Consider the following 57,671-nt stretch of genomic DNA (forward strand, 5'->3'; position numbering starts at 1 on the left):
GGCTGGGGCACGGTCGAGGGCCGTACGGTCTTCGTCTACGCCCACGACTTCCGGATCTTCGGCGGCGCGCTGGGCGAGGCCCACGCCACCAAGATCCACAAGATCATGGACATGGCCATCGCGGCCGGCGCGCCGCTCGTGTCCCTGAACGACGGCGCGGGCGCCCGCATCCAGGAGGGCGTGACCGCGCTCGCGGGCTATGGCGGCATCTTCCGCCGGAACACCGCCGCGTCCGGAGTGATCCCGCAGATCTCCGTGATGCTGGGTCCGTGCGCGGGCGGCGCGGCGTACTCGCCCGCGCTGACCGACTTCGTCTTCATGGTCCGCGAGACCTCGCAGATGTTCATCACCGGCCCGGACGTGGTCAAGGCGGTGACGGGCGAGGAGATCACCCAGAACGGCCTGGGCGGCGCGGACGTGCACGCCGAGACGAGCGGCGTCTGCCACTTCGCCTACGACGACGAGGAGACGTGCCTGGAGGAGGTCCGCTACCTCCTGTCCATGCTCCCGGGCAACAACCGCGAGAACCCCCCGCGGGTGGAGTGCGCCGACCCGGCCGACCGGCGCTGCGAGGCGCTGGCCGACCTGGTGCCGGAGGACGGCAACCGGCCGTACGACATGACGAAGGTGATCGAGGAGATCCTCGACGACGGCGAGTACCTGGAGGTGCACCAGCGCTGGGCGCGCAACATCATCTGCGCGCTGGGACGGCTGGACGGCCAGGTCGTCGGCATCATCGCCAACCAGCCGCAGACGCTCGCCGGCGTGCTCGACATCGAGGCGTCCGAGAAGGCGGCGCGCTTCGTGCAGATGTGCGACGCGTTCAGCATCCCGCTGATCACCCTGCTGGACGTGCCGGGCTTCCTGCCGGGCGTCGGCCAGGAGCACGGCGGCATCATCCGCCGCGGCGCGAAGCTGCTGTACGCCTACTGCAACGCCACCGTGCCGCGCATCTCCCTGATCCTGCGCAAGGCGTACGGCGGCGCGTACATCGTCATGGACTCCCAGTCGATCGGCGCGGACCTGACGTACGCCTGGCCGACGAACGAGATCGCGGTGATGGGCGCGGAGGGCGCCGCGAACGTCATCTTCCGCCGCCAGATCGCCGAGGCGGAGGACCCCGAGGCCCGCCGAGCCGAGCTGGTCAAGGAGTACAAGGCCGAGCTGATGCACCCCTACTACGCCGCCGAGCGCGGCCTGGTCGACGACGTCATCGACCCCGCCGAGACCCGCGAGGTCCTGGTGAGGTCGCTGGCGATGCTCCGCACGAAACACGCGGAGAGCCCCGCCCGCAAACACGGAAACCCCCCTCAGTGACGGAGGCCCCCATGTCCGTGTCCATCCCCTCCCCCCTTTCCCCCGTCTCCCCCGTCTCCCCCGTCCCCCCCATCCGCGTCGAGAAGGGCGAGGCCACCGACGAGGAACTGGCCGCCCTGACCGTCCTCCTGCTCAGCCGCACCGCCCTGCCGGGCCCCGGCGCGGACACGTCGTCCCCCGGCACGACCTCCTGGCGCCCGCATTCCTTCCACGCTCCGCACAGCTGGCAGCGGGCGTAGGGGTCCGGCGAACAGCCGGGGCGCGCGGAGGGCGGCGCCCGCCGTACGGCCGGGTGCCGCGGTACGACCGGACGCGCGTCCCGGTGGCGCCGCTCACCCCCGGACCAACGTGACGTCCTGGTCGGTCACGGCGTGGAACACCGGCAGCGGGACGAGGCCCGACAGGCGCAGTTCCATCACCGTGGCCTGGACGTGGGCCGCGCCGGGCTGGAGGGTCTCGCCGCTGACCGTCCCGGAGTCGGACCAGGAGTGGGTCGTACCGTCGCATCGCGCGATGCTGCCGCCGATGCCGTGCTTGAGGCGGGGGTCGCGCTGGCTCAGGGAGGACGTCACGAAGACCGGGCCGGTGCTGCCGGTGCAGCGGTAGGTGCCGGTCAGGGTGACGGTGCCGTCGGCGGCGAGGCGGCCGACCGTGTCGACGGTGACGGACTCGCCGGGGGCGGCGGAGGCCGGGCCCGCGGCGAGGGCCAGCAGGGCGGCGGCGCCGAGGGCCGCGGCGAGGGCGGGGCGAACAGGCATGGGTACCTCCGGGTTTGTCCCGATTCAGAGGCTCCACTGGTACCCGGCGCCCGTCCCTGCGGGCGTGACCGTCACCCGGGCGGTGGCGCGTCACGGCAGCACGGCGAACCCGTCCAGCTCCACCAGCGCCTCCTCGTCCCACAGCCGGACGACCTCCACGACGGCCATCGCCGGATAGTCCCGGCCCGCCGCGGCCCGCCACAGGCGCCCCAGTTCCCGCGCCTGGGCGCGATACGCGGCGACATCCGTGGCGTACACCGTGACCCGGGCCAGATCCGCGGGCGTGCCGCCGGCCGCGCGCAGGGCGGCGAGCAGGTTGTCCAGCGCCCGTTCGAACTGCTCGGCCAGCGTGTCGCCGGTGATCTTCCCGTCGGTGTCGAGTGCGGTCTGCCCCGCGAGGAACACCACCCGGGACCCGGCCGCGACGACGGCGTGCGAGAACCCGGTGGGCGGGGACAGCTCGGGCGGGTTGACGCGTTCGCTCGTCACCGGGTCTCCTCCTCGTTCGCGGCGTACAACTCCTTGGCGATGATGCTCCGTTGGACCTCGCTCGCCCCTTCGTAGATGCGCGGCGCGCGCACCTCGCGGTAGAGGTGTTCGAGCAGATGGCCGCTCTGCAACGCGCGCGCACCGTGCAACTGGACGGCCGTGTCGACGACATACTGCGCGGTCTCGGTCGCGAGCAGCTTGGCCATCGCCGAGCGCCGGGGCACATCGGGCGCGCCCTCGTCGTACGCGGTCGCCGCCGCGTACACCATCAGCCGGGCCGCCTCGGTGCGCAGCGCCATCTCCGCGACCTGGTGGGAGACGGCCTGGAGGTCCATCAACCTCCCCTTGAACGCCTCCCGTCGGCGCGTGTGCGCCACGGTCGCGTCCAGCGCCGCCTGCGCCATGCCCACCGCGAACGCCCCGACGCTCGGCCGGAACAGATTGAGCGTCCCCATGGCGACGGCGAACCCGCGGTCGACCTCGCCGAGGACGTCGTCCGACGTGACGGGCACGGCATCGAAGTCGAGCGCGCCGATGGGGTGCGGGGAGATCATCTCCAGCGCGCGGCCGGTGAGTCCGGGCCGGTCGGCGGGGACGAGGAACGCGGTCACGCCCCGGGCGCCGGCGGCGGGCGAGGTGCGCGCGAAGACGGTGTAGAAGTCGGCCTCGGGCGCGTTGGAGATCCAGCACTTCTCCCCCGTGAGCCGCCACTCCCCCTTCCCCCGGGCCTCCGCCGCGAGCGCCAGCGCGGCCGCGTCCGAACCGGCCCCCGGCTCGCTCAGCGCGAAGGCCGCGACCGCGCCGCCCGCCGCGACCCGCGGCAGCCAGCGCTCCCGTTGCGCCGGACTGCCGTGCGCGTGCACCGGATGGGCGCCGAGCCCTTGCAGGGCGAGCGCCGTCTCCGCCTCCGTACAGCCCTGCGCCAACGACTCCCGCATCAGGCACAGGTCGAGCGCGTCCGATGCGAACAACCGCTCCAGCAGGCCGAGTCGGCCCAGCTCGGCGAGCAGCGGCCGGTTGACGCGTCCGGGGGTCCCCTTGACGGCGAGCGGGCTCAGTCGTTCGGCGGCGAGGGCGCGCAGCTCCGCGCACCAGGCCGACCGCTCCGGTTCGAGTGAGAATGCGGGCACTGCCGGTCCTCCCTCCGGGACGGACCACGGCGACCGTCCACCCTCACGACGTTATCGCGCACAGTTGACTGCCGTCACCAACACGATACGCTCAAACGGCGAGCCCACCAGGAATGCCCGTCCGGACGTCCGTCACGGCAAGGGGGCGAACCGCCATGCATCTCTCGGCCCACGTGGACACCTTCGCGCGCGATCATCTCCCGCCGCCGCAGGAGTGGCCCGAGCTGCGCTTCGACCTGCCGGAACTGCGTTACCCCGCCCGGCTGAACTGCGCGGTGGAGCTGCTCGGGCACGGCGACGGGACCCGCCCGGCCTTCCGCACCCCGGACGGGCCCGCGTGGTCGTACGACGAACTGCGCGCACGGGTCGACCGGATCGCGCACCTGCTCACCGGCGAGCTGGGCGTCGTACCCGGCAACCGGGTGCTGCTGCGCGGCCCCACCACCCCCTGGCTCGCGGCCTGTTGGCTGGCGGTGCTCAAGGCGGGCGCGGTCGCGGTCACCGTACTGGCCCAGCAGCGGCCGCACGAACTGGCGACCATCTGCGAGATCGCCCGGGTGGGCCACGCGCTGTGCGACGTCCGCGCGGTGGACGACCTGGCGAAGGCGGAGATCCCCGGGCTGCGCATCACGACGTACGGCGGCGACGCCCCCGACGACCTCCTCAACCGCCCCACGCCGATGAGCCCCTACCCCGCGGTCGACACCGCCTCCGACGACGTCGCCCTGATCGCCTTCACCTCGGGCACCACCGGCCGCCCGAAGGGGTGCATGCACTTCCACCGGGACGTGCTGGCCATCGCCGACACCTTCTCCCGGCACATCCTGCGCCCCCGCGCCGACGACGTCTTCGCCGGCAGCCCCCCGCTGGGCTTCACCTTCGGCCTCGGCGGACTGGTGGTCTTCCCGCTGCGGGCCGGGGCGAGCGCACTGCTCCTCGAACAGTCGGGCCCGCGCAGGCTGCTCCCCGCGATCGCCGAACACCGCGTCTCGGTCCTGTTCACCGCCCCGACCGCCTACCGCGCCATGCTGGACGAGCTGGACGGCCACGACCTCTCGTCGCTGCGGCGCTGTGTGTCGGCCGGGGAGAACCTGCCCGCGGCGACCTGGCGGGCGTGGCACGAGCGCACCGGGGTGCGGATCATCAACGGCATCGGCGCGACCGAGCTGCTGCACATCTTCGTCTCCGCCGCCGACGAGGCGACAAGACCGGGCACCACGGGGGTCCCGGTGCCCGGCTGGGAGGCGCGGGTGCAGGACCCGGACGGCGCGCCGCTGCCCGACGGCGAGCCCGGACTGCTGGCCGTGCGCGGCCCGGTCGGCTGCCGCTATCTGGCCGACCCGCGCCAGCGCCAGTACGTGCGCGGCGGCTGGAACATCACCGGGGACACGTACGTCCGGGAGCCCGACGGGTACTTCCGCTATGTGGCGCGCGCCGACGACATGATCATCTCCGCCGGGTACAACATCGCGGGGCCCGAGGTGGAGGACGCGCTGCTGCGCCACCCGGACGTGGTGGAGACGGCGGTGGTGGGCCGCCCCGACGAGGCACGCGGCCAGGTGGTGGTCGCCTACACGGTGCTGCGCGACGGCGCCGACCGCGACGCGGAGGCCCTGCGCGCGTTCCTGAGGGCCGAGCTGGCTCCGTACAAATGCCCGCGCGAGTTCGTCTTCCTCTCCGCCCTCCCCCGCACCGCCACCGGCAAGTTGCAGCGGTTCCGCCTACGCAACCCTGGTGACCAGCAGTGATGCCGACGACCTAAGATGATCATCGTGTCCGAGCAGCACGCCCCCAGGTCCCTCATCGTCACGCTCTACGGCGCGTACGGCCGCTCCCTGCCCGGCCCGATGCCCGTCGCCGAACTGATCCGGCTGCTGGCCGCGGTCGGCGTGGACGCACCCTCCGTCCGTTCCTCGGTGTCCCGCCTCAAGCGCCGCGGCCTGCTCCTGCCCGCCCGCACGGGGGCCGGCGCCGCGGGCTACGAACTCTCCCCCGAGGCGCTCCAGTTGATGGAGGACGGCGACCGCCGCATCTACGCCGCGGCGCCTCCCGAGGACGCGGGCTGGGTGCTCGCGGTCTTCTCGGTGCCGGAGACGGAACGCCAGAAGCGCCACGTCCTGCGCTCCCGCCTGTCCGCCCTGGGCTTCGGCACGGCGGCCCCCGGCGTCTGGATCGCCCCCTCGCGCCTCTACGAGGAGGCCGAACACACCCTGCGCCGACTCCAGTTGGACCCCTACGTCGACTTCTTCCGCGGCGACCACCTGGGCTTCGCCCCCACCCCGGAGGCGGTCGCCCGCTGGTGGGACCTCTCCTCGATCGCCAAGGAGCACGTCCGCTTCCTGGACACCCACGCCCCCCTGCTCCACGCCTGGGAACGCCGCGCGGACACCCCGCCCGAGGACGCGTACCGCGACTACCTCCTCACCCTCGACTCCTGGCGCCACCTCCCCTACACCGACCCCGGCCTCCCCGCCGAACTCCTCCCCCCGAACTGGCCGGGCCTGCGCTCGTCGGCCGTCTTCCGCGCGCTGCACGAACGGCTGCGTGACGCGGGCGCGCGGTTCGCGCTTCCGGCCTCCTGAACGGTCCCGGACGCCGGGTCAGATCCGTCCGCCGGTCAGCCGGGTGATCGGACCGTGCGTGCGGCGCCCCGCGCGGCGACCCGCCAGGTACGAGGCGGCGCCCAGCGCCGACAGGCCCGCACCCGCACCGGCGGCGAGGACCTTCCGATGGGCGATCACCGTCCATGCCGTCCTGGCGGCGGCCACCGCCCGCCCCGACGCCCCGATGACGACCTGGCGTCCGGCCTGTACCCGCTCGGCCGCACCGCGTACGGCCGCGGTGCCCGCCCCGGCCGTACGCCGCGCGGCACCCACGGCCGCCGACCCCACGGCACCGGACTTCCCGGCCGCCCTGTCCGCCGCCTGCGACGCGGGCGCGGTCACCTTCGCCGTGACCTGCCGCGCCTTGGCGGACGCGGAATCCTGATGGTTGGCACTGTTCGCTCCACTCATGAACTCCGCGTTGCCGCTCGCGTCCACGGCAAACACATAGTCCCGGCGGAGGACTCCGGTACCTCGCGGGGGCTACGAACGACAGCAGAATGTTTACATCTATGGGCTGACTCGATAGGGAGCTGCGGAACCTAGCGTCGACCCCATGAAACGCAATCGCCGTATCAGCGCTGTCGCGGTGCTGGCGCTCGCCGCCCTCGTCACCGGAACCGGCGCCGGGTTCGCCGCCACGACCACACCGTCGGCCACACCGGCGGCCACGGACGCGTTCGACACCGCACCGGCCACGGCCACCGCGCCCACGCCGTCCTTCCAAGGCACGCTCCCCGCGCCGACCGGCCCCTACGCCGCCGGCGAGGACGTCATCCACCTCACCGACGCGAGCCGTCCCGACCCGTGGGTGCCGTCATCCGGCCCCCGCCGACTGACCGTCACGATGGTCTACCCGGCCGTCCCCGGGACCGGGACTCCGGCCCCTTACATGACCCTCGCCGAGGCAGCCGGAGTCCTCCAGCGCCAGAAGCTGCCGGCGAGCTACGGCGTCACCCCACAGACCCTTTCCAGCGTCACCACTCACGCCTTCGACGGCGCGCGGCCGCAACACGGCAAGCATCCGCTGGTGATCCTCTCACCCGCGTACGAGGACCCGCGCATGACGCTCACCTCGCTCGCGACCGACCTGGCCAGTCACGGCTACGTCGTCGCGCTCGTCGGCCACACCTACGAGGACAGCGGCGAGACGCTGGCGAACGGCCAGACGCCGCCGTGCGCGATCTGCGATGACCCGGCGCTCGACTTCGACTCCGTCACCGCCAGCCGCGCGCTGGACGTGTCCTTCGTGATCGACCGGTTGACGCATGGCAATACCGCGTGGCCCCTGGCACACCTCATCGACAAGCACGAGATCGGCATGGCCGGACACTCCCTCGGCGGAGCGGCGGCCGCCACCACGATGATCGCCGACCCGCGAGTACGGGCCGGAGTGAACATGGACGGCACGTTCCACCCGGCCCCGATGCCCGGCCAGATCAACCGGCCGTTCCTCATGCTGGGCGCGGCCGTCAACCACGCGCCCGGCGGCGACGACTACACCGTGTGGGAGCAGGCCTGGGCCGCCCTCGGCGGCTACAAGAAGTGGCTGACGGTCGCCGGCGCCGACCACTTCAGCTTCAGCGACCTGGACCTGCTTCTGGAGGAGGCCGGGTTCCCGGCGCCGCCCTTCTCCCCGGAACGCGGGGTGGTGATCACCCGCGAGTACGTGACAGCGTTCTTCGACCAGACGCTGAAGGGGATCCACAGTCCGCTGCTGGACGGCCCCTCGCCGAACAATCCGGAAGTAGTCTTCCAGAACTAGTGCAGCGCCGCGTTGGTCCTTCGGGGGTTCATGCGGCTTTGAGCGGGCTGCCGTCGTAGGTCCAGCGGTAGGGCTTGGCGTCGTGTTCGTCGTAGGTCAAGACGAAGGTGGCGATGGCCGCGGCCAGTTCGTCGCGGAGGCAAACGGGCCGCGGCGTAGCAGACGGGTCGGCTGGTCGGGTCGGCCGGCCGCGCACCAGGTGCCTCGGCCGGTGCCAGGATCACCGAAGCCCGCTGCACCTGCCCGAACGGCGCGGTGCGGTGCGGTGCGGTGCGCGAGTCTGCCGTGGTGCGTGCCGTCGCCGGGGGCGGATCGGACAAGATGGCGGCATGGCCAGCTCGAACACCGTCAAGGCCGCAGCCTTGCAGCAGCGTCTGACCGCCCATGCCGCCCGCTGGCCACAGATCACGAGATCAAGGTCCGTTGGCGGGCCGGATACGCCTCCATCGACGCCGTCATCAACGGCGACGACGAAGCGACGTGCAACTGTGCAGGCTCAAGGACACCGGCAACCCCCGAAGGATCAACGCGGCGCTGCACTAGGCCGCCCTGGGCTCCTGGGCGTCCGTCAGGGGCGAGGTGTCGTCCTCCCCGAGGTCAGGGGCCTTGAAGGGGTTGGTCGCCGGAGGCGGCGGGGCGGTGGCGGGGCGGCGGGGCTGCCCCTCCGGGGAGGAGAACAGGAATGTCGTGTCGATGGGAGGACTCTCTTTCGTGACAGGTCCTCGAAGGGGCCTGGGGTACCGTGACCGGCCGCCGCGGTCCTACAGCTTGGTCATCTTGGTGTACGGGCTCAGGATCCGCTTCTGCGCCGAGCCGAAATCCACGAGTGCCGCGACACCCTCCTCCACGCCGATCACCCGACCGAGGCCGTACATGTCGTGCGTGACCTGGTCACCCAGGGCGAAGTGCTTGGGGACCGGTGCGACCGGGGCCTTGAAGGGGCTGGTGGGCAGATGGCGCTTCGACGCGGCAGGCTTTGTCATAGCTCAGTATGCGCCTTCTTGCGCCCCGTCCGCTGTGGCCGTCGGCACAGATCGGGAGGGATGCGCCCGCTCCACGCCTCTGACCTGCGGTTTCACGAGCTGCTGAGGCTAAATTGGGCCTGCGCCGATCACGGCTGCGGCGGGCACGACCGGGCTCGCTGCCCTGGATTCCCCCGGATCAGCAGAAAAAGGGCGGCTCGGAGAGGCGCCGGGGTGCTGTGTACGGCCGGGTCGGCGCCCGGGGAATCCGGTGTCTCCGTTCCGGTCCGGGCCCGGGCCAGCAGATGCCGGCCACGCCGGCATTACCCGCAAGGTGGGTCGGCACCTGCGGTCCGTTGTCGCGCCGCCTCCGCGGTTCGCCCCGTCGGTCCCTCCGCGGGGCGTGGACGCATCCGCGCCGAATCCTCAACCGTCGAATGACAAACGGGGTTTGGGAGCGTCCGTCCGGCCGGTCTGCGGGCGGCGGCTGCCCGCGCGGTACGGGGTCGGCCAGGCGACGCCGGGGCCGTCGTAGGACTGTTCCGCGGCGGCGTGCAGGGTCCAGTGGGGGTCGTAGAGGTGGGGGCGGGCGAGGGCGCAGAGATCGGTGCGGCCCGCCAGGATCAGGGAGTTGACGTCGTCCCAGGAGGAGATGGCGCCCACGGCGATCACCGGGACGCGGACCTCGTGGCGGATGCGGTCGGCGTAGGGGGTCTGGTAGGAGCGGCCGAAGTCGGGGTGTTCGTCGGAGACGACCTGGCCGGTGGAGACGTCGATCGCGTCGGCGCCGTGGGCGGCGAAGGCGCGGGCGATCTCGACCGCGTCCTCGGCGGTGGTGCCGCCGTCGGCCCAGTCGGTGGCGGAGATGCGGACCGTCATGGGGCGTTCGGCGGGCCACACCGCGCGGACGGCGTCGAAGACCTCCAGGGGGAAGCGCAGGCGCCGGTCCAGGGAGCCGCCGTAGGCGTCCGTGCGGCGGTTGGTGAGCGGGGAGAGGAAGCCGGACAGGAGGTAGCCGTGGGCGCAGTGGAGTTCGAGGAGGTCGAAGCCCGCACGGGCGGCACGCCAGGCGGCGGAGGTGAACTGCTCGCGGATATCGGTGAGTTGGGCGCGGGACAGCTCGCGGGGCGTCTGGCTGCCCGGCTTGTAGGGCAACGGGGAAGGGGCGACCAGGGGCCAGTTGCCCGTGGGCAGTGGCTCGTCCATTCCCTCCCACATCAGCCTGGTCGAGCCCTTGCGGCCCGAGTGACCCAGTTGCACGCCGATCGCCGCGCCCGGTGCCCGCCGGTGCACGAAGTCGGTGATGCGCCGCCACGCCTCCGTCTGGCGGCCGGTGTAGAGGCCGGCGCAGCCGGGGGTGATGCGGCCCTGCTCGCTCACGCACACCATCTCGGTCATCACCAGGGCCGCCCCGCCGAGCGCGCGGGCGCCGAGGTGGACGAGGTGGAAGTCGCCGGGCACGCCGTCGGTGGCCGAGTACATGTCCATCGGGGAGACGACGACGCGGTTGCGCAGGGTCAGGCCGCGCAGCCGGAACGGCGTGAACATCGGGGGCGTGCCGGGCGGGCAGCCGAACTCGCGCTCCACGGACTCGGTGAAGTGGGCGTCGCGCAGCCTGAGGTTGTCGTGGGTGACCCGGCGGCTGCGGGTGAGCAGGTTGAAGGCGAACTGGCGGGGCGCCTGGTCCCGGTACCGGTCCAGGTTCTCGAACCATTCCAGGCTCGCCCGCGCGGCCCGCTGGGTCGAGGCGACGACGGGTTTGCGTTCCTCCTCGTACGCGGCCAGCGCCGAGGAGACGTCCGGCTGTTCCCGCAGGCACGCGGCCAGCGCCAGCGCGTCCTCCACGGCCAGCTTCGTGCCCGAGCCGATGGAGAAGTGGGCCGTGTGGGCGGCGTCCCCGAGGAGTACGAGCCTGCCGTGCGACCAGCGGTCGTTGACGACGGTACGGAATGTCGTCCAGGCCGAGTTGTTCGAGCGCAGCGGGCGGCCGCGCAGCGCCTCCGCGAAGATCTTGGCGCAGCGCTCGGTCGATTCGCGCGGGTCCGTCCCGTCGAATCCGGCCGCCTGCCAGACCTCCTCGCGCATCTCGACGATGACCGTCGAGGAGTCGGGCGCGTACGGGTAGCCGTGCAGCTGCATCACGCCGTGCTCGGTCTCGGCGATCTCGAAGCGGAACGCGTCGAAGGCGAAGTCGGCGGCGAGCCAGATGTAGCGGCAGCGGTGGCCGGTGATCCGGGGGCGGAAGACGTCGGCGTAGGTCTCCCGGGTGGCGCTGTGGACTCCGTCGGCGGCGATGACGAGGTCGTGGTCGGCGAGGAGGCGGTCTGCGGGCGGGGCCGCGGTGCGGAAGTCGATCCGTACGCCGAGGTCGTGGCAGCGGTCGTGCAGGACCTTCAGGAGGCGGTGCCGGCCGAGGGCGGCGAAGCCGTGGCCCCCGGAGGTGTGGCGGGTGCCGCGGTGGACGATGTCGATGTCGTCCCAGCGGACGAAGTGCCGTCGCAGGGCCTCGTAGACGACCGGGTCGGCGTGTTCGATGCCGCCCAGGGTCTCGTCGGAGAGGACCACGCCGAAGCCGAAGGTCTCGTCCGGGGCGTTGCGCTCCCAGACGGTCACCTCACGGGTGGGGTCGAGGCGCTTGAGGAGGGCGGCGGCGTACAGGCCGCCGGGGCCGCCGCCGATGATCGCGACGCGTGCGGGAGCGGGCACGGCTGACGTCGGCACGAGAGATCACCTTCCCTGCCACTTGGGCGCCCGCTTCTCCGTGAACGACGCGTGGAACTCCCGGTAGTCCTCGCCGTTCATCAGCAGCGCCTGCGTCGCCGCGTCCAGTTCCACCGACGCCGCCAGCGGCATGTCCAGCTCCGCCGTCAGCAGCGCCTTCGTCTGGGCGTGGGCCAGGGCCGGGCCCTCCGCCAGGCGGCGGGCCAGGGCCTGCGCGGCCTCGTCCGCGTGGCCCTCCTCGGTCAGCGCGCTGATCAGGCCGATCCGCTCGGCCTCGGGCGCGCGGACCGGCTCACCCAGCATCAGCAGGCGGGTGGCGTGGCCGAGGCCGACGACCCGGGGCAGCAGATAGGCCGCCCCCATGTCGCCGCCGGACAGGCCGACGCGGGTGAAGAGGAAGGCGAAGCGGGCGCTCGGGTCGGCGACGCGGAAGTCCGACGCGAGGGCGAGGACGGCGCCCGCGCCCGCCGCGACCCCGTGGACGGCGGCGATCACGGGAAAGGGGCATTCGCGGATCGCCCGTACCACCTGGCCGGTCATCCGGTTGAAGTCGAGCAGCTCGGCGGTGTCCAGGGCGAGGGTGGCGCCGATGATCTCGTCCACGTCGCCGCCGGAGCAGAACCCGCGCCCCTCCCCGGCCAGCACCAGGGCGCGCACCGAGCGCTCCCGGGACAGCTCGGCCAGCAGATCGCGCAGGTCGGCGTAGGCGCCGAAGGTGAGGGCGTTGAGCTTGTCGGGTCGGGCGAGGGTGACCGTGGCGACCCCGTCGGCGATCCGGAGGCGCAGGTGCTCCCAGTCGGCGGTGCGGGCGGCGGAGCCGGTGAAGGGACTCATGACGTGCGGCCTCCTTGGGTGGCGGTGCCGTACGTTGCGCAGTCCCCCGAAGTTATCACTTGTTTGTGACTGTCGTCACGGGTACGCGACAGCCGGCCCGGCGAAAGCCTCTCCCGGCCGGTTCGTGCCGGCTGTCACCGGTCGGCTGCAGCGCCGTAACAGAGGGCCCCGGCGGGCGAGGCGGGGCGCCGGGCGGGGTAGGGCGACCGGTACCGGGGCGAGGGTCCCGGGCGAAGCCCGCCGACCGTCTCGCGCGGCCGGGCCCGTACCATTCCTACAGTCGAAAGCAGGACAGCCTGCTCCATGAACGGACTCGCCTTGCACGAACGCCCCACCGAATCGGCCTCCTGGCGCATGGCGCTGCCGCACACCGCCGCGGCGGTGCCGGTGGCCCGCGCGCTGGTGCGTACGGCCCTTTCCGAGGTGGAGCACGCGGCCGACTGCGACACGGCGGAGCTGCTCACGGCCGAGCTGGTGGCCAACGCGGTGGAGCACACCGCGGGCCGGGGGCCGATAGAGCTGGTGGTGGAACTGCTGCCGACCGGCTGCCAGGTCGAGGTGCACGACCCCGACCCCGCGCCGCCCGGCCAGCTGACCCGGCCGGTCATGGAAGAGCCCGACCTGTGGCAGGAGGGCGGGCGCGGACTCTTGCTGATCCGCACCCTCAGCGCCTCCTGCGGACACCGCCCCACCCCGAGGGGCAAGGCGGTGTGGTTCACACTGCCTGTGGTTCCCGCTCCGCGCCGTCCGCTGTGACGTCGCCCCGGCCGGCCTCCGCGGCCATGTCGCGGGCCAGCGTGGAGTGCCGGCGGCCATAGAGGGCGTAGACGGCCAGGCCCACCACGAGGAACACCGCGAACTGGATCCAGGTCTGCCATCCGGTCTCGTACATCAGGTACAGGCAGAAGGCGATGCCGAGCAGCGGGCCCACCGGGTAGAGCGGCACCCGGAAGCTGCGGGTCAGGCCCGGCTCGCGGCGGCGCAGGGTCATCACCGCGATGTTCACCACCGCCATGATCGCGAGCGTGCCGATGGTGCACAGGTTCATCACCGAGTCGAGCGAGGCGAAGGCCGCCGGGACCGCGAAGACGATCGCGACGATCAGCGTGCCGGCGACCGGCGTGGAGGTCCTCGGGGAGACCTTCTCGAAGACCCGCGGGATCAGGCCGTCCCGGGACATCGACATCAGGATGCGCGTCTGGCCGTACATCACCGCGAGGACGACGGAGGCGATGGCGACGACCGCGCCGAAGGCGATCACCCCGCCGCCGATGGTCGAGCCGGTGACCTCGTTGACGACGTAGGAGAGGGCGGCGGGACGGCCCGCGACCTGCTTGCCGCCGATGGCGCCGATCGCCGCGAGCGCGACCGCGCAGTACAGCAACGTCACGATGCCCATGCAGACCATGATCGCCACGGGGATGTCGCGACGGGGGTTCTTGGCCTCCTCGCCGGCGGTGGTGATCGCGTCGAAGCCGATGTACGAGAAGAACGCGGCGGTGGTGCCCGCGCCGATGCCGCCGAGGCCGGCCGGGGAGAACGGGGTGAGGTTGCCGTGCTTGAAGGCGCTGTAGCCGATCACGCAGAAGGCGAGCAGGATCACCAGCTTGACCGCGGCCATGGCGGCGGTCGCGCGGGCGCTCTCGCGCACGCCGCGCACCAGCAGCACGGAGGCCATGGCGATCACGAGCACCGCGGGCAGGTTGACGATCCCGCCGTCGCCGGGGCCCGCCGACAGCAGGGCGGGCAGCTGCCAGCCGGTGAGGCTGTGCAGCAGTTCGTTGACGTACTGGCTCCAGCCGACGGCGACGGCCGAGATGGAGATGCCGTACTCCAGCAGCAGACACCAGCCGACCAGGAAGGCCGTGGACTCGCCGAGGCCGGCGTAGGCGAAGGAGTACGAGGAACCGGAGACCGGGATCGCGCCGCCCAGCTCCGCGAAGGAGAAGGCGGTGAAGACGCAGGTGATCGCGGCGAGGACGAAGGAGATGACGACGGCGGGGCCGGCCTGGGCGACGGAGTCGGAGAGGCCGACGAAGATGCCGGTGCCGACGATGGCGCCGACGCCGAAGCAGATGAGCTGGAAGAGGCCCATCGTGCGCTTCAGGCCGTGTCCCTCGCGGTCGGCGCCGGATTCGGCGACGAGCAGGTGGGGGGACTTGATGCGGGGAGCGGGCATTGCGGGTGGTGCTCGTTTCTGGTGGTGCGGGCGACGACCGGATGACGGGTCGCGGTGCGAGCGGCGGGACGGGGGTCGCCGCGGCGGCTCCGGAATGGGTGGCTCCGGGGCCGCCGGTCAGGATAATCCCTGGTCGGGGGCGTGAACCAGGCTTGTCACGCGAGTGTGGCGACCAGCACGGCCTTGATGGTGTGCAGGCGGTTCTCGGCCTCGTCGAAGACGACGGAGTGCGCCGACTCGAACACCTCGTCGGTGACCTCCAGGGAGGTCAGGCCGTACGTCTCGTGGATCTCCTGCCCGACCTTGGTGCCGAGGTCGTGGAAGGCGGGCAGGCAGTGCAGGAACTTGACGTCCGGGTTGCCGGTGGCGCGCAGGACGTCCATGGTCACGGCGTACGGCGCGAGCGCCTTGATCCGCTCGGCCCAGACCTCCTTGGGCTCGCCCATGGAGACCCAGACGTCGGTGGCGACGAAGTCGGCGCCGCGGACGCCCTCGGCGATGTCCTCGGTCAGGGTGATCACCGCGCCGCTGGTCTTCGCCAGTTCGCGGGCGCGGGCCACGATCTCGGGGGCGGGCCAGTACTGCTCGGGGGCGACGATCCGTACGTCCATGCCGAGCAGGGCGCCGGTGACCAGGTAGGAGTTGCCCATGTTGAAGCGGGCGTCGCCGAGGTAGGCGAAGGCGGTCTCCGTCAGCGGCTTGGCGCAGTGCTCGGTCATGGTGAGCACGTCGGCCAGCATCTGGGTGGGGTGCCAGTCGTCGGTGAGGCCGTTGTAGACGGGCACGCCGGCCTGGGCGGCCAGTTCCTCGACCTTGGCCTGGCTGTCTCCGCGGTACTCGATGCCGTCGAACATCCGGCCGAGCACGCGGGCGGTGTCCTTCACGGACTCCTTGTGCCCGATCTGCGAGCCGGCCGGGTCGAGGTACGTCGTGTGGGCGCCCTGGTCGGCCGCGGCGACCTCGAACGCGCAGCGGGTGCGCGTCGAGGTCTTCTCGAAGATCAGCGCGATGTTGCGGCCCCGGAGGTGCTGGACCTCGGCCCCGGCCCGCTTGGCGGCCTTCAGCTCGGCGGCCAGTTCGATCAGGCCGCGGAACTCCTCCTCGGTGAAGTCCAGCTCCTTGAGGAAGGGGCGGCCGGCGAGGGCGGTCGGGACTGTCGCCATGGGGGCGCTCCAGGGGTACGACTGTAAGGACTCTGAAATTCTATACGACCTTTAGTAAACTTATGCAGTCCTGTGAGGTGCACCTCCTCACACAGGATCCCGCTCCACCGGACAGCTCATGCACCGCGGGCCGCCCCTGCCCCGCCCCAGCTCGCTGCCCGGGATCTCGATGACCTCGATGCCCTGCTTGCGCAGATGGGTGTTGGTGGTCGAGTTCCGTTCATAGGCGACCACGACGCCGGGTTCGACGGCGAGCACGTTGCAGCCGTCGTCCCACTGCTCGCGCTCGGCCGCGTGCACGTCCTGGGTGGCGGTCAGCACCCGGATCTCGCCGAGCCCGAGGGCGGCGGCGATCGCGCGGTGCATGTGCTCCGGCGGGTGGTCGGTGACCTTCAGCTCCTTCTCGCCCGCCCCCGGCTCGATGGTGTACGAGCGCAGCATGCCGAGCCCGGCGTACTGGGTGAAGGTGTCGCCGTCGACCATCGTCATCACCGTGTCGAGGTGCATGAAGGCGCGCCGCTTGGGCATGTCGAGCGCGACGATCGTCCGCGCGGAGCCCGCCGCGAACAGCTTGTGCGCCAGCATCTCCACGGCCTGCGGGGTGGTGCGCTCGCTCATGCCGACGAGGACCGCGCCGTTGCCGATCACCAGGACGTCGCCGCCCTCGATGGTGGAGGGGTAGTCGGCCTGTCCCCGGGACCAGACATGGAAGCGCTCACCGCGGAAGAGCGGGTGGTACCGGTAGATCGCCTCGAAGTGCACGGTCTCCCGCTGCCGGGCGGGCAGCCGCATGGCGTTGATGGCGACCCCGTCGTAGATCCAGGCGGAGGTGTCCCGGGTGAAGAGGTGGTTGGGCAGCGGGGCGAGGAGGAAGTCGTCCAGGTCCATCGCGTGGAAGCGGACGGAGGTCGGCTCCGCGTGCGCCGCCAGGAACTCCCGTTTGGTCATGCCGCCGACGAGGGTCTCGGCCAGCTCCCGCGCGGGCAGGTTCTCGAACGCGGCGCGCAGGTGGGCGATGGCGAGGGGGCCGTACTCGCGCTCGTCGAAGACACGGTCCAGGACCAGGGCGCGGGCATCGGGCAGCTTCAGGGTCTCGACCAGCAGATCGCCGAAGAGGTGGACGGCGACGCCCCGGTCGCGCAGCACGTCGGCGAACCCGTCGTGCTCGGCGCGGGCCCGGCGCACCCAGAGGACGTCGTCGAAGAGGAGGGCGTCCTTGTTGCTGGGGGTGAGCCTTTTGAGCTCAAGATCGGGCCGGTGCAGGATGACGCGGCGCAGCCGCCCGGCCTCGGAGTCGACATGGAATCCCATGTGACCATCCTGACCATCGGGGACCGGATTCACCCTCCTGTCGACCATTTCGGCACGCACTCGTCGCCTCCCCCGTTCCCCTGGTCCGCTTTCGCGCCCCCTTGCCGCGGATTCCCGGCCCTTCCCTCCGGGGAGTTCTCGTCCTCTTGATGAGAATCGGGCGGACCATTTATCGTCCCAACGACGAAAAGAAGCGAGGGGGAACCCATGGCCGACATCACCCGGCGCCCCGGCCTGCGCCATCTGCGCGGTACGCCGACGGCGCACGTCCGCCCCCACCGCTCCGGGCGGTTGGTGCACGACGGCCCCGGACTCAGCTTCTGGTTCCGCCCGTTGACCGCATCGCTGTCCGAAGTCCCGGTGGGCGACCGCGAGTTGGCGATGACGTTCCACGGCCGTACGGCCGACTTCCAGGACGTGACGGTGCAGGCGACGGTCACCTACCGCATCGGCGACCCGGCACTCGCCGCCGCCGCCCGCCTCGACTTCTCCGTCGACCCGGACACGGGCGCCTGGCGGGGCACGCCGCTGGAGCAACTGGCCACCCTGCTCACGGAGACGGCACAGGAGCACGCCCTGGACGTGCTGGCCCGGTCGCCGCTGTCGGCCGCGCCGACCGACGGGGTGAGCGCGGTGCGCGAACGGCTCGCGGCCGGGCTCGCCGCGGAGCCCCGGCTGCCGGCGACCGGCATCGAGGTGGTCGCCGTCCGTGCGGTGGCCGTACGCCCGGAAGCCTTCGGCGGCGGCATCGAGACGGACGCGCTCCAGCTGACGTGGGGGCAGACGGTACGGGTGGGGGTGCGGGGGGAGCGGTTGCGGCTGGTGGCATGAAGGAGCGACGTCCCCGCGCGCGACCCGCCGCCTACAGCCGTGGGTCCACCGGCTCCGACTCCAGGGCCAGCACGCCGAACACCGCCTCGTGGACCCGCCACAGCGGCTCGCCGGCCGCGAGGCGGTCCAGCGCCTCCAGGCCCAGGGCGTACTCGCGCAGGGCGAGGGAGCGTTTGTGGTTGAGGAAACGCTTGCGGAGGCGGGTGAGGTTGGCGGGGCGGGTGTATTCGGGGCCGTAGATGATGCGGAGGTACTCGCGGCCCCGGCACTTGATGCCGGGCTGGACCAGGCGGCCGTCCGGGCGGTGGGACAGGGCGGAGAGGGGCTTGACGACCATGCCCTCACCGCCGCGGCCGGTCATCTCCAGCCACCAGTCGACGCCCGCGGCGACCGACTCGGGGTCGGCCGTGTCGACGTACAGACGGCGGGTGGTGGCCAGGAGGCCGGTACCGTCGTGCTCCACCAGGCGGTCCAGCAGGGCCAGTTGCTCGTCGTGCGGGAGCGCGGCGAGGCTGCGGCCCTCGGCGGCGAGGACCTGGAAGGGGGCCAGGCGGACGCCGGAGAGGCCGTCGGTGGTCCAGCAGTAGCGCCGGTACGCGGCGGTGAACGCGGCCGCGTCCGCCGCGCGTTCGCGCTGCCGGTCCAGCAGCTCGCCCACGTCCGCGCCCCGGCCCGCCGCCGCCTCCAGCGCGGCCAGCGCACCCGGGAAGACCGCCCCGGACGCGGCGCCCACGGCCGCGTACTGACTGCGCAGCAGACCCGACGCCTTGAGCGACCACGGCATCAGTTCGGCGTCCAACAGCAGCCAGTCGGTGTCCAGTTCGGCCCAAAGACCGGCGCCGGACACGGCCGTGCGCAGGCGGGCGAGGATCTCCTCCGTCATCTTCGCGTCGTCGAGGAAGGGGCGCCCGGTACGGGTGTACAGCGCGCCGCTCGGCCCGTCCACGCCGAAGCGCTTCGTCGCCGCCGCCGCGTCCCGGCACACCAGGACCACGGCCCGCGAGCCCATGTGCTTCTCCTCGCACACCACCCGCGCGACACCGTCCGCCGCGTACTGCGCGAACGCCTCACGCGGGTGCTCCAGATAGCCGTCCACCTCGGAGGTGGCCGTCGGCGCCATGGTCGGCGGCAGATACGGCAGCAGGCGCGGGTCGATCGCGAAGCGGCTCATGACCTCCAGGGCCGCCGCCGCGTTCTCCTCGCGCACCGCGACCATCCCGGCGTACCGGGTCTCCACGGCCCGGCGTCCGTACACGTCGGCGAGGTCCAGCGGGCGTCCGTCCTGTCCGCCGGGCGCCTCGGCGCGCAGCGGGCGCGTCGGCTCGTACCAGACGCGCTCGGCCGGTACGTCGACCAGCTCGCGCTCCGGCCAGCGCAGCGCGGTCAGCTTGCCGCCGAAGACGGCACCGGTGTCCAGGCAGATCGTGTTGTTGAGCCAGCTCGCCTCAGGCACCGGGGTGTGGCCGTAGACGACCGCCGCCCGGCCCCGGTAGTCCTCGGCCCACGGATAGCGCACGGGCAGTCCGAACTCGTCGGTCTCGCCGGTGGTGTCGCCGTACAGGGCGTGCGAGCGGACGCGCCCCGAGGTGCGGCCGTGGTACTTCTCGGGCAGGCCGGCGTGGCAGACGACCAGCCTGCCGCCGTCGAGGACGTAGTGGCTGACCAGCCCGTCGAGGAACTGCCGCACCCGCGCCCTGAACTCCTCGCTCTCGCCCTCCATCTGGGCGATGGTCTCGGCGAGGCCGTGGGTGGGCTGGACCTTGCGGCCCTTGAGGTGACGGCCGTACTTGTTCTCGTGGTTGCCCGGCACGCACAGCGCGTTCCCCGCCTCGACCATGGACATCACGCGGCGCAGCACCCCCGGGGAGTCCGGGCCGCGGTCGACCAGGTCGCCGACGAAGACGGCGGTGCGGCCCTCGGGGTGGGCGCCGTCTTCATAGCCCAGCCTGCCGAGCAGCGACTCCAGTTCGGCGGAGCAGCCGTGGATGTCGCCGATGATGTCGAAGGGGCCGGTGAGGTGGGTCAGGTCGTTGAAGCGCTTCTCGGTGACGACGGTGGCGCGCTCGGCCTCCTCCACCCCGCGCAGGACGTGCACCTTGCGGAAGCCCTCGCGCTCCAGGTGCCGCAGCGAGCGGCGCAGTTCGCGGATGTGCCGCTGGATGACCCGGCGCGGCATGTCGGCGCGGTCGGTGCGGGCCGCGTTGCGCTCGGCGCACACCTCCTCGGGCATGTCGAGCACGATGGCGATGGGCAGCACGTCGTGCTTCCGCGCCAGTTCGATCAGCTGGCGCCGGCTGTCCTGCTGCACGCTGGTGGCGTCCACGACGGTGCGGCGGCCCGCGGCGAGCCGCTTGCCGGCGATGTAGTGCAGGACGTCGAAGGCGTCGCGGGTGGCGCTCTGGTCGTTCTCGTCGTCCGAGACCAGTCCGCGGCAGAAGTCGGAGGAGATCACCTCGGTGGGCTTGAAGTGCCGCCGGGCGAAGGTGGACTTGCCGGACCCGGAGGCGCCGACGAGGACCACGAGGGAGAGGTCGGTGACGGGGAGGACCCGTCCGTCGCGTGTCCGGCTCATGCCGCCTTCGCCTCCTTCTCGGTCGTGCGGGTGAACAGGGCCAGCTGGGTGGGCGGTCCCACCTCGGGGTCGTCGGGGCCGACGGGCGCGAACTCCACGTCGTATCCGTGCCGTTCGGCGACCGTGGCCGCCCAGTCGCGGAACTCCGCGCGGGTCCACTCGAAGCGGTGGTCGCCGTGCCGGACGTGCCCCGCGGGCAGGGTCTCCCAGCGGACGTTGTACTCGACGTTCGGGGTGGTCACGACGACCGTGCGGGGGCGGGCGTGCCCGAACACGGCGTACTCCAGCGCGGGCAGCCGGGGCAGGTCGAGGTGCTCGATCACCTCGCTGAGCACGGCGGCGTCGTACCCCTTGAGGCGCTTGTCGGTGTAGGCGAGGGAGCCCTGCACCAGACGGACGCGGGACGCCTGCCGCTCGCCCATGCGGTCGAGCTTCAGCCGCCGGGAGGCGATGGTGAGCGCCCGTACGGACACGTCGACGCCGACGATCTCGGTGAACCGCGCGTCCTTCAGCAGCTCCTGCACCAACTGTCCCTGCCCGCAGCCGAGGTCGAGCACCCGGGCGGCGCCGGAGGCGCGCAGCGCGGTGACGATCGCCTCGCGGCGCCGGACCGCGAGCGGGGTCGGCTTCTCCTCCGCCTCGGTCTCCTCGCCGACCGCGTTGTCGATCTCCTCGACCTCGCTGTCGTCGGCCTCGGCGAGCCGCACCAGCTCCAGTGCCTCGCGCGCCTGCCGGGTCAGCGACCAGCGGCGGGAGAGGTAACGGCTGGTGATCAGCTGCTGCTCCGGGTGGCCGGGCAGCCAGCCCTCGCCGGCCCGCAGCAGCTTGTCGACCTCGTCGGCGGAGACCCAGTAGTGCTTGGCGTCGTCGAGGACCGGCAGCAGGACGTACAGGTGGCGCAGCGCGGCGGCGAGGGTCAGCGTCTCGGACTCCAGCACGAGACGGACGTACCGCGAGTCGCCCCACTGCGGGAACTCCGTGTCCAGCGGCACCGGTTCGGCGTCCACCGTCCAGCCCAGCGGCTCGAACAGCCGGCGTACGAGCGCGGCGGCGCCGCGGGCGGGCAGGGCCGGGACCTCGATGCGCAGCGGCAGCGGGGCGGCGGCCCGTTCGGGGCGGGCGGCGCACACACCGCGGATCGCGCTGGAGAAGACACCGCTGAGCGCGACGGCGAGCAGGGAGGACGCGGCGTAGGGCCGGTCGTTGACGTACTGCGCGAGCGCGGCGTCGGGGGCGCCGCCGCGCCCCTTGCCCTTGGCGCGCCGTATCAGCGCCGCGGGATCGGTCTCCAGCAGCAGGGCGGCCGTGCAGCGCGCGTCGTCCGCCTCTGGGTAGAAGACGTGCGCGGTGCCGTAGGACGTGGAGAATCGCTGGACCTTGCCGGGGTGCTTGTGCAGCAGGTACCCGAGGTCGGTGGCCGGGTCGGCGGCGTCGCCGCTGGTGGAGATCGTCAGGAACACGTGTCCGAGTCTGGCTGCCCCAAGGCCCCGCTGACCACCGGTTTTCACTGCGCTCGGCGCCTGGCTGCGCGGTTGCGTCCGCAACGGCGTGCATGATGGACGCATGGATCTTCGAGTCTTCACGGAACCCCAGCAGGGCGCGACCTACGACGCGCTGCTGCGCGTCGCGCAGACCGCCGAGGAACTCGGCTACGACGCTTTCTTCCGCTCCGACCACTATCTCCACATGGGCAACGTGGACGGCCTGCCCGGCCCCACCGACGCCTGGATCACCCTGGCCGGCATCGCCCGGGAGACCAGCCGCATCCGGCTCGGCACCCTGATGACCGCGGGCACCTTCCGCCTGCCCGGCGTGCTGGCCATCCAGGTGGCGCAGGTGGACCAGATGTCCGGCGGCCGGGTGGAGCTGGGCCTCGGCTCGGGATGGTACGAGGAGGAGCACAAGGCGTACGGCATCCCCTTCCCGAAGGAGAAGTTCGGGCGGCTGGAGGAGCAGCTGGCCATCGTGACGGGGCTGTGGGAGACGCCGGTCGGGGAGCGGTTCGGCTTCGACGGCACGTTCTACCAGTTGCAGGACTCCCCGGCGCTGCCGAAGCCGGCCCAGAGCAGGGTGCCGGTCCTCATCGGCGGTCACGGCGCCAAGCGGACGCCGGCCCTGGCGGCGAAGTACGCCACCGAGTTCAACATCCCCTTCGCCTCCGTCGAGGACAGCGAGCGCCAGTTCGGCCGGGTACGGGCCGCGGCGGAGGAGCGCGGGCGCAAGGGTGACGACCTCGTGTACTCCAACGCGCTGGTCGCGTGTGTCGGCAGGAACGACGCCGAGGTCAAGCGGCGGGCGGACGCCATCGGCCGCGAGGTGGACGAGCTGAAGGCCAACGGCCTCGCGGGCTCCCCGGCTGAGGTCGTGGAGAAGCTGGGGCGTTACGCCGCGGTGGGTGCGCAGCGCGTGTACCTGCAGATGCTGGACCTGGACGACCTGGACCACCTGGAGCTGATCGCGTCGGAGGTCATGCCGCAGGCGCGCTGACGGCCGGCCGGACCCGGGCGCGCCGTCGGCCTCGGCGGTGGCGCCCGGCGCGGGTGCTCGGGCGGCCGCGTGCCCGTCGTGCCCACGGGGCGCCCGCGTTGATCATCGGCGCCGCGCTCTCGGGCACTACGCGAAGGCACTACGCGCAGGGCGCGCCCCCGAAGGGGCTTCTCCGGTTGTCGTCCTCCGACAACACCTCCTCCCGCGCCGCCAGCTTGCGCAGCATCTCGCGGACGCGGTCGCGGGACTCGTCGGCCGCGTCGATCGCCTCCATGCACTGCCAGTACGTCGTCTCGTCCGCCGCGGCGCTGGCCATGCCGACCAGGGCCATGCCGACCTCGCCGAGCAGCCCGCCGAGGCAGAGCAGGGTCTCGCGGGCGTCGTCCAGCCGGGTGAGCTGGGCGGCGCGCAGATCGCCGAGGTCCAGATCGGGCGGATCGAGGACGCCGCAGCCCCGGCCCGCCAGCTCGGTCAGCCCGAGCGCCTCGCCGCGCAGCTCCGGCGGCCCCGAGACCGCGAGCCGGCTGCCGATCGCCTGGGCGAGTGCCTGCGCCTGCCACACCTCCGCCATCAACTCGCGCGTGTCCGCGCCGTCCGCCAGGGCTCGCCTGCCGGTGAGGATGAGTCGTACCGCGTCCATCCGTCGCCCCCGTCCCTCCACGCACTCGCTCGTACGTTCACTGACTCTCTTGTCCACTACCCAGAGTGAGGGTCGTTGGTGCGAAAAGCCAGAGGAAGCCCGAAATCTGTGGACAACAATTGGGATTCGGTCGGTGAATTGAACACGGAATGTAATAACGGAACTTGATGTTCCGCTAGTTGTCCTCCCCCGGCACCGGAAACCGCCGCTCGTTGCGGTCGATCTTCTCGGACAGGGCGGTCAGCGGGTCGATGCCCAGGACCTCGCAGAACTGGAGGAGGTAGGCGAGGACGTCGGCGACCTCGTCGCGGACGCGGTGCGCGGTGCCGGGGTCGGACATCACCCGGGCGGACTCCTCGGGGGTCAACCACTGGAAGATCTCGACCAGTTCGGAGGCCTCCACGCTGAGGGCGGAGGCGAGGTTCTTGGGGGTGTGGTAAGGCCCCCAGTTCCGGGCGGCGGCGAACTCGGCGAGTCTGCGCTGGAGTCGGGGGAGGTCGGGGTGTTCCGTCACGGCTCCAGGTGTACCACCGTGACGCCGTCGGTCCCGGCGCACCAGGAGGCGTCGTTGACCGCCGCGACACAGCGGATGTGTCCGTGCTCGGCCGCCCCGACCGCCAGGCGCAGCAGGGCCGGGCGCTGGCGCGGGTCGAGGGAGCGGTCGAAGCCGTCGGCGAGGACGGTGAGGGAGCGCAGGGCGTCGGGGACCTCGCCCGGCGGGTCCATGTCCAGGACGCCGGGGCCGGTCAGCAGGACCAGCGCGAGGGCGAGGTAACGCAGTTCACCCTCACCGAGGCGGGCCAGTTCGGTGCGGTGGCCGTCGCCGCGGTCGAGGAGGGCGCGCACCGTGCCGTCGAAGAGCGGTTCGGCGATGAGGTCGGTCACCGGACCCGCGCAGCCCGCGTGCAGCGCCTCGACCAGCCGGCCGTGCCGGCGGGCGCACTCGGAGCGGGTGCGCCACAGCACGTCGGCGAGATTGTCGCAGCCGGTCATCAGCCGCCCGGAGCCGGTGGGCACGGGGGTGCGCATGCAGTCGGGGCGCGGGTCGCAGGCGAAGACCGAGCGCAGCGCGACCACCATCTGCTCGGCCGCGGCCAGCACCCGGCGCTGCCCGTCCGTCTTGCCCGCCACGCGCAGCGGGAGCAGGGCGGTGCCGAGGCGGTCGTCGGGGAGGGGGGCGCGGGTCACCGGCGCGGTGCCTGCGGTGTGCCAGGCGGCCTGTACGGTACGGCGCCCCGGGTCGCGCAGGGCGGTCTGGAGCAGCACGACGCCGCCGGCGGTCAGCCGTTCGCCCACGATCCGCAGCTGCGGTTCGGCCTGTACGGCGACGTCGAGCCGTACCGGACCCTGCGCGCCGTCGGCCGTACAGCCGATGCGGAACCCCCGCCGGCCCTCGCCGTCGGGCCGCGCCCGCTCGGGCACACAGGCGACCGGGTCCGGGAACGCCTCCAGGAGCGGCGCGCCCGCGCCGAGCCGGGCCAACGCCTCGTAGGCCGCGAGCGCCGTCGTCTTGCCCGCGCCACTGGGCCCCGCGAACAGCGTGACGGCCCCCAGCGGAAACCCCGCTCCCCGGTGCCCGGCGAACGCCGACAGCCGCAGCTCGGTGATCCGCGGCCGCGCGTCGACGGGCCCCCGCGACCGCGGTGGAACACTCCCACCGAGTGCGTCGACCACCGGCGGCTCACCAGACGCGAAAGGCATGCCCGAAAGCTAGGGCTCCGTCGGGAGGCCGAACCGTTTCCCCGCGGAACGTTCCTACGATCGAGGACGCCCACGGCAACGCGGAGGACCGGCCCTCACCCGGGAGGGCGACGGGGACGCCCCCGCCTCACCCCGCCCCCTCCATCAGCCCGCTGACCTCCGTCCCGGGCGGCGTCAGCAGGAAGACGTTGCGGTCGACCCGGTGCATCCCGCTGCCCAGACCGAAGACGACGCCCGTGCTGAAGTCGAGGACGCGCTTCGCGACGTCGCCCTCCGCGCCGGAGAGGTCGAGGAGGACCGGCGCGCCGGCCATGACCGTCTCGGCGACCTCGCGGGCGTCGGCGAAGACGTTGACGCGCAGGACCACGAAGCGGCGCCGGGTCTCGGTCTCGTCGTCCGGGAGGGAGCGGTGGTTGACCGCGGAGGGCCAGGCGTCGCGGCCCCGTAGAGGCACGACCTGGGCGAGCCCTTCCCACTGTTCATCGGTGACGTCGTAACGGCTCACCGGCTCCCCCTGACCTGACTCGCTTTCCATGCCTGCACCAGCCAATTCTTACGCCAAGTCACCCGTTCGGCCCAACAGCGACACACAGCGGCGCGGAAGCGTTCGGTCCGTTGCCGCCGAGCCCGCCCCGACCTGGGGCAGATGTGCGAATATGCCCGCTTCTTACCGCCCTCATACCGGACTCTTCACCGCACGTCGCTCACCGGTCACGCACCGCCGCTAGCGTCCGGTCCCGTGCACTTGGCAGAAACACAGCAGGTGACGCCCGGCCGGCGGACGCAGTCGGCGGTGTCCGCCGTACCGGGACCGCGCGCGGAGGCCCCCGGGGCCCCCGCGCAGTGGCACCGCGTCCTCACGCTCCTGGCCGACGTGAGCCTCTTCATCGGCACCCGCTCGGTCTGGACACAGGCGGCCACGCACCGGCTCGTCCTCGCCGGGGTCATCTCCCTCTGTTACGCGGCGATCCTGGTGACCGGCGTCCTCGCGCTGACCGTCCGCCGGGCGCGCTCGCTGGCCCGCCTCGACCTGGTGGTGCTCGCGACCGCGGTCACCCTCGCCCTGTGCGCGTGGGCGCTGAACCACGCCGGCGGCGACGAGGCGCTCCTCACCACCCAGGCCGCCAGGGAACTCGTCCACGGACACCACGCGTACGAGCACCCCTGGCCGTGGCTGTTCCGCATCAGGGGCGTCGCCGTGACCGCGACGACGACCGGCGGGTACGACTACACGTACGGCTATCCCCCGCTCGCGCCGCTGCTCACCGTCCCGTTCCTGTGGCTGGGCCACGGCGGCGCCCCGGCGACGGCGGTGGCCACCCTGGCGCTGGTCGCGGGCGCGATCGCGCTGTGGCGGCTGGTCCCGGCGCAGTGGCGGTCGGCGGCCACGATGGTCGTCCTGGGCTTCGGCCTCCTGCCGAACTACGCCCGCCAGGGCTACCCGGCGATCGTCGCCCTCGCCCTGCTGATCCCGGTGGTGGTCCGCTGGCCCCGGATCGGCGCGCGCGGCCGGCTGGGCGCGGCCGGGGTCGCCCGCGCCGCGTGCCTCGGCGCGGCCTGCGCGGCCCAGCAACTCCCCTGGTTCGTCGCGCCGTTCCTGCTCGCCGGGATCTACGCGGTGCGCCGCGGCGAGCTGGGCGGGCGCGCGGCGGCGCGCGTGGTGCTGCGGATCACCGGCATCGCCGTGCTGGCCTTCCTGCTCGTCAACGCCTACCTGATCGTGACCGAGCCCGGTCCCTGGCTGCGCGGCATCGTGCTGCCGCTGACCCAGGGCGCCATCGTGCACGGCCAGGGCCTGGTCGGCGTCTCGCTGTACTTCACCCACGGCAGCGACCGGCTCGACTGGTACGGCCACGCGAGCATGCTGCTGGCCGCGGCGCTGCTCGCCCTGTTCGTGCTGTTCGTGCGGCGCCTCGGCCCGGCCGCGACCGTGCTGCCGTGGTGCGCGTTCTTCCTGGCGACGCGCTCGCAGGACGGCTACTACCTGATGATGACCCCGCTGTGGCTGGCGGCGGCGGTCACCGCGCCCCTGCCGGAGTTCGCGCACGCCTGGCAGCCCCGGCCCCGCTTCCTGGCCGGACCCCGGCGCAGGCCCGCCCGGATCGCGGCCGTCGCGGTGCTGCTCGCGCCCGCGCTGGTCAGCGCGGTCCTCGCGGCGACCGGCAGGCCCCCGCTCCGGATGGACATCGCATCGGTCCGGACCCCGAGGCCCGGGACGATCTCCGGGGTGACCCTCCGGGTCGCCAACACCGGCGACGTCCCGCTCACCCCGCACTACATGCTGACCGCGGGCCAGGGCATGAGCCGCTACTGGTTCCTCACCCACGGCCCGGCCACCATCCCCGCGCACACCACGGCGACCGTCGAACTCCGTTCCCCCTCCGGCGACTTCACGCTCCCGAAGAAGCCGAGCACCCGGCTGCGGCTGCGCGCCTTCACGGGCGGTCCCCAGACGCTGTCCACCCGCGACGTAGGACGATCCGAGCTGGGCGGCACGAGCTGATCGCCCCCGCCCGCCCCGTGCGGCCCGGCCGTCATCACGGCCGGGCCGCTGCGTCGTTTCAGGGTGATCATCCACGGAAGCGGCGCGGGTCACAGCCGCAAGGGGAGAAAACTCACAAGCGATTGCACTGCACTCTTTTGAGCACACTGGCCTAGCATCCGAGCCATGACGGTCCTGCCTGACGACGGGCTCCCACTGGCCGCCGAGTTCCCTGACGCGACACACGAGCAGTGGCAACGCCTGGTCGAAGGTGTGCTGCGCAAGTCGGGCAAGGAAGTCTCGGGTACGGCAGCTGAGGACGCTCTGTCCACGACGCTGGAGGACGGGCTGCGCACCCGTCCCCTCTACACCGCGCGCGACACCGCGCCCGACCCCGGCCTGCCGGGCTTCGCCCCGTACGTACGGGGTGCGCGCCCCGAGGGCGGGGTCACGGGCGGCTGGGACGTGCGGCAGCGGCACACGACGCTCGCCGACGGCGCGGTCCTCGCCGACCTGGAGAACGGCGGCACCTCGCTGTGGCTGGCGCTGGGCGAGGGGGGCATCCCGGTCGCCGACCTCGGCCGGGCCCTGGAGGGCGTCTACCTGGACCTCGCACCGGTCGTGCTGGACGCCGGGCGGGACACCGCGGCGGCGGCCGAGGCGCTGCTGGCCCTGTACGCGGACAGGGGCGTCGACCCCGAGGCCGCGCGCGGCAACCTGGGCGGCGACCCGCTCGGGTACGAGGCCCGCACCGGCACCGCGCAGGACCTCGCGCCGTACGCCGCCCTGGCCGCGCGCTGCGCCGAGACCCACCCGGGCCTGCGCGCGCTGACCGTGGACGCGCTGCCGTACCACGAGGCCGGCGGCTCGGCCGCGCAGGAGCTGGGCGCCTCGCTCGCCACCGGCGTGGCCTACCTGCGGGCGCTGACCGAGGCGGGCCTGTCCGTCGACCAGGCCGCCGCACAGCTGGAGTTCCGGTACGCGGCCACCGCCGACCAGTTCCTGACCATCGCCAAGCTGCGCGCGGCGCGCCGGCTGTGGGCGCGGGTCGCGGAGGTCAGCGGCGCGCCCGGCGCGCAGGTGCAGCACGTGGTGACCTCGCCGGTGATGATGTCCCGCCGCGACCCGTGGGTGAACATGCTGCGCACCACGGTGGCGACGCTCGCCGCCGGGGTGGGCGGCGCCGACTCCGTGACGGTGCTGCCGTTCGACCACGCGCTCGGCCTGCCGGACGCGTTCGCCCGGCGCATCGCCCGCAACACGTCCACGATCCTGATCGAGGAGTCGTACCTCGCGCGCGTCATCGACCCCGCGGGCGGCTCCTGGTACGTGGAGCGGCTGACCGACGAACTCGCCCAGGCCGCCTGGGAGTTCTTCCGGACCATCGAGCGCGACGGCGGCCAGGCGGCCGTGCTGCGCTCCGGGCGGCTGCGCACCGACCTCGCGACGACCTGGGCGGAGCGCTCCAAGAAGCTCGCCAAGCGGCGCGAACCCATCACCGGTGTCAGCGAGTTCCCGCTGCTGGCCGAGAAGCCGGTGAAGCGCGAGCCCGCGCCCGAGCCGCCGTCCGGCGGGCTGCCCCGGGTACGCCGGGACGAGGCGTTCGAGGAGCTGCGGGCCCGCTCCGACGCCCATCTCGCGGCGACCGGTGCCCGCCCGCGGATCTTCCTCGCCACGCTCGGCTCGGCATCCGAGTACACCGCGCGGGCGTCCTTCGCCGCGAACCTGTTCCAGGCCGGCGGCATCGAGCCGGTCACCGAGGGGAGCTTCGAGGAGAGCGGCGCCACCGAGGCCGTGCTCTGCTCCAGCGACGCGCGGTACGCCGAAGAGGCCGAGCGGGCGGCCGAGTCGCTGCGCGCGGCCGGCGCCCGGCAGGTGTTCCTGGCGGGCCGGGGCGAGTACGCCGGTGTCGACTCGTACGTCTTCGCGGGCTGCGACGCCGTCGATGTGCTGTCCGCGACTCTTGACCGCATGGGAGTGTCCTGATGGGAATCCCCGACTTCTCCGGCATCGAGCTGGGGACCCCGGTGGCCGGCGGCAGCGCCGAGGAGTGGCAGGCGGCCGTCAAGCGGGCCACCGGCGGCGCCGAGCCGCTGTGGGAGACCCCCGAGGGCATCGGGGTCAAGCCGCTGTACACGGGGCGTGACCTGGAGGGCCTGGACTTCCTGGGCACCTACCCGGGCATGGCGCCGTACCTGCGCGGCCCGTACCCGACGATGTACGTCAACCAGCCCTGGACCATCCGCCAGTACGCGGGCTTCTCCACCGCCGAGGAGTCCAACGCCTTCTACCGGCGCAACCTGGCGGCGGGCCAGAAGGGCCTGTCGGTCGCCTTCGACCTGCCCACGCACCGCGGTTACGACAGCGACCACCCGCGGGTGACCGGTGACGTCGGCATGGCGGGCGTCGCGATCGACTCCATCTACGACATGCGGCAGCTGTTCGACGGGATCCCCCTCGACCGGATGACGGTGTCGATGACGATGAACGGCGCCGTGCTGCCGGTGCTGGCGCTGTACATCGTGGCGGCGGAGGAACAGGGCGTACCGCCCGAGAAGCTGGCCGGGACCATCCAGAACGACATCCTCAAGGAGTTCATGGTCCGCAACACCTACATCTATCCGCCGAAGCCGTCGATGCGGATCATCTCCGACATCTTCGCGTACACCTCGCAGCGGATGCCGCGCTACAACTCCATCTCCATCTCCGGCTACCACATCCAGGAAGCGGGTGCGACGGCCGACCTGGAGCTGGCGTACACGCTCGCGGACGGTGTGGAGTACATCCGCGCGGGGCGCGAAGCCGGCCTGGACGTGGACGCGTTCGCGCCGCGCCTGTCGTTCTTCTGGGCGATCGGCATGAACTTCTTCATGGAGGTCGCGAAGCTCCGGGCGGCCCGGCTGCTGTGGGCCAAGCTGGTCGCGCAGTTCGAGCCGAAGAACGCCAAGTCCCTGTCGCTGCGCACCCATTCGCAGACCTCGGGCTGGTCGCTGACCGCGCAGGACGTGTTCAACAACGTCACGCGCACCTGCGTCGAGGCGATGGCCGCGACCCAGGGCCACACCCAGTCGCTGCACACCAACGCCCTGGACGAGGCGCTCGCGCTGCCCACCGACTTCTCGGCGCGCATCGCCCGCAACACCCAGCTGCTCATCCAGCAGGAGTCGGGCACCACCCGGGTCATCGACCCGTGGGGCGGCAGCGCCTACGTCGAGCGGCTGACGTACGACCTCGCACGCCGGGCCTGGGCGCACATCCAGGAGGTGGAGCAGGCGGGCGGCATGGCGCAGGCCATCGACGCGGGCATCCCCAAGCTGCGCGTGGAGGAGGCGGCGGCCCGCATCCAGGCCCGCATCGACTCCGGGCGCCAGCCGGTGATCGGCGTCAACAAGTACCGCGTCGACAGCGACGAGCAGATCGACGTGCTCAAGGTCGACAACTCCTCGGTGCGCGCCCAGCAGATCGAGAAGCTGCGCCGGCTGCGCGCGGAGCGCGACGAGCAGGCCTGCCGGGACGCGCTGGACGCGCTCACCCGGGCCGCCGAGGGCACCGAGAACCTGCTGGAGCTGGCCGTGCGCGCGGCCCGCGCCAAGGCGACCGTCGGTGAGATCTCCGACGCCCTGGAGAAGGTGTACGGCCGGCACGCCAGCCAGATCCGTACGATCTCCGGCGTGTACCGCAACGAAGCAGGCGAGTCCCCGTCGGTGGACCGCACCCGTGCCCTGGTGGACGCCTTCGAGAAGGCCGAGGGGCGCCGGCCGCGCATCCTGGTCGCCAAGATGGGCCAGGACGGCCACGACCGCGGCCAGAAGGTGATCGCGACCGCGTTCGCCGACCTCGGCTTCGACGTCGACGTCGGCCCGCTGTTCCAGACGCCGGACGAGGTCGCGCGGCAGGCGGTCGAGGCGGATGTGCACGTGGTCGGCGTGTCCTCGCTGGCCGCCGGTCACCTCACCCTCGTCCCGGCGCTGCGCGAGAAGCTGGCGGAGGAGGGCCGCGAGGACATCATGATCGTGGTCGGCGGGGTGATCCCGCCGCAGGACGTGCCCACGCTCCTGGAGATGGGCGCCACGGCCGTGTTCCCGCCCGGGACGGTGATCCCGGACGCGGCGTACGACCTGGTCCAGCGGCTGTCGGCCGACCTCGGCCACGAGCTGTAGGGGCGCGATGGCCCCGATCGATCTCGACACATATGTCAAGGGTGTGCTCGACGGGAAGCGGGCCCTGGTGGCCCGCGCCATCACGCTCGTCGAGTCCACCCGGCCCCAGCACCGCGCGCTCGCCCAGGAGTTGCTGACCCGGCTGCTGCCGTACAGCGGCCGGGCCCGGCGGATCGGCATCAGCGGGGTGCCGGGGGTCGGCAAGTCGACGTTCATCGACGCGTTCGGCACCATGCTGACCTCGCTGGGCCACCGGGTCGCCGTCCTCGCCGTCGACCCGTCCTCGACCCGCACCGGCGGCTCCATCCTCGGCGACAAGACACGGATGGAACGGCTGTCGGTCGACCCGGCGGCCTTCGTGCGGCCCTCCCCCAGCGCGGGCACGCTGGGCGGGGTCGCGAAGGCCACCCGTGAGTCGATGGTGGTGATGGAGGCGGCGGGCTACGACGTGATCCTCGTGGAGACCGTCGGCGTCGGGCAGTCGGAGACGGCGGTCGCCGACATGGTCGATTCCTTCCTGCTGCTCACCCTGGCCCGCACCGGCGACCAGTTGCAGGGCATCAAGAAGGGCGTCCTGGAGCTGGCCGACGTGGTCGCCGTCAACAAGGCGGACGGCCCGCACGAGCGCGACGCGCGGTCAGCGGCACGGGAGTTGGCGGGCGCGCTGCGGCTGATGCACGGCAAGGACGCGTTCTGGACCCCGCCGGTGCTGCACTGCAGCGCGCGCGAGTCCACGGGGCTCGGCACGGTGTGGGAACGGCTGGAGCAGCACCGCACCCTGCTGGACTCCACCGGGCGGCTCACCGCCAAGCGGCGGGACCAGCAGGTCGACTGGACGTGGGCGATGGTCCGCGACGAACTCCTCGGCCGCCTGCACGCGGACCCCGCGGTGCGGGAGGCGGCGCCGGAGCTCGAACGGCGGGTCAGGGAAGGGTCGTTGACGGCGACCCTGGCCGCCGAGCGGATTCTGGAGGCATTCGAAGGCGGCGCGAGCCGTTCGCACTCGGTCAGCTGAGTCCGCCGCGTTCGCAGATCCGCCGTGCCACTTCCCGGAGTTTGACGTTCTTGTCCTGGGAGTAGCGGCGCAGCACGTCGAAGGCCTGGTCCTCGGTGAGGTCGTGGCTGCCCATGAGGATGCCCATGGCCTCGCCGATGACGTGCCGGGTGGAGACGGCCTGCTCCAGCTGGGCGTGGGTGCGGGCGCTGGAGAAGGCGACCGCGGCGTGCGAGGCGAGCAGCCAGCCGGCCGTCTCGTCGGCCTCGGTGAAGGCGCCCGGACTGCGGGAGTAGATGTTCAGCGCGCCGAGGTCCTCGTCCTCGGTGTAGAGCAGGAATCCCATCATGCTGCCGAGACCCAGCTCGCGGGCCGCGCGCACGTAGTCCGGCCAGCCCGGGTGGTCCTCGCGGAAGTCGGCGATGCGGAACACCCGGTCCGCGCTCTCGGGGCGCGCGACGTCGTAGCAGGGGCCCTCCTGGAGGCGCTCCTGCAAGCGGTCGCTGTCGATCACCACCTGGTCGGTCGGGGCGAGGGTGCGCACTCCCCTGGCGTGCAGGATGAGGATGCCGGCCGCGTCACAGCCGGGAATCAGCTCGGTGGCGGAACGGGTGATCCGGTTCAGGGTGTCGGTCACCGTCTGCTGCGCCAGCAGGTCCCGTGCGAGCGCGGCCATCCGCTCGGCGAACATGCGCCAGTCCATCGGTCTCCTCTCTGCCCCCGTACCCGACCACCTGCCCTGTTTCCACCATCGCATCCTCACGACCGGGCGGCTGCGCGGGACACACGAGGGTGCGGGGGCCGGGGTGGGCGGTAGCGGGCGGCGGGGCGTGGAGACGCGCGAGGGCGCCGGGCGGACGCCGCAGCGGGCACGGGGCCGGGGGGTGCAGGGCGAGGGCGACGGGCGGGTCAGTCCTCGCGTTCCGGCAGGACCAGGCGGAACGCCGCCCCGGTCAGCGCGCGGTTGTCGGAGCCGAGGACCTCGATGTCGGCGGAGACGTCGTCCGTGGCGCAGGACTGGAGGAAGCGGCGTACCCGGTGCAGGCCGCGCCCCCGGCCCTCGCCCCGGGTGGTCCAGGTGGGGCCGAAGATCCGCGCGGGCCGGGACGCGGCCTTCTCCGGCAGGCCGGGCCCGCTGTCGCGGAGCACGAGCAGCACCTCGGGGCTGTCCCGCTCGACGAGGATCTGGAGGACGCCGTCCTGCCCGGCGAGGGCCTCGGCCGCGTTGTCCATCACCTCGTAGAGCACGGCGCGCAGCATGGGCTCGGGCACCGCGACCCGCAGTCCGGGCGGGCAGCGCACATCGAGGCGGGCGTAGGGGTGCGCCTCCTCGAACTCGGGCTGCAACGAGGCGATCAGGGCGGCCGGTTCGGCCTCGGGACCGCCGGCCCCCTCGAAGTCCTCCTCGGCCAGCTGGCGTCGGGCCTCCTCGGCGAACTCCTCGTACCCGCCCGGGGTCTCACGCAGGCGGGGGTACAGGGGCACGGTCGCGTACCGGTTGAGGTGCCACGGCTTCGGGCCGTCGCCGCGCTCCTCCCGCTCCAGGGCGAGCCTGCCGAGCAGTACGGTGAGCTGCTGCTCGGCCTCGGCCCGCAGGGCCCGCACGATGCCGCTGAGGGGGACCCGCAGTTCGTCCCCCGCGCCGGTCAGCAGCCCCCTGCGCACCAGGTCGTCGACCGCGGCCACGATCCGCTCCCTGACCCACGGCTCCGCGCCGCACGCCTCGGCCATGTCCGCCGCCTCCTCCCTGCCGACGTGCCCGCCGACGGCGTCGCTCGCCGCCAGCGCCGCCCACCAGGCCGCCTCCCCGGCGGGCCCGCCGCAGCGGGCCGTCAGTTCCTCCCGCAGCGCATGGGTCAGCGCCTCGTCCTGCTGCCAGCCGCCCTCGGCCGCCGCCCACCGCCGGACGGGGTTCGCACCGTCGGCGGGGCGTTCCGTGTACCGCAGCATCACCAGCAGCAGATGCGGGTCCATGCCGGTGCAGTGCTCCATGGCCTGTACGGCGGCCGGGCCGCAGCCCAGCGAGAGCCGGCTGATCCAGCGCAGGGTGCGCCAGGCCACGTCGGCCTCGGCGCCCAGGATCCGGCCGAGTTCGGGCCCGTTGTGCCCGGCGAGCGCGGCGACCGGCCACTGCGGGGCGAGGACGCCGAGCAGGGCCGCCGCCCGGTCCGGTACCTCGGTGAGCACCACCAGGCGCAGCAGGTCCCGCAGGGTCAGCACCGCGACGGGGCGCCGGTCGGTGTAGCCGGACGGTTCGACGCAGGGGCCGACCGCCACACAGGCCCGCTCGTCCTCGCCGGTGTCCGGCAGGCCGACCGCCCCGGGGCCGCCGACATACAGGTCGACGCGGCCGGTCGGGTGCAGCCGGGAGAGGGCGGGACCGGTGAACAGGCCGTCGAGGAAGGCGAGGTGGAAGGGACTGCCCTCGACCGGCGTGGCCGTCATCGGGCCGGCCGGCGGCGCCCCGAGGAAGCGGCACAGCGCGCGGGCGAACCCGGCGGCCGCCTCGGCGGACACGTCGTGCTCCAGGCGGCCGTACGCCTCCAGCAGCTCCCGTCCGTCGCGGTCGGCCGCCCGCCAGTCGACGAACGCCGGGGGCCGCAGCCGGCCGGGGTTGAGGTGGAAGTCGAGGAACTGGCGCGGGTCCCAGTCCGCCTTCCAGACCGGCGGCGCCGTCATGCCCTCGGGGATCGGGGCGCCGGGCGGCTCACGGTTCAACAGGGCGGTCGCGGCGACGAGTTCACCGGCGTCGATGAGGGCCCGGATGCGGGCGACGGCCTGGTCCTCGGCGCCCTGCTCCGCCGCCGCGGGGAGCCGGGCGGCGAGTTCGCGGGAGGCGTCCGCGATGCGCCGTTCGAGGTCGTCCGCCATCGCGTCCAGGCGCGCGACCACCCGGGGCCGCCCCGAGCGGGCCTGTTCCACCAGCACCTCGGCCTCGACGGGGTCGTCCCGCCACGCCACGCCCGCGCCCTGGGCCCGACGGGCGAGCGCGTCCAGCCGCTGTCCCACCAGCTCGGCCGCCTTCACCCGGAGGCTCTCCAGCTGCCGGGCCAGCCGCTCGGCGTCGTGCGGGCGCAGGTCCGCGCTCCCCGCGAGCAGATACTCGGCGGCGTCGAACTCGCCCCGCTCCAGAAGCTCCTCGCAGACGACGCGCACGGGGCGGCCGCCGAGCCGGGCGAGGACCGCGCGGGCCAGCTCGACGGCGTCCTCGGGGCCGTACGACGGCTGCCGGCGCGCCAGCAGGGCCAGCACCTCGGGGTAGCGGAACCGGCCGGGCCAGGTGCCGAGCAGGTGCCGGGCGCCGTCCAGATGGTTCCGCACCTGGCTGTCGTGGCTCGGCGCGCTCATGCGTTCTCCTTCCCGGCCTTCGGCAGCGCGGACAGCGCCTCCAGCAGGGCCTTGGCCGGATGGCAGGCGGGCTCGCCCAACTCGTCCGCCTGCTTGACCAGTTGATGCCACGAGCGGTCCAGGTGGCGGGCGAACTGCCGCTGGGGGGCGGTCAGTCGGGGCGCGGCCGGGCCCTGTCGCCCCTCCTCGGAGCGGGCGACCAGGGACCTGGCCTCGGCGATGAACTCGGCGAGGCGGCGGGCGTAGGCGAAGTGGTTGCTCCACTCGATCTTGCGCAGGCCGAGGTCCGCGGACATCCGGTCGATCTGGGTGCGGATCTCGTGCTCGCCCTGCGGCAGCCGCTCGACCACCGGGACCCAGCGGTCGGCGGGCCGCGGGTCGTGGGCCATCTCACGGACCTCGGCGAGGATGCCGGCCGGCCGGAACAGCGCGCGGTGGAGCTTCTGGCCGTCCGTGAAGCTGAAGTGGTTCTTGGCCTGCTCGAAGTCGTCCACCTCGGCGGCGAGCCTGGCCCAGCGCTCGTCGGTGCGCGCCGAACGCTCCTGCCCCGCCGCCCACTCGTCCACGTCCTGCAAGGGCAGCGGGGCCGGTGCCGCCTCGAAGCAGGCGCGGGCCGCCCGGCCCAGCTCCAGCCAGGCCGTCGGCAGCCCCTCGGCGGGCGCCCCCTCCGTCAGGTGCCGGCAGGCGAGCCGGCCCGTGTCGCCGCCGTGCAGCAGCATCTCCGCGACGGCGCCCGCGAGCGCGACGGTCCGCTGATCGGGCGGGGCGGCCTCCAGGGCGAGGGCGCTGAAGAAGAGCTGCTCGCCGAACGGGCCGTGCTCCAACGGCAGTGCCACGGCGGCCAGTTCGACGGAGAGTGCGCCCGGCTTGCCACCGAGCAGCGGGGTGAGGAGGTACGCCTCCATGAACGCCCCGCGCCGCCAGGCGTCCTCCAGGAGCCAGCGGGACCACTTGTCGGAATCGGGGGTGTGCGGATCGGGGTCCTGGTCCTGGTCCTCGGCGTCGTCGGGGGCTGCCGCCTCCCGGTCCCCCGCGCCCATCAACAGCGCCGCCGCGTGCCGCCGCAGCTCCTCCGCCGCCCTGCCCGCCCGCTCCCGCTGGGCCAGTGCCGTCCACGGGTCGTCGTCCGCCGGGATCGCGGCGAACACCCCGGCCGTGGGGTGGTACTCGGGGCCGTCGTCGCCGCGGTCGCCCGCGTCCCCGAACCACTCCGGGATGCCCAGCTCGCGCGCGAAGTCCGCGGTGAAGGCGGTCCCCAGGACGTGCAGCCCGACCTGCGCCACCGCGCCCTGCCCGGGATGCGCCGCCCCGTGTCCCACCGGGTGGTGGCTGCCCACCACCAGTTCGTGATCGCTGAGCACCGCCCGTGCCCTCGCCTTGCCGACGCGCAGGGTGCCGCCCGCCTTGAGGCTCTTGAGCAGGGCGTCGTACGCGGCGGCGGTGCGCCGGCCGCCGCCGAGCGAGGGATGCTGGAGGTGCACGGTGCCGCCCGCGTCCCGCAGCCGGCGCAGCCGCAGCGCGAGGGTCTCGTCGCACGCCTCGTGCTCGGCCCGGTCGTCGGTGACGGCGAGCCGTTCGCCCGCGCCCGCGACGAGCCGGCCCACCGCCTCGGTGTACGCGCCGTCCCACACCGCGCGCACCACCGGATCGGCGCCCCGGTACACGTCGTTCACCGCGTCCACGAGTTCGCGCAGCACCCGTCCCCAGGCGGCCGCCCAGCCGACCTGGAAGCCCACGGGGTCCTCGCCCCACTCCTCCGGCAGCTCGGGGGGCTCCCACTGCCACCAGCGCGCGGGCTCGGCCGGGAGTTCGCGGCCGCTGCGGCCGAAGTCGTCGGGGGCGATGGCGATGCTCCGCGCGGTCTCCCAGTAGGGGTAGACCCTGCGCACCCAGCTGAGCAGGTCGGCCACGCACAGCGGGGGCGCGTCGGTGTCCTCGGGCGGTTCCACGAGCACCCCGGCGCCGGTCTCGGCCGACAGGAAGCCGCGGGAGCCGACGTAGGCGGCGCGGTTGTCGCAGATGAGCAGCGACGCCGCGCTGGAGCTGCTGCGCTTCTCCAACAGCACCTTGCCGGGATAGCGCGCCTTGAGGTCGAACAACGCGGTCTCGGACCGGGCTTCGAGCTTCGCCGTCGGGTGCTCGCCCCACAGCACGACGAGGGTGGCGCCCCGTTTCAGCGCCCCCTCCAGGGCGGGCAGCAGCGGGTTGAGGGCGTCGTAGGCGATGGCCGGCGCGGCCAGCACCAGTTGGTGCTCGGCCCGGTCGATCAGGTCGCCGACGACATAGCCGACGCCGGCCTCGGGCGCCACCGGCTGGGCCGCGCAACGGGCCCTGCGTGCCTCGGAGACCTGCTCGCGCAGCTGGTCCGTCCTGGACTTCAGCGCGTGGTGCCGGCCGGGCAGGTCCGGCAGTTCGGGGGTGCCGTCCAGCCCCTCGGCCAGCTGTTCCAGCTCGCGGATCAGCTCCCTGAGGGTGTCGGGCCGCACCACCTCCGGGACCTGGCGGTTCAGCAGCTTCTTGACGAAGGTGCTCTCGGGGCGGGTGCGCAGCAGGTGGGTGACGTGCGCCTGGAAGAGCTGGGCGCCCCTGCGCCCCCAGCCGGACGGCGCCTCGACGGGCACGGCGGCGATCTGGCCGCTGCCGGGGTCCTTCTTCACCACGACCTCGACCGGGGTCCAGCGGACCGCCTCGGGCGGGCTGAGCACGGGGTTGGTGAAGGACACGTTCAGGACCCGGCGGCGCACGCCGCGGGAGCGGCGGTCCTCGGCCACGGCCTGGCGGACGGCGCGCAGCAGTTCCGTCTGCGGCAGGTCCTCCGCGGAGACGCCCCGCGCCATCGGCATCTCCAGGGCGCCCAGCGGCACCCGGACGCTGCCGTCCCGGTACGGCAGGATCGTCTCGGTCACCGGGTCGAACAGGAACTTGCGCGGCTCCACCGTGGTGGCGACCGCCTGGGCCCCGTCGCCGTCGCCGAGGACCGCCTCGGCCGCCGGGGTGCCCTCCAGGGTGTGGGAGGTGAAGTCGACGGCCAGGAAGCCCCGGCTCCACAGGGCGTGCACCACGTCCAGCATCAGCCGGCGGGGCAGCGAGAAGAGGTCGCCGAGCGAGTCCACGGTGGTGCGGCCGCCGGCCACCGCCGCGAGCACCAGCTCCTCCAGGGTCGAGGCGCCGGCCTCCGAGCCGAGTTCCACCCTGAGGGTGATCACCCGGCAGGGCAGGGCCACCAGGGTCGTCTCACTCACCGGCGTCCTCCGCTGCCGTGGCTCCGGCGACGGGCGCGGGGTCCGCTTCCCTCTGCGGGGGTACGACCGCGCGTCGTCCGCCGGTGATGTCCTCGGTGACCGCGTCCACGATCACCCCGCTGTCCCGGAACGCCTCGATGACCGTCTCCCAGTCGGCCCCGCCGTACTGCTCGAAATGCGCCAGGTCGCCTACCACGACGAGCAGTTTCCGCGCCCGGGACAGCATCACGTTGACCACCTCGGGCTGCGCGGTGTGGCCGATGTTCCCCCGGGTCCCCTCGCCGCGCACGGCGCTGCGCACCAGCGAGACGATCACCACCTCGGCCTCGCCGCCCTGGAACGAGTGCACGGTGTGCACCCGCCCCCGCAGCCCCTTGGACTCCAGGATGCCGGCCTGTTTGCGGTAGGGGGTGATGACGACGAGTTCCCCGGGGTCCGTGCGGTGGGCGAGCCCGAGCCGGGCCACGAGGTCGTCGATCAGCTCCGCCTCGCCCTCGTTCCCCCAGTAGGGGGTGTCGCGGCAGCCGTCGTGCCGTGAGGTGTCGAGCCACACCAGCGGCGCGTCGGTCACGTACGGCGGTTCGGTGCGGCCGTGGACCTGGTCGATGTGCGGGTCCGAGGTCAGGAAGGTGCCGGTCGGGCCCGCGTCGGGGTAGAAGGCCCGCGCGAAGGGCTTGGCGATGTCGGGGTGCATACGGAACTGGGTGTCCAGGACGTCGATCGGCCGCTGCGAGGAGGCCGTGCGCCGGGGGTCGTGGCCCTCGAAGAAGCGCCGGAACATGTGCAGATGGTCGAGGTAGGTGTGCTGGTTGGCGTAGTGGGCCTGGATGCGGTCGTGTTCGTGGGCGGCGAGCCCCTCCAGGAAGTTCTGCATGTCCTGGGCGCGGTGCGGGCCGAGCTGCTGGTAGTCGCCGACGAGCGTCCAGCGCACGCCCCGCACGAGCGGCATGACGACCTCGGTGGGCCAGGCCTTGGCCGCCTCCTCGATGATCACCCAGTCGAACATGTCGCTCGGGTCGCGGACCTCGTCGGACAGCGTGCCCGCGATGGAGCAGGTGGCGAAGACGATGTCGGCGCCGGACTTCACCCGCTCGATCAGTTCGAGGCGGGTGTCGCCCGCGAGTTCGGCCCACCGCTTCATCAGCCGCTTCTCGTCCTCGCCGCGCGCCCCCTCGCAGCCCTCCGCCACCCGGCGGACGATGTGCGCCACGAGGTCCTCGACGATGTTCTCCGCCGTGTACTTCCGTACCGAGGAAGGGGCTTCCTCCCGCTCCCGGCTGCGGGAGAGTTCCCGCAGGGCGAGCAGGGAGCGGTCCTCGATGCGCGGCCGCAGCTCCTTGACGATCTTCTCGGCGAGCTGGTCGAGCGCGTCGTTCGACTGGGCGCTCACCAGGACCCGGGCCCCGTGCTCCATCTCCAGGAAGTCCCGCAGGGCCTTGGAGACGACGGTGCTCTTGCCGGTGCCGGGCGGCCCCTGGAGGGCGTAGAAGGGGTGGAAGCGCAGCATGTTGGAGACGATGGTCTGGCCCTTGCCGCGCAGCTCGCGCTGGTCCCGGCTCGTACCGCCCCTGCTGCGCAGCTCGATGGCCTCCGGCGCGTCCAGGATGCGCACCAGGCCCTGCTTGTGCGCGAGAGAGTCCAACCCGCGGGCCTCACGGCGCAGTTGGGTCTCGGTGCCGCGGTCCTCGTCGGGCCTGAGCCAGCCGCGCTCGGGCACCTGGCGGCCGCCGAGCGGCTGGATCTGCACCGAGTCCGCGTCCAGCCGTACCTTCAGCCGGGCCTCCACGGTGGCGCCGCCGAAGTAGGGGTCGGTGGGGTGGCCGTCACGACCGGTGCGATCCTCCACCAGGGTGACCCGCGCCCATTCGTTCTCGGTGAGCAGTTGCCGGGCGAAGTCCCCCAGCGGAGGCCTGCGCTGGGGCTGGGCGTAGGAGGTGAGCAGCGGATCGCCGTGCAGCCAGCGGCGGTCGCGCTCGTGGTCCTGGGTGAGGACGATCGCGTCGCCCTCCTCCGAGCGCACCCGGACGTAGGGGTACTGGCGGGCGCGCAGCGCCACGCCCTGGTACTCCAGCATGAACCGGTACGACCGCAGCAGTTTCTGCGAGCCCTGGTGGTCCACGGCGCGCTCGGTGACGACGGCCTTGGTCAGGTCCTCCCAGGAGGGCCGGGACTCCCCGCCCTTGTCGATGGACTGGCCGACCCAGAAGGGCACGAGGTCGACCTTGCCGATGCTGCGCCGGGGCCAGGCGGCCAGCAGGTCGTCCGCGTACCGCTTGTCCAGCAGGTACTTGATGACGAGCGTGTCCGTGTGGATCTTCTTGCGGCGGCTGCTGATCGCCTCGTCGTAGTGGAACGCGCAGAACCACACGGCCTGGTTGCCGATGAGGACCCACTGCGCCTCGGCCTGCGACTGCGGTGAGTCCCCGTGCACGAAGCCCTGGGCGCCGCTGGGGCTGTGCACCAGCTGGGCCTGGCGCAGCTCGTCCTCCAGGAAGGACTGGAGCTCCCGGCAGCCTTCGGGGGTGTCGGGGCGGTGGTCGGTCCAGCCCCGGCTTTCGTGCACCGTCTGCACGGACTTCTCGGGCATGAAGGCCAGCAGCCTTGGCTTCTGGTCGTGTTGCTCGTCGGGGGCGAAGCCCAGCGTGATCTCGGTCCAGTGGCGTTGCAGCGCGGCCGCCGCGTCGAAGGAGGAGATACGGCCGCTGGGGGACGGGTCGAGCATGTCACCCAGCGCCTCCCGCAGCCGGCGCGGTGCCCTCGTCGTCGTGGTCAGCATGCGGCGCATCGCGGTGTGCAACGCGGCCAGGGTCTCGGGGAGCCGCTCCTCGGACGCCTGCTCCACCGCCTCGCACTCCTCGGGCAGCAGCTCGGTGACGGCCCCGAGGAACAGCTCCCAGCCGAGCACGCCGAGTCCGAACACATCGGTGCTGCCGTGGTCGAGCCTGCGCACGCGCACCTGGCCGAGGAGCGAGGGGTGTGTCTCGGGGGCGAGGTAGGCGAGGTGCCGGGCCCGCGGGACGTCGGCGGGCGGGGTGAGGAACAACTCCCTGACGGCCTGGGAGCGATGGTCGTCGGGTCCGGCCACGTGGTGCAGCAGGTTCTTGAGCAGGGCGCTGAGTTCGAACCGCGTCAGCGCCAGCGCCGCGCGTTCCGGCCGATGGGGCTCCATGGCCAGCCGGATCGCGCCCAGGGTCAGGTTGCGGTGCACGATCCTGGTGCCGTGCAACTGGCTGAGGGCGTCCACCAGCAGGCTGAACTGCTCGAACGCCACGATCGGGTGGTGAGCGACCCATTCCCGTACGTCGCCCCAGTCCTCCTCCGCCAGCGGGCCCCCGACCTTGCGCGTCATGATGAAGGCCACGCGGTTCGTCTTGTCGAACCGGCCGTCCACGATCTCCGGCAGCGCCGGATGCCCCAGCATCCGCAGCCGCAGCAGATTCCGTACCTCGTGGTCCCACAGCTCGCCCGCGAGGTCGTCCACCCCGTGGAAGAGCGACACCTCCCGGGGCCGCTCCTCGCCACGCGGAGCGCGCAGCACGAAGCGCGTCAACCACCCCTCGATCACATGCTCGACCCCACCGTCGAGCTCCCACCCGCCGCCCTGCGGCGCGTACACGGCCCGTCCGCCGGTGAAGAGATCCTTGATCTGGAACTCCACGTCCAGCTCTTCCCACGGTTCATCCATCCTGGTCCCCCGTTCCGTCATCCCTGGGACTGGAGTTCTCGACTGTGCCGGTTGTTCGGGCGGGCGGGGTGGCGGCGCGCGGAGCGAGGGGGGCGGGTTCCGGGGCGGTGCGTGGCACGGCGGCGGACCGCTCGTGGGTCTCCGCCGCCACGGCCAGGACGACCACACCGTCCCTGAGGGCCACCGCGAGGCCCCCGTCGGACAGCGCCGTCAGGCCCAGGACGGGGGAGCCGAGCCGGACGCGGCGGTCGGGGACGAAGGACCGGGTGGACGTCCGGTCGGTGCGCCAGAACAGGACGTCGCCGTCGTGCCCGGCGCTCGCCCACATCCCTCGGTACGCCGCCCCGCGCAGCGGCACCCGCCCGCCGACGTCGCCGTCGTGCGCGTGCGTCGCTTCCTCGGGGCGGCGGCCGTCGGTGCCGTCCCACCCCCGGCGGAAGGCCGCGCGGCCCGCCTCCCCGGTCAACTCCCGCCCGTCGCCCGCGTCCAGGACCCTTACGGCCTTCGCGGTCCGTCCCGGCGTCCGGACCTCATGGCACAGCACCAACGCCTCGGCGCCCTCCTCGGTGTCGTACCGGTACATCCCGGTGATCCGGCCGAACGGCACCCCGATGGCCGTCGCCGCGTCGGCCACGTGCACCGAGGGATCCCAGAAGTGGATGGTCGAGCCCCGCTCCGCCACGGCCGCCACCATCTGCCCTCCCTCGGGGTCCGCCAGCACCGCGACCGCACGGGCCCCCGCGCCCGTCCCGCCGCCGACCGGCCGACGGGGCAGGCCCCCTCCCACGGCCCACAGTTCCCGCTGGTCCCCCCACAGAACCGTCTGCCCGGCACCGCCCGCCTGCCACACGGCGAGCGCGGCGGGGCCCGCCCCCGCCCCGGACGGCGTCGGGCCGGCCACCTGCTCGACCGCACCGTGCCCGTCGGGCGCCGCGTCCCACCGCCACAGCGAACCGTCGGCACCGGCCACCGCCGACTCGGCACCGGCCACCGCGGTGAGCGCCACGAGCTGACGGCGCAGGCTCAGGGTGTGCAGCAGGCGCGGCACCTCCCCGGCCACGTCCCACAGGGCGAGGTCCCCCGCCCGCTCGGCCACCGCCAGCCACCGCTCCCCCTCGGGCCCGGTGACCGGGGCCAGCCCCACCACATCGCTGCCGGGGGCGCCCGGCGCGGGGGACAGCCACGCCTGTCCCGGTTCCCCGGCGGGCCCGGGGTCCAGCAGGGCCAGCCAGCCCGTCTCCCCGGCCACGGCGAACCGCCCGTCGGGCAGCGCCGCGAGCTGCCACACCGGCTCGGGCGTCTCCACCACCCGCTCGCCGGCCCCGGCCTCGGTGTGCCAGATCCGCAGCGTGCGGTCCTCGTGCGCCGCCACGACCAGACCCGCGCCCGCCGTCCCCGGGGCACCGCTCGCCGCCACGGCCGTGACCGGGCTGTCGCAGCCGCGTGTCAGCAGGACCGGGGCGTGGCTCCGCCAGGGTTCCCACAGCGTCACCGAGCCGTCGCGGGCACCGCTCACCAGCCAGGGCCGGTCGGGGCGCGCGGCGACGGCGGTGACCATCTGGCCGGCGTCGAGCTGGAGATGCGGCGGGGTACGACGCAACGCGCCCCAGCGGATCTGCCACGCCGCGCCGGTCCCGGCCGGGTGCAGGCCGCCGCAGGCGCGCAGCCCGCCGAGCTGGCGCAGTCCGGGCCGGTCGGCGGGGTGCGAGCGCTCGATCAGGTGTGCCGAGGCGACCGTGCCCAGGACCTCGATGGGCAGATCGGTCGGCACGGTCCCGCCGCCGCGCCGCCCCGGGGCCAGCGCGAGCCCGCACAGCGCCGCGACCCGCAACCGGTCCAGGACGGCCGGGTACCCGGCGAGCCGACGCCATCCGGAGGTCCCGCAGTCCGCCGCGTACTCGGCCAGCCGGCTCTCCAGGTGCGGGCTCGGCGGCAGCCCCTCGGCGACCTGTCCCGCGGCCAGCTCCAGCAGCGCGCCGAGCATCGCCGACCGCTGCTCGCCGCCGACCTCGGCGGCCAGCCGTTCGGCATAGGTGCGATGGGCCAGCCGGTAGACGCTGCGCCGGTCCTCCCCGTCCAGCAGCACATAGGCCGCGGCCTTGCCCAGGAACCCGGTGAGCGCCCGTTCGTCCGTCGCGCACCCGTCCCGGCCCGCCAGCCCCTTCGCCGCCTGCAACCAGACCCCGTCCGCACGCGGCAGGCCCCGGCCATGGCCGAGCGCGAGCGCGCGCAGGAACGGCAACGCCATCGGCATCTCCGCCGTCAGCCGCGCCACGGCGGCCCCGAACAGTCCGGAGCGGTCCTTGTCCAATAGCCGCCGCAGGCCCTCCCGCGCATCGGGGTCCGGCGCCAGCACCTGCGGATTCTCCTCGATCCCCTGCACGAGCAGCGATGCCTGGAGGAACTGCCAGGACCCCTCGCGCACATGCTGTTCGACGGCCGCCCGCACGGTCTCGGCGACCGTCTCCCCCCACGCTGAACCGGCCCCCTCCCGCAGAACCCGGCGCACCGCGTCGACGGCGTAGGCACCGGCCGCCTCCGGGTCCGGCAGGAGTTCCATGACCCGCGCCTTCCCGGTGTGCGCGCCGAGCACCGTCGGCAGGTCGATCCCGGCGCCGTCGCGGTCCCGGCCGTCTCCGGGCGAGGGGCGGGTACCGATGATCAGCGAGACCCGGGGATGGTCCGCCGCCGCGCGCAGCAGCAACTGGGCGGTCGGCACCGGGTCCCGCGCCTCGTCGAGCGCGTCGGCGACCACGAGGATCCGCTCGCCGGACTCCGCCGGAACGGGCCCCCGCTCCGCCGCCTGCCCCCCGCTCGCCCGCAGTTCCGGCACCTCTTCGAGCCGGCCGCGGACCTCCGCCGCGGTGCTCCCCGTCAGCCGCAGCACGGCCCCGACCCGCGCCCCCTCCCGCCTGAGCCGCCGCAGCGCCTCCCCGAGGAACGCGGACTTGCCGACGCCCGGCGCCCCGGGAACGATCAGCACCCGCTCCGGTCCGGGCTCGACGGCCCACCGCACGACCTCGGCCAGCTCCGTCGCCCGCCCGGTGAAGTGCGGTACGACCTCCAGGAATCCGGCGCGCTCCCGCTCCTGCGGCGACTCGGCCACCCGGGGCCCGGTCACGGGCTCGGCGTCGAACTCCCGCTGCCTGCGTTGCTGTTCGGCCACCGTGGTGACACCCGGCAACGGCACCCGGTCGCGCACCAGAAGCTTCAGCTCGTCACAGGACTCGTCCCCGAACTCGCAGTAGTGCCCCGCCTGTTTGAAATACCTCCGCAGGTCCCGGAGCTCGAAGACGTCGTGGCTGGTGAGGCCGTCGAGATAGTCCTCCAGCGTCTCCCGGAAGGTCCCCAGGTACGCCTGCGCCGCGTCCTTCCCCGTCGCGATCAGCAGGATGGAGTAGGGGGCGTCGTCCGTCGCGACCGGACGGTCGAACCGGCCACGCACCACCCGGGCGAAGTCGGACGACTTGCACGCCTCGATCACCACGATCGCCCAATGCCCCTCCTCCGCGCGGCGGTTGCGCCACTCGGCGAAGAGGTGGTGCGCGAACAGGTCCGGCGTCAGCTGGGCGCAGTCCCCGCGATCCGCCGTCCCTGGCACGAGCAGCGTCGGCCCCATGGTGCCCTGGCGGCCATGGCCCAGCCAGACCAGGGCCGAGGGCCGGTCCTTCGTACGGCGCTCGCCGATGTCGCCGTACTCCCCCGACCAGCGGGCGAGTTCGTCGTCGGCCGCAGCGAGGGACTCCACGGTGTTCGGCCCGACGGACGGCCGCGCCGCGGGCTGCCCGCCGATCCGCCGCAGTACGCCGAGCACGGCGGCGGCCTCCGCGGCGGTGTCCGCCTTCGGATACCCGGCGACATGCCCGACGGGCAGCACATGCACGTCGAACGCCTCCGCCGCCGTCCCGTCCCGGGCCTCCCCGCCCTGCCGCGGCACGACGGACGACGCGGAACCGCCCCCGACGGTCCCCGCGCCGTCCCCGCCCCCCACGGCCATCGGCTCAGGCCGCGCCGACACCAGCTCCGCCGCCATGACCTCAGCCGTCGTGCACCGTGTCGAGGACCGGGACGAGGCGCCGCTTGGGCTCGTCGCCGCCGGTCACCTCCACCTCGTACATGCCCGGCCGGCCGGGCAGACAGGAGGCCGCCAGCACGCCGGGCCGACCCGGTACCGGTTTCAGGACCGGGGTCAGCATCTCGTCCAGGCCGTTGATCCCGCGCACCCTGCACTCCAGGTCCGCGCGGCGGGCGACCCCGTCGACCTCGATGGCGAACGGCTCGCCCAGCGCGGACCACTCCGGCGTGCACAGCTCGAACTCCGCCTCGTCCCCGAGCATGGCGCCCCGCTCCTCCGGGTGGCGCAGCCCGTGCATCAGGCCGGAGGCCATGTCGAGGACGCTGCGGGCGCGGATGAGGCCGCCGTGCTCGTGGTAGAAGTGCACCGGCCTTACGGTGCCCGGGAGTTGGGCCGCGTACTGGTACACCGTGCCGTCCCCGGTCCGCGGGTCGCGCTGGGGCCGGCCCTCGGCGTCGGGGAGCAGCCGGCCGTCGTTGGAGCGCTTGAAGAGGTACCGGCCGAACACCGCGGTGCCGTCGGTGAGCCGGTAGCTCGTCCAGGTGCGCTGGCCCATGCCGACGACCGTGACGTGCTCGGGCAGGGTGGTCCCGGCCCGGCTGGTACGCCAGTCCACGGCGGCCTTCGCCAGATCGCGCCGCCCGCCGACGGCCACGATGTCCTCGACGCCCGGCACCCGCATGTCGCCGTCGACCTCGTAGGCCCGGTAGGTGGGCAGCAGGTCGTACAGCCCCGGCATGGTCGAGGCGACCTGGCGCAGGGCCGCCGCCGGCACGGGCAGCGGCAGGCCCTTGCCGGCGTTGAGCATCAGCACGGCCTTCACCGAGCCGTTGAAGGGGGTGCCGACGGTCATCACCGCCCGGATGTCGTCCCGCAGGGTGCGGTCGCGGTGCAGGGCCTCGCGGGTGAGCAGGCCGCCCATGGAGTGGGCCACGAAGACCAGCCGGGCGGGCCCCGCCTCGGGGTCGGCCTCCACATACCGCCGGTGCTCGGGATGGGCGCGCCAGGCGTCCAGGTGGCGGCGGGCCGCGGCGGCGAGCAGGGCGCCGTTGTGCTCGACGGACAGCCGCCAGTCGTAGGGGAAGGGGAGGAGGGCGGCGGAGTCCACCACGCTGCGCCGCATCTCCGCGACCATGGCGCTGTAGGGGTGGGCGGAGCCGAACCCCGGCAGCAGTTCGGCGCTCTCCAGGAGACCGGTCACCTCGACGCGTCCGGTGCGGCCCTCGCGCTCGTCCTCGGTCACCGCGAGCTGCCGCAGGCGCTCGGTGTGGGCCCTCGCGGTGTAGGCGAGGAGCTTCCCGACCCCCCATAACATGCGGCCGGTCCCGGCATCCCTGAGTTCACTGCCCATGATGCCGGGCACGATCACCACGGCGTCGTGCAGCCTTCGTCCCGGATTTCTTCTGCGCATGAGCTTCGCCTCGAACGCTCTGACGGTCCGCGTTCTCGCGGCCGATGTCACGGACGGAATCCAAGAGGCTAGCACAGCAGACCACGCTCTGTGACCGCCTCAACTGACCTGCTCAACCTGGGAGTTGCCCCTTCCGCTTGAGCGTTCCCCGCCTCACGGGAAGGTCCCGGGACACCGGGCCGAGGCGGCCCGCGGACCACGCGCTTCGAGGTCCGCCCGCGTGTCGCGGCCACCGGCGAGCGGCAGGACGGCGCACACTGCCCTATTTTTTAATAGGTGACCGAAAGGCCCGTTTCGTCATGCCGTGCCTCGTGTCCCGATGACTCAGAGTCACCCCAGGAGGGCGCAATGTACCGCTCCGAGACCGGACGACCGGCGACGGGGTGCCCCTGATGGCCGGGCCCGAGGACAGGACGTCGCCGAGGCAGCCGGACGACTCGGACCTGCATGTACGCCTGCGGACCGAGCTGGGCCGCATGGACAAGCAGATGCGCGGCCTGCTGGACGCCATGGACCGGCTCCAGGGCCTGCTGGACGCGGTGGTCGCCATCACCCGGGAGAACGAACTGCCCTCGGTCCTGTACCGCATCGTGACCACCGCCATGGACCTGGTCGGCGCGCGCTACGGGGCGCTCGGCGTGCTCGCCCCCTCCGGCGACAAGCTGGAACAGTTCATCACCGTCGGCCTCACCGAGGAGGAACGGGCCGACCTCGCGGGAACCGACTTCCCCCACGGCCGGGGAGTCCTCGGGCAGCTGATCCACCACCCCGAGCCCCTCCGGGTCGACGACATCGCGGCCCATCCGTCCTCCGTGGGCTTCCCGGAAGGGCACCCGTACATGGGCACCCTGCTCGGCGTCGCGATCAGCGTCCGCGGCGAGATCTACGGCGACCTCTACCTCTCCGAACGGCACGACGGACAGCCCTTCGACGCCGACGACGAGAACGTGGTCATCGCCCTGGCCGGCGCCGCCGGCATCGCCATCGAGAACGTCCGCCTGTTCGAACGGGTCCGTGACGGCGCCGAACAGTTCCAGCGCCTGCTGCTGCCCACCCTGCCCGATCTGCGCCCCTTCACCGCCGCCGCGGTCTACCGGCCCGCCGCCGAACCCAGCCAGCTCGGCGGCGACTGGTACGACGCCATCCCGCTGCCCGGCGACGTGGTGGCGGTGGTCATCGGGGACGTCGTCGGCCACGATCTGCGGGCCGCGGCCGCCATGGCCTCCACCCGCAACATGCTGCGCGCCCTGCTGTTCGACCGGAGGAGCGCGCCCGGCACCATCCTGTCCCAACTGGATCACACCCTTCAGGCCATCACCGATAACCCCATCACCACCACCACGCTGGCGCGTATCGAACCGGAGGAGGCGGGCTGGCGGCTGTCCTGGAGCACCGCCGGTCACATGCCGCATCTGCTGATCGCACCGGGACACCCGGCGAAGTACCTGTTCGCCGAACCCGGCCTGCCGCTCGGCGTCGACCCCGCGCAGCACCGCCCCGACCACTCCTGCCACGTGCCGCCGGGCGCCACCATGCTCTTCTTCACCGACGGCCTGGTCGAACACCCCGACCGCCCGATCGACCAGAGCCTGATGGAACTGACCGACCTCGTCGCCGAGTACGCCTCCCTCCCCCTGGACGACTTCGTCCAGGCCCTCGCCGACCACCACCCCAGCGACGGCCACGACGACATGGCGATCCTGGCCCTGCGCGCCCCGTCGTCCTGACCGGACCGGACGCCGGCCCGCCGGCGCCCCCTCTCCCTCACCCTCACCGGCCGTCCCCAGCCGTGGAGGATCCCCCCGATACGGCGGATGATGGTGGCCGGGGCGGTGTCGATGCGGAGGTCGGCCCGATGACGGTCCCATGGCACGGAGCACTCCGGCGCGGCGGCATGGCCGTCCTGGAGATCTGCGCCGTCGCGGCGCTCTACTACGGCTCCGCCGAGCTGGGGCTGCTCCAGCAACTGGTGCGCGGCCAGGTCACCCCCCTGTGGCCGCCGACCGGTATCGCCGTGGCGAGCCTGCTGCTGCGCGGTCCGCGGATCTGGCCGGGCATCACACTCGGCGCACTGCTGGCCAACTTCTTCCTCGGGCCGTCGTACGCGGCCCTCTTCCTGATCGTCGTGGGCAACACCCTCGCACCCCTGTGCTCCTACGCGCTCCTCCATCGCGCGGGCTTCCGCCCCGACCTGGGCCGGCTGTACGACGCCCTGGCGCTGATCTTCCTCGGCGCCTTCACCGGGACGCTGATCAGCGCGACGGCGGGCAGTGGGACGCTGGTCCTCACCGGTGCGCTGCCCACCGACCGGTTCTGGACGACATGGTGGGTCTGGTGGACCGGTGACGCGATGGGCGTCCTGGTGGTGACACCGGTCCTGCTCCTGCTCAGCGGGGCACATCTGCCCAGGAACGTGCCGCCGTCGCGCTGGGCGGAGGCACTGCTGCTCCTCGCTGCCACCGCCTGCATCGGAGTCATCGACATCGGCAGAACCCCCTTGCTCTTCCTCGGCTTCCCACTGCTGATCTGGGCGGCCTTCCGCTTCCGGCTGGCCGGGGCCGCGCCCTGCGCCCTGGCCATGTCGACCTTCGGGATCATCGCCGCCAAACACGGCACGGGACCGTTCGCCGGGCACGGTCTGCTCACCAACATGATCACCTTGCAGGCATACAACGGCTCCTCCGCGCTGACCGCCCTGCTCGTCGCCGCCGCCGTCAGCGAGCGGGACAGGTCCCAGAGGGAGATCGCCCGAGCCTGCGGCCATCTCGCCGAACTGGTGTCGAGGCTCTCCAGTACCGGCGACCAGCAGGTCAGGCCGCCGCCCCAAGCCTCGGAAAAAGAACCTCGGCACCACCCCGGTTGATCGCGTCGAGCTGCCCCGGCTCGAAGCCGTCGTATCCGTCGAGCATCGAGTCGAAGAGGGTGCCGTACTCCTCCGCGGCGAAGGGCGAGTCGCTGCCGTAGAGGATGTGGCCCGGAGCCGCGAAGGCGAGCAGGGAGGGCAGGGCGGAGGGGCTCGCGGACAGGGCGGTGTCGAAGTAGAAGCGGCGCAGGTCGGCCAGGATGCCGTCGGGCGTGGTACCGGGGTTGAACGGGGCGCCGAGGGTGAACCGCCAGGCGGCGTAGGGCAGGAAACCGCCCGCGTGGGAGAGGATCACCTTGATCCGGGTGTGCCGGCTCATCACGCCGTTGAGCGTCATGTGCAGCGCGGTCCGGGTCGTGTCGAAGGGGAAGTCGACCACGGGACCGGGCAGGCCGTCGAGCATGGGCAGCGCCGAACCGGTGGGGTGGATGAACACCACGGCGCTACGGGCGTCCAGCTCGGCCCAGAGCGGGGCGAACGCCTTGTCGCCGAGGTAGCGGCCGTGGGCGTTGGACATCAGCACCACGCCGTCGGCGTGCAGCTCGTCCAGCGCGTAGGCGGCCTCGGCGAGCGCGCCGTCCACGTCGGGCAGGGGAAGGGCGGCGAAGAGCCCGAAGCGGTCGGGGCGGTCCTTGACCAGCTCCGCGCCGTACTCATTGACATTCCGCGCCACCGCGCGGGCCTCCGCGTCGTCGCCGAAATGCGTGCCCGGCGCGCTGACCGAGAGGACGCCGGTGGCGATCGAGCGGCGGTCCATCACCGCGATCGCGCTCTCCGCGTCCCACGCGGGCGTGGGCCAGCCGGCGGCCGTGGCCCCGTGCCGCTCCATCACCTCCCGGTAGGCCCGCGGGATGAGGTGCTGATGGACGTCGATGCGTCGAGAAGCGGACATCCTCTCTTACCTCCCTAACATTTAGGGTGCTAACGATTGCTTTGCTAAAGTAGCACCCATGAGCGACAGACGCAACAGCCTTCCCGACGCCGCCGACTCGGCGCCGGACGGCGACGTCGGCGCGGAGGCGATCTCCCAGGCGGCCGACGCGCTCTTCTTCGCGATGCGCCGGGCCCGCTCGACCGGCGCCGAGCAGCACGGCGGCCTCTCCCTGGCCCAGGTGGCCCTCCTGGAACCGCTGGCCACGGAGGCGGACCTGCCGGTGGGCCGGCTGGCGAGCAGCGCGGACGTGAGCGTGCCGACCGCGACCCGGATGCTGCAGCAACTGGAGACGAAGGGGATGGTCGTACGCCGCCGCTCCCCCGAGGACGAACGGCGCGTCCTGGTCAGCCTCACCGACGACGGCGCCGAGCGGCTCACCGCACTCCAGGGCCGTCTGCGCGAGCGCCAGGCCCGCGCCTACGAGGCCTTCACCCCGGCCGAGCGCGCCCTCCTGGTCACCCTGCTGCACCGCCTCACGGACCTGGTCGCCGACACGGGCACCGACTGAACCCGCCGGCCGGGGTGCGGGCGCGCCCGTGGAGAGCCGCGGCTTCGACCGCGAGGCCCCTTACCGCCGTCCGTCCGACACCCACCTCCGGTCGGCGTTCCCGCGGAACCGCGCGCACCTGACAGACACCGCCGCGGCCGCCACGCGGGACCTCTCACCGGACACGGCGACCACGTCGGCCGGCCGGGCCGCGACGGCCGCCTGCTTCGCCGAACACCTGCGCGAGGAGCTGATCCTGCACCGCCGGGACCTGACCGGCGACCGTACGGCGGTGCGAGCGCGCAACGAGCCGCAGACGACGGAACACCGCGTCGTCTCCGTCGGCAGCCCCCTCCTCGCCCGCGGCCGGTCCGGCCCGACTCCCGCCCCGGACGAGCGGTTCGTCGCCCGCCTCCGCACCCCCGGCACGGACGACATCGCGCTGACCGCCGACACGGCCACCGCCGGCATCCGCCCGGCCGCCCCCGAGGGACCCGCCACCATCGAGAGCGGACGCCGCCACCCGCCTCCTCCTCCGGTGAGGCCGCCGCCCCGCCGGCCCCTCCCGCCGGCACAGCTCGGCGGGCCCGGAGCCCCTGCGCGGGGTGCGGATCCTTCTCGGCGGCTACTGACCGGCCATGTCCAGGTAGTTCATGAACCAGTGGGTGTCGAAATAGCGGGCCAGCGTGTACGGATGGTGCGGGTCGACGAGGATGCGGCAGACGAACTCCGCCGTCCCGCAGTCGAAGGAGAGGTCCTCGCCGTCGAAGGACCGGACCACGACGGGCCAGCGGTCGGGGTCGTCGCCGTCGGTCCGCCAGCAGTACAGGTCCTCGTGCTCCGTACCCGCCCAGATGAGCAGCCCGTCTTCCCTGAGATGCGTCCACGGTTCCTGGTTCAGATCCAGGAAGCCGTCGAAGGCGCCCTCGCCGAACATCTCGACCATGCGCTTGTAGTCGTGCGGCAGCGCGGTGCCCAGGCGCGACTCCGGCTCCGCCCAGTCCACGTCCGGCCGCCACGCGGGATCCGTCCAGCCGGTGATCCGTATGAGCCGCCGCACCCAGTCGGCGTCCTCTCCCGGAGCGACCGCCAACGGTTCGGGCACCTGTCTGCGAGCGACCGCCAGCACCGGCCGCTCGGTCCCCTCGGCGTCTCGCGCCGTACCCGTGCCGACCCACTGATCCCCGTACGCCCACGCCCGTATCGTGACGGCCCGGCCCTCGAAGGGCAGGAGGAGCGCCGCGCCCCTGGCCTCGTCCACCGTCGGATCGGTGAAGCCGTCGAGGACGAGGGTGCGCGGGGTGCCGTACCTGGCGCCGAGCAGGTCGGTCAGTTCCTGGGTGTCAAGGCCGACGGGCAGGTACATGTGGCCGCCCTCCGGCCCGAGACGGGTCAGCAGGTCGTTGACGGTCGCTTGGGTGAGCTCCATGGGGGACAGTGAAGCGCGCCCCACTGACAACGCGGCGCGTCACTGCTCCGCGATGAGCGCGGGCAGCTTGCGCATGTCGTGGAAGACGACGGTGTCCGGTCCCTCAAGGCGCTCGGCCGGCGTGAGTCCCCCGGCGTAGCCGAACGCCCGCATCCCCGCGGCGCGCGCGGCCCGCACCCCGGGCTCGCTGTCCTCGACCACCACACAGGCAGCGGGGTCGACTCCCATGCTCCGGGCGGCGTGCAGGAACAGATCCGGAGCGGGCTTCCCGCGCGCGACCTCGGAGGCGCTGTAGACGCGCCCCGCGAAACGCTCGTACAGTCCGGTGCGCCCCAGGGTGTGCCGCATCTTGTCATGGGACCCGCTGGACGCCACGCACGTCGGCAGTGTGATCGCGTCCAGAGCCTCCACCAGCCCGTCCACAGGGGCGAGTTCGGTGTCCACCGCCTCCCGGTGCAACCGCTCGAACCGCTCCGCCCAGACCGCCGCGATCGACGCGCCCAACCGATCGGCGACCTGCTCGCGGATCGCGGCGTGCGAGCGGCCGATGAACCGGCCGACGACCTCGTCCTCGCTCAACGGCCAGCCCAGTTCCGCGCCGAGGGCGACCTGGAGGCGGACGGCGATGCGCTCACTGTCGACCAGTACGCCGTCGCAGTCGAATACGACGAGCTCTGTCGGCTTGATCATCCCGGCAGCATAAGCGCTTGCCCGGCGTGCCGCCCCTCTCCCCCGAGAGGTGGCACGCCGGGCCTGGTGTCCAGCTGTCGTACGACGCGTCACTCGTCCGAGGCCGGGTCCCTCCCCCGTGCGGATCTGACCTCGGATTCCCCGTGTGCGCCGCCGTGCCGACCGCCGTTTCCCCTTGGCGCGGTTCAGCAGGTGTGGAGCGTGAGCGAGTCGGCCGAGACGCCCCCGGCGTCGTCTCGATCTTCCTCTTCCAGTTGATCCTCGACGCGGTCCAGCAGCGCCTCCCAGCTCACCGGATCAATCTCTTCCGGTGGTTGCCGAGTCGGCGCCCGGCATGCCTCCGCCGCTTGGCGGAGTAGTTCGAATGTCTGGTACATCTCGCGTGCTTCCTCCCATGAGTTCGCGAGTGGACATGTTCTCCGGGTCGCTAGGACCCAACCTGGGCTCACGGGAGGCGACGTGCGGGCCCCCTCCCGTGAGCCCGAGTAGCGGCACTAGCTCGTCACGTCGCCCAGTACCTCGTCGTAGATCGTTTCCTTGTAGGGCTCCAGGGACTTGCACACGTCCTTGAACCTGCGGCTCACCGTATGCCGGTCGATCCTGAGGTGACGTGCGATCTCGGCCTGGCTGAGGCCCTCGACGATCGCGAGCCTGCCGACCGGGTACAACTTGCCGGTCAGCTTCTCGGCGAGGAACCGGTCGATGGCCTTGAGGCGGACCTCCCGTGCGTGGTCGCCCTCGTCCGCCTCGACCGGCACCTCGGGGAACTCGTGCACCGGGGAGGAGAGATCGCGGTCCCTGCCGCGCGCCGCGTCCGCGATGACGTCGCGCATCACCTTGCGCGCGAAGGCCCGTCCGCCGTCCCGCCGGTCCAGGACGAAGTCCGGCCTCGACCAGGCGCGCACCAGTTGCAGTACGCATGTCTGCACGAGGTCCTCCAGCAGGTACTGCATGCGCGCCTGACGCACCATGCCCTCCAGGAACGGCTTCAGCCGCTGCAACTCCCCGACCTGCTCGGCCGTCAGCCGTCGGCGGGGCTTGGGCTCCGGTGCGGGGCGGGCGCCGGGGACGGGGTCCGGCGGGGTACTCGGTGGGTCGTTCGGCTCCGTCGGCCCTCGAACATCGGGGGCGTTGCGCATAGGGACCAGTCCTTCCCGTCATTCGGCTAACTCGTCACTGGCCGGCGGCGGTTCACCGCTCGTCCATCCATGCCGTGGCGCGAACCGCGTACGGTGCGTTTCGGGCCCAGGACTTTGCAGAGGCGGCACTCAACTCAGCACCTGCAGAACGAAGACCGCGACTCCGACGCCCACGAGAAGGGCGACTCCGAGCGGCGGGTTGAGGAAGGCCACATAGGTGACCAGGCCCGCGAGGAACAGGATCAGCAGGGCGCGTTGAAGCTTGTGGACAGGATCCATTCGGGCTGCTCCAGGGGAGTACACGACGCCGGACCGGTGCCGGGCTCCGGCGCGACCGGCGTGCGCCGGTCTCACCAGAGCGGGCCGCACGGGCAAACCCCCGAAGGAGCACCGGGCTTGGTGACCATCATCACTTCGCGAACCGCGCCTGGCGCACCCCGCCTTCAGAGAAGGAAACGGGAAACAGCATCGATCGCCTTGTCCGCCCCCGAGCGGTTGCCGCACGCTTTCGTGCAGCGCCGACCCGGCCCGGACGGAGGGGCTTTGGAGGATTCCGTGGCACACCCGTCCCCCGGGTTCGGCGAGGAACTGAGGAAGCGCCGGCTCGCCGCCGGACTGAGCCTGACGGCCCTGTCCGGCGAAGTGCACTACAGCAAGGCGCAGTTGAGCAAGGTCGAGCGGGGCATCAAAACGCCCAGTCATGACCTCGCCCGGCTGTGTGACGCCGCGCTCGGTGCCGGCGGAGAGCTGATCGCCCTCGTCCCCAAGGGCGCCCCCGAAACACCCGCCGAGCCCGAGCCGGGCCAGATCGAGGAGGAGGACTGGATCATGGAGTTGTCGCCGGACGGTCCCAACCGGTTCCACCCCGTGGGGCGACGCCAGGTGATGGGCGCCGGTGTCGCCTCCCTGATGACCTGGCGCCCGGACGGCACGGGCCCGGCGACCCCGGCCGCGGGCGCGGGCATGCTGGAGGCGTCCCGCTCGCTGTTCACGCACTACCGAAAGCTCGGCCAGTCCGTGGCACCCGGACTCCTCCTGCCCGTGCTGATCGCCCAGACGCACACGCTGCGGGAACTGTCCGCCCACTCCGACCCCGCCACCCGTCGCCAGCTCCTCGCGCTGGGCTCCCGGTACGCCGAGTACGTCGGCTGGCTGGTGCAGGAGACCGGGGACGAGAAGGCGGCCCTGTGGTGGACGCGGCGCGCGGTCGATCTCGCGGCCGCGGGCGGTGACCGGGCGCTGGCCGGGTACGCGCTGGTCCGCAGGGCG

Annotated in this window: 43 protein-coding genes and 1 pseudogene (1 of these 44 running past the window's edge); 16 read left to right on the plus strand and 28 right to left on the minus strand. The window is 73.0% G+C overall.

Going from position 1 to position 57,671, the window contains the following annotated elements; all coding sequences use genetic code 11:
• Together ACWDD7_RS20630 and ACWDD7_RS20635 are read left to right on the plus strand one after the other, a co-directional pair.
• Nucleotides 1-1,317, plus strand: a 1,317-nt coding sequence (locus tag ACWDD7_RS20630; RefSeq protein WP_450458389.1) for an acyl-CoA carboxylase subunit beta, incomplete at its 5' end; no start/stop codon positions are given.
• Nucleotides 1,318-1,328: 11 nt separating this feature from the next.
• Nucleotides 1,329-1,556, plus strand: coding sequence for an acyl-CoA carboxylase subunit epsilon (locus ACWDD7_RS20635; protein WP_450458390.1), 228 nt, complete (start codon nt 1,329-1,331; stop codon nt 1,554-1,556).
• 93 nt (nt 1,557-1,649) lie between these two features.
• On the opposite strand, the gene ACWDD7_RS20640 is transcribed toward ACWDD7_RS20635, so the two are convergent.
• From ACWDD7_RS20640 to ACWDD7_RS20650, 3 genes are all read right to left on the minus strand, one after another.
• On the minus strand, nt 1,650-2,075 hold the full coding sequence (locus tag ACWDD7_RS20640; RefSeq protein WP_450458391.1) for a DUF6299 family protein: 426 nt from the start codon (nt 2,073-2,075) through the stop codon (nt 1,650-1,652).
• A 90-nt stretch (nt 2,076-2,165) separates the two neighbouring features.
• The gene (locus ACWDD7_RS20645; protein WP_351875071.1) at nt 2,166-2,564 is read right to left on the minus strand and encodes a RidA family protein; all 399 of its coding nucleotides are present in this window, start codon (nt 2,562-2,564) and stop codon (nt 2,166-2,168) included.
• The gene (locus ACWDD7_RS20650) at nt 2,561-3,694 is read right to left on the minus strand and encodes an acyl-CoA dehydrogenase family protein (protein ID WP_450458392.1); all 1,134 of its coding nucleotides are present in this window, start codon (nt 3,692-3,694) and stop codon (nt 2,561-2,563) included. The genes ACWDD7_RS20645 and ACWDD7_RS20650 overlap by 4 nt, the downstream gene beginning before the upstream one ends.
• Before the next feature lie 155 nt (nt 3,695-3,849).
• Between ACWDD7_RS20650 and ACWDD7_RS20655 the strand changes: the two genes are divergently transcribed.
• Both ACWDD7_RS20655 and ACWDD7_RS20660 read left to right on the plus strand, forming a co-directional pair.
• A complete protein-coding gene (locus ACWDD7_RS20655) occupies nt 3,850-5,442 on the plus strand; it encodes an AMP-binding protein (protein ID WP_450458393.1) in 1,593 nt (530 codons plus the stop codon).
• Between the two features lie 15 nt (nt 5,443-5,457).
• On the plus strand, nt 5,458-6,276 hold the full coding sequence (locus ACWDD7_RS20660; protein WP_351875062.1) for a PaaX family transcriptional regulator: 819 nt from the start codon (nt 5,458-5,460) through the stop codon (nt 6,274-6,276).
• An 18-nt stretch (nt 6,277-6,294) separates the two neighbouring features.
• On the opposite strand, the gene ACWDD7_RS20665 is transcribed toward ACWDD7_RS20660, so the two are convergent.
• A complete protein-coding gene (locus ACWDD7_RS20665; protein ID WP_450458395.1) occupies nt 6,295-6,708 on the minus strand; it encodes a hypothetical protein in 414 nt (137 codons plus the stop codon).
• A gap of 145 nt (nt 6,709-6,853) precedes the next feature.
• On the opposite strand from ACWDD7_RS20665, the gene ACWDD7_RS20670 reads away from it, so the two are divergent.
• Nucleotides 6,854-8,062 carry an alpha/beta hydrolase family protein gene (locus tag ACWDD7_RS20670; RefSeq protein ID WP_450458396.1) on the plus strand — a complete coding sequence of 403 codons (1,209 nt, stop codon included), beginning with the start codon at nt 6,854-6,856 and terminating at the stop codon, nt 8,060-8,062.
• Nucleotides 8,063-8,823: 761 nt separating this feature from the next.
• Here the strand turns inward: ACWDD7_RS20670 and ACWDD7_RS20675 are convergent.
• The 3 genes from ACWDD7_RS20675 to ACWDD7_RS20685 all read right to left on the minus strand — a co-directional run bounded on the left by ACWDD7_RS20675 (nt 8,824) and on the right by ACWDD7_RS20685 (nt 12,579).
• Nucleotides 8,824-9,045, minus strand: a complete 222-nt coding sequence (locus ACWDD7_RS20675) for a hypothetical protein (protein WP_450458397.1) — start codon at nt 9,043-9,045, stop codon at nt 8,824-8,826.
• A 405-nt stretch (nt 9,046-9,450) separates the two neighbouring features.
• Nucleotides 9,451-11,745, minus strand: coding sequence for a bifunctional salicylyl-CoA 5-hydroxylase/oxidoreductase (locus ACWDD7_RS20680; RefSeq protein WP_450458399.1), 2,295 nt, complete (start codon nt 11,743-11,745; stop codon nt 9,451-9,453).
• A gap of 6 nt (nt 11,746-11,751) precedes the next feature.
• On the minus strand, nt 11,752-12,579 hold the full coding sequence (locus ACWDD7_RS20685; protein WP_392211660.1) for an enoyl-CoA hydratase family protein: 828 nt from the start codon (nt 12,577-12,579) through the stop codon (nt 11,752-11,754).
• A 303-nt stretch (nt 12,580-12,882) separates the two neighbouring features.
• On the opposite strand from ACWDD7_RS20685, the gene ACWDD7_RS20690 reads away from it, so the two are divergent.
• Nucleotides 12,883-13,335, plus strand: coding sequence for an ATP-binding protein (locus ACWDD7_RS20690; protein WP_392211659.1), 453 nt, complete (start codon nt 12,883-12,885; stop codon nt 13,333-13,335).
• Here the strand turns inward: ACWDD7_RS20690 and ACWDD7_RS20695 are convergent.
• The 3 genes from ACWDD7_RS20695 to ACWDD7_RS20705 form a co-directional block, all read right to left on the minus strand.
• Complete coding sequence (locus ACWDD7_RS20695) at nt 13,295-14,758, minus strand: amino acid permease (RefSeq protein ID WP_450458400.1); 1,464 nt, start codon at nt 14,756-14,758, stop codon at nt 13,295-13,297. The two genes, ACWDD7_RS20690 and ACWDD7_RS20695, sit on opposite strands and share 41 nt — an antisense overlap.
• Nucleotides 14,759-14,913: 155 nt before the next feature.
• Nucleotides 14,914-15,921 (minus strand): ornithine carbamoyltransferase, encoded by a 1,008-nt coding sequence (gene argF / locus ACWDD7_RS20700; RefSeq protein ID WP_351875038.1) that lies wholly within the window; start codon nt 15,919-15,921, stop codon nt 14,914-14,916.
• Between the two features lie 87 nt (nt 15,922-16,008).
• Nucleotides 16,009-17,232, minus strand: a complete 1,224-nt coding sequence (locus ACWDD7_RS20705; protein WP_450458401.1) for an arginine deiminase — start codon at nt 17,230-17,232, stop codon at nt 16,009-16,011.
• A 207-nt stretch (nt 17,233-17,439) separates the two neighbouring features.
• On the opposite strand from ACWDD7_RS20705, the pseudogene ACWDD7_RS20710 reads away from it, so the two are divergent.
• Nucleotides 17,440-17,964 (plus strand): annotated as a pseudogene (locus tag ACWDD7_RS20710) (SPFH domain-containing protein); the annotation flags it as partial.
• A gap of 130 nt (nt 17,965-18,094) precedes the next feature.
• On the opposite strand, the gene ACWDD7_RS20715 reads toward ACWDD7_RS20710, so the two are convergent.
• Nucleotides 18,095-20,635, minus strand: coding sequence for a polynucleotide kinase-phosphatase (locus tag ACWDD7_RS20715; protein WP_450458403.1), 2,541 nt, complete (start codon nt 20,633-20,635; stop codon nt 18,095-18,097).
• Nucleotides 20,632-22,095, minus strand: a complete 1,464-nt coding sequence (locus ACWDD7_RS20720) for a 3' terminal RNA ribose 2'-O-methyltransferase Hen1 (RefSeq protein WP_450458404.1) — start codon at nt 22,093-22,095, stop codon at nt 20,632-20,634. The genes ACWDD7_RS20715 and ACWDD7_RS20720 overlap by 4 nt, the downstream gene beginning before the upstream one ends.
• Nucleotides 22,096-22,198: 103 nt before the next feature.
• Between ACWDD7_RS20720 and ACWDD7_RS20725 the strand changes: the two genes are divergently transcribed.
• The gene (locus tag ACWDD7_RS20725; protein ID WP_450458405.1) at nt 22,199-23,122 is read left to right on the plus strand and encodes an LLM class F420-dependent oxidoreductase; all 924 of its coding nucleotides are present in this window, start codon (nt 22,199-22,201) and stop codon (nt 23,120-23,122) included.
• A 139-nt stretch (nt 23,123-23,261) separates the two neighbouring features.
• On the opposite strand, the gene ACWDD7_RS20730 is transcribed toward ACWDD7_RS20725, so the two are convergent.
• The 4 genes from ACWDD7_RS20730 to ACWDD7_RS20745 form a co-directional block, all read right to left on the minus strand.
• Nucleotides 23,262-23,762: a DUF6099 family protein gene (locus tag ACWDD7_RS20730; protein ID WP_351875023.1), complete on the minus strand. Its 501-nt coding sequence runs from the start codon at nt 23,760-23,762 to the stop codon at nt 23,262-23,264.
• A 175-nt stretch (nt 23,763-23,937) separates the two neighbouring features.
• Nucleotides 23,938-24,276: a nucleotide pyrophosphohydrolase gene (locus ACWDD7_RS20735; protein ID WP_351875020.1), complete on the minus strand. Its 339-nt coding sequence runs from the start codon at nt 24,274-24,276 to the stop codon at nt 23,938-23,940.
• Entirely contained in the window at nt 24,273-25,463 is a 1,191-nt protein-coding gene (locus ACWDD7_RS20740; protein ID WP_450458406.1) for an ATP-binding protein, read from the minus strand. The genes ACWDD7_RS20735 and ACWDD7_RS20740 overlap by 4 nt, the downstream gene beginning before the upstream one ends.
• A gap of 127 nt (nt 25,464-25,590) precedes the next feature.
• A complete protein-coding gene (locus ACWDD7_RS20745) occupies nt 25,591-25,968 on the minus strand; it encodes a cell division protein SepF (protein WP_351875014.1) in 378 nt (125 codons plus the stop codon).
• Between the two features lie 234 nt (nt 25,969-26,202).
• Between ACWDD7_RS20745 and ACWDD7_RS20750 the strand changes: the two genes are divergently transcribed.
• The 4 genes from ACWDD7_RS20750 (at nt 26,203) to meaB (ending at nt 33,120) form a co-directional block, all read left to right on the plus strand.
• On the plus strand, nt 26,203-27,966 hold the full coding sequence (locus tag ACWDD7_RS20750) for a hypothetical protein (protein WP_450458407.1): 1,764 nt from the start codon (nt 26,203-26,205) through the stop codon (nt 27,964-27,966).
• A gap of 165 nt (nt 27,967-28,131) precedes the next feature.
• Nucleotides 28,132-29,931 (plus strand): methylmalonyl-CoA mutase family protein, encoded by a 1,800-nt coding sequence (locus ACWDD7_RS20755; protein WP_392211646.1) that lies wholly within the window; start codon nt 28,132-28,134, stop codon nt 29,929-29,931.
• Complete coding sequence (scpA, locus tag ACWDD7_RS20760; RefSeq protein WP_351864653.1) at nt 29,931-32,105, plus strand: methylmalonyl-CoA mutase; 2,175 nt, start codon at nt 29,931-29,933, stop codon at nt 32,103-32,105. The genes ACWDD7_RS20755 and scpA overlap by 1 nt, the downstream gene beginning before the upstream one ends.
• 7 nt (nt 32,106-32,112) lie before the next feature.
• Nucleotides 32,113-33,120 carry a methylmalonyl Co-A mutase-associated GTPase MeaB gene (meaB, locus tag ACWDD7_RS20765; protein WP_450458408.1) on the plus strand — a complete coding sequence of 336 codons (1,008 nt, stop codon included), beginning with the start codon at nt 32,113-32,115 and terminating at the stop codon, nt 33,118-33,120.
• On the opposite strand, the gene ACWDD7_RS20770 is transcribed toward meaB, so the two are convergent.
• From ACWDD7_RS20770 to ACWDD7_RS20795, 6 genes are all read right to left on the minus strand, one after another.
• A complete protein-coding gene (locus tag ACWDD7_RS20770; protein WP_450458409.1) occupies nt 33,113-33,802 on the minus strand; it encodes an ANTAR domain-containing protein in 690 nt (229 codons plus the stop codon). The genes meaB and ACWDD7_RS20770 overlap by 8 nt on opposite strands.
• A 206-nt stretch (nt 33,803-34,008) precedes the next feature.
• A complete protein-coding gene (locus ACWDD7_RS20775) occupies nt 34,009-36,447 on the minus strand; it encodes an ATP-binding protein (RefSeq protein WP_450458410.1) in 2,439 nt (812 codons plus the stop codon).
• Complete coding sequence (locus ACWDD7_RS20780; RefSeq protein ID WP_450458411.1) at nt 36,444-39,689, minus strand: hypothetical protein; 3,246 nt, start codon at nt 39,687-39,689, stop codon at nt 36,444-36,446. The genes ACWDD7_RS20775 and ACWDD7_RS20780 overlap by 4 nt, the downstream gene beginning before the upstream one ends.
• Complete coding sequence (locus ACWDD7_RS20785) at nt 39,682-43,374, minus strand: AAA domain-containing protein (protein WP_450458412.1); 3,693 nt, start codon at nt 43,372-43,374, stop codon at nt 39,682-39,684. The genes ACWDD7_RS20780 and ACWDD7_RS20785 overlap by 8 nt, the downstream gene beginning before the upstream one ends.
• Entirely contained in the window at nt 43,367-47,407 is a 4,041-nt protein-coding gene (locus ACWDD7_RS20790) for an NACHT and WD repeat domain-containing protein (RefSeq protein WP_450458413.1), read from the minus strand. Before ACWDD7_RS20790 ends, ACWDD7_RS20785 begins: the two co-directional genes overlap by 8 nt.
• A 4-nt stretch (nt 47,408-47,411) precedes the next feature.
• Nucleotides 47,412-48,860 carry a lipase/acyltransferase domain-containing protein gene (locus tag ACWDD7_RS20795; protein ID WP_450458414.1) on the minus strand — a complete coding sequence of 483 codons (1,449 nt, stop codon included), beginning with the start codon at nt 48,858-48,860 and terminating at the stop codon, nt 47,412-47,414.
• 392 nt (nt 48,861-49,252) lie between these two features.
• Here ACWDD7_RS20795 and ACWDD7_RS20800 point away from each other — a divergent pair, with 392 nt between their 5' ends.
• Entirely contained in the window at nt 49,253-50,587 is a 1,335-nt protein-coding gene (locus ACWDD7_RS20800; RefSeq protein WP_450458415.1) for a PP2C family protein-serine/threonine phosphatase, read from the plus strand.
• Nucleotides 50,588-50,715: 128 nt separating this feature from the next.
• Nucleotides 50,716-51,723 (plus strand): MASE1 domain-containing protein, encoded by a 1,008-nt coding sequence (locus ACWDD7_RS20805; protein WP_450458416.1) that lies wholly within the window; start codon nt 50,716-50,718, stop codon nt 51,721-51,723.
• Here the strand turns inward: ACWDD7_RS20805 and ACWDD7_RS20810 are convergent.
• On the minus strand, nt 51,671-52,615 hold the full coding sequence (locus ACWDD7_RS20810; RefSeq protein WP_351864676.1) for an amidohydrolase family protein: 945 nt from the start codon (nt 52,613-52,615) through the stop codon (nt 51,671-51,673). The genes ACWDD7_RS20805 and ACWDD7_RS20810 overlap by 53 nt on opposite strands.
• Before the next feature lie 58 nt (nt 52,616-52,673).
• Between ACWDD7_RS20810 and ACWDD7_RS20815 the strand changes: the two genes are divergently transcribed.
• Nucleotides 52,674-53,165, plus strand: coding sequence for a MarR family winged helix-turn-helix transcriptional regulator (locus tag ACWDD7_RS20815; RefSeq protein WP_450458417.1), 492 nt, complete (start codon nt 52,674-52,676; stop codon nt 53,163-53,165).
• Between the two features lie 604 nt (nt 53,166-53,769).
• On the opposite strand, the gene ACWDD7_RS20820 is transcribed toward ACWDD7_RS20815, so the two are convergent.
• From ACWDD7_RS20820 to ACWDD7_RS20840, 5 genes are all read right to left on the minus strand, one after another.
• Nucleotides 53,770-54,573, minus strand: a complete 804-nt coding sequence (locus tag ACWDD7_RS20820) for an SMI1/KNR4 family protein (RefSeq protein WP_450458418.1) — start codon at nt 54,571-54,573, stop codon at nt 53,770-53,772.
• Between the two features lie 39 nt (nt 54,574-54,612).
• On the minus strand, nt 54,613-55,263 hold the full coding sequence (locus tag ACWDD7_RS20825; RefSeq protein ID WP_351864685.1) for an HAD family hydrolase: 651 nt from the start codon (nt 55,261-55,263) through the stop codon (nt 54,613-54,615).
• A 185-nt stretch (nt 55,264-55,448) separates the two neighbouring features.
• Nucleotides 55,449-55,640: a hypothetical protein gene (locus ACWDD7_RS20830; protein ID WP_351864688.1), complete on the minus strand. Its 192-nt coding sequence runs from the start codon at nt 55,638-55,640 to the stop codon at nt 55,449-55,451.
• A gap of 117 nt (nt 55,641-55,757) precedes the next feature.
• Nucleotides 55,758-56,402: a sigma-70 family RNA polymerase sigma factor gene (locus ACWDD7_RS20835; RefSeq protein WP_450458419.1), complete on the minus strand. Its 645-nt coding sequence runs from the start codon at nt 56,400-56,402 to the stop codon at nt 55,758-55,760.
• Nucleotides 56,403-56,531: 129 nt separating this feature from the next.
• Entirely contained in the window at nt 56,532-56,681 is a 150-nt protein-coding gene (locus tag ACWDD7_RS20840; RefSeq protein WP_450458421.1) for a hypothetical protein, read from the minus strand.
• Between the two features lie 276 nt (nt 56,682-56,957).
• Here ACWDD7_RS20840 and ACWDD7_RS20845 point away from each other — a divergent pair, with 276 nt between their 5' ends.
• Nucleotides 56,958-57,671, plus strand: partial view of a helix-turn-helix domain-containing protein gene (locus ACWDD7_RS20845; protein WP_450458422.1) — the 5' portion only. Its footprint extends 579 nt past the window's final position; 714 of the gene's 1,293 nt are visible here — the first part of the coding sequence; the start codon lies at nt 56,958-56,960; its stop codon lies beyond the right edge, outside the window.

Source organism: Streptomyces sp. NPDC001056 (assembly GCF_053598955.1).

Excerpts from the sequence above, each read along its gene's own strand:
- ACWDD7_RS20635 (WP_450458390.1), top strand. The coding sequence starts at position 1,329 with ATGTCCGTGTCCATCCCCTCCCCCCTTTCCCCCGTCTCCCCCGTCTCC.
- ACWDD7_RS20640 (WP_450458391.1), bottom strand. The coding sequence starts at position 2,075 with ATGCCTGTTCGCCCCGCCCTCGCCGCGGCCCTCGGCGCCGCCGCCCTG.
- ACWDD7_RS20655 (WP_450458393.1), top strand. The coding sequence starts at position 3,850 with ATGCATCTCTCGGCCCACGTGGACACCTTCGCGCGCGATCATCTCCCG.
- ACWDD7_RS20660 (WP_351875062.1), top strand. The coding sequence starts at position 5,458 with ATGATCATCGTGTCCGAGCAGCACGCCCCCAGGTCCCTCATCGTCACG.
- ACWDD7_RS20665 (WP_450458395.1), bottom strand. The coding sequence starts at position 6,708 with ATGAGTGGAGCGAACAGTGCCAACCATCAGGATTCCGCGTCCGCCAAG.
- ACWDD7_RS20670 (WP_450458396.1), top strand. The coding sequence starts at position 6,854 with ATGAAACGCAATCGCCGTATCAGCGCTGTCGCGGTGCTGGCGCTCGCC.
- ACWDD7_RS20675 (WP_450458397.1), bottom strand. The coding sequence starts at position 9,045 with ATGACAAAGCCTGCCGCGTCGAAGCGCCATCTGCCCACCAGCCCCTTC.
- ACWDD7_RS20685 (WP_392211660.1), bottom strand. The coding sequence starts at position 12,579 with ATGAGTCCCTTCACCGGCTCCGCCGCCCGCACCGCCGACTGGGAGCAC.
- ACWDD7_RS20690 (WP_392211659.1), top strand. The coding sequence starts at position 12,883 with ATGAACGGACTCGCCTTGCACGAACGCCCCACCGAATCGGCCTCCTGG.
- ACWDD7_RS20695 (WP_450458400.1), bottom strand. The coding sequence starts at position 14,758 with ATGCCCGCTCCCCGCATCAAGTCCCCCCACCTGCTCGTCGCCGAATCC.
- argF (WP_351875038.1), bottom strand. The coding sequence starts at position 15,921 with ATGGCGACAGTCCCGACCGCCCTCGCCGGCCGCCCCTTCCTCAAGGAG.
- ACWDD7_RS20705 (WP_450458401.1), bottom strand. The coding sequence starts at position 17,232 with ATGGGATTCCATGTCGACTCCGAGGCCGGGCGGCTGCGCCGCGTCATC.
- ACWDD7_RS20715 (WP_450458403.1), bottom strand. The coding sequence starts at position 20,635 with ATGAGCCGGACACGCGACGGACGGGTCCTCCCCGTCACCGACCTCTCC.
- ACWDD7_RS20725 (WP_450458405.1), top strand. The coding sequence starts at position 22,199 with ATGGATCTTCGAGTCTTCACGGAACCCCAGCAGGGCGCGACCTACGAC.
- ACWDD7_RS20730 (WP_351875023.1), bottom strand. The coding sequence starts at position 23,762 with ATGGACGCGGTACGACTCATCCTCACCGGCAGGCGAGCCCTGGCGGAC.
- ACWDD7_RS20740 (WP_450458406.1), bottom strand. The coding sequence starts at position 25,463 with ATGCCTTTCGCGTCTGGTGAGCCGCCGGTGGTCGACGCACTCGGTGGG.
- ACWDD7_RS20755 (WP_392211646.1), top strand. The coding sequence starts at position 28,132 with ATGACGGTCCTGCCTGACGACGGGCTCCCACTGGCCGCCGAGTTCCCT.
- scpA (WP_351864653.1), top strand. The coding sequence starts at position 29,931 with ATGGGAATCCCCGACTTCTCCGGCATCGAGCTGGGGACCCCGGTGGCC.
- meaB (WP_450458408.1), top strand. The coding sequence starts at position 32,113 with ATGGCCCCGATCGATCTCGACACATATGTCAAGGGTGTGCTCGACGGG.
- ACWDD7_RS20770 (WP_450458409.1), bottom strand. The coding sequence starts at position 33,802 with ATGGACTGGCGCATGTTCGCCGAGCGGATGGCCGCGCTCGCACGGGAC.
- ACWDD7_RS20775 (WP_450458410.1), bottom strand. The coding sequence starts at position 36,447 with ATGAGCGCGCCGAGCCACGACAGCCAGGTGCGGAACCATCTGGACGGC.
- ACWDD7_RS20785 (WP_450458412.1), bottom strand. The coding sequence starts at position 43,374 with ATGGATGAACCGTGGGAAGAGCTGGACGTGGAGTTCCAGATCAAGGAT.
- ACWDD7_RS20790 (WP_450458413.1), bottom strand. The coding sequence starts at position 47,407 with ATGGCGGCGGAGCTGGTGTCGGCGCGGCCTGAGCCGATGGCCGTGGGG.
- ACWDD7_RS20795 (WP_450458414.1), bottom strand. The coding sequence starts at position 48,860 with ATGCGCAGAAGAAATCCGGGACGAAGGCTGCACGACGCCGTGGTGATC.
- ACWDD7_RS20800 (WP_450458415.1), top strand. The coding sequence starts at position 49,253 with ATGGCCGGGCCCGAGGACAGGACGTCGCCGAGGCAGCCGGACGACTCG.
- ACWDD7_RS20805 (WP_450458416.1), top strand. The coding sequence starts at position 50,716 with ATGACGGTCCCATGGCACGGAGCACTCCGGCGCGGCGGCATGGCCGTC.
- ACWDD7_RS20810 (WP_351864676.1), bottom strand. The coding sequence starts at position 52,615 with ATGTCCGCTTCTCGACGCATCGACGTCCATCAGCACCTCATCCCGCGG.
- ACWDD7_RS20815 (WP_450458417.1), top strand. The coding sequence starts at position 52,674 with ATGAGCGACAGACGCAACAGCCTTCCCGACGCCGCCGACTCGGCGCCG.
- ACWDD7_RS20820 (WP_450458418.1), bottom strand. The coding sequence starts at position 54,573 with ATGGAGCTCACCCAAGCGACCGTCAACGACCTGCTGACCCGTCTCGGG.
- ACWDD7_RS20825 (WP_351864685.1), bottom strand. The coding sequence starts at position 55,263 with ATGATCAAGCCGACAGAGCTCGTCGTATTCGACTGCGACGGCGTACTG.
- ACWDD7_RS20830 (WP_351864688.1), bottom strand. The coding sequence starts at position 55,640 with ATGTACCAGACATTCGAACTACTCCGCCAAGCGGCGGAGGCATGCCGG.
- ACWDD7_RS20835 (WP_450458419.1), bottom strand. The coding sequence starts at position 56,402 with ATGCGCAACGCCCCCGATGTTCGAGGGCCGACGGAGCCGAACGACCCA.
- ACWDD7_RS20840 (WP_450458421.1), bottom strand. The coding sequence starts at position 56,681 with ATGGATCCTGTCCACAAGCTTCAACGCGCCCTGCTGATCCTGTTCCTC.